General features: G+C 61.1%; 53 protein-coding genes, 4 tRNA genes and 3 rRNA genes (1 of these 60 only partly in view). 21 read left to right on the forward strand and 39 right to left on the reverse strand.

Annotated elements, in window-relative coordinates:
• The 12 genes from BM173_RS08875 to BM173_RS08930 form a co-directional block, all read right to left on the reverse strand.
• Positions 1-262: transposase (locus BM173_RS08875; RefSeq protein ID WP_143089615.1), on the reverse strand; the 262-nt coding region annotated here is incomplete at its 3' end.
• A gap of 41 nt (positions 263-303) precedes the next feature.
• Positions 304-861, reverse strand: a complete 558-nt coding sequence (locus BM173_RS08880; RefSeq protein ID WP_090480356.1) for a hypothetical protein — start codon at positions 859-861, stop codon at positions 304-306.
• 193 nt (positions 862-1,054) lie between these two features.
• The gene (locus tag BM173_RS08885; RefSeq protein ID WP_090480359.1) at positions 1,055-1,252 is read right to left on the reverse strand and encodes a helix-turn-helix transcriptional regulator; all 198 of its coding nucleotides are present in this window, start codon (positions 1,250-1,252) and stop codon (positions 1,055-1,057) included.
• 667 nt (positions 1,253-1,919) lie between these two features.
• A complete protein-coding gene (locus tag BM173_RS08895) occupies positions 1,920-2,243 on the reverse strand; it encodes a UrcA family protein (RefSeq protein WP_177201857.1) in 324 nt (107 codons plus the stop codon).
• A gap of 320 nt (positions 2,244-2,563) precedes the next feature.
• Positions 2,564-3,916, reverse strand: a complete 1,353-nt coding sequence (locus BM173_RS08900) for an MBL fold metallo-hydrolase (protein WP_090480368.1) — start codon at positions 3,914-3,916, stop codon at positions 2,564-2,566.
• A gap of 75 nt (positions 3,917-3,991) precedes the next feature.
• Positions 3,992-4,621 carry a peroxiredoxin gene (locus BM173_RS08905; RefSeq protein WP_090480370.1) on the reverse strand — a complete coding sequence of 210 codons (630 nt, stop codon included), beginning with the start codon at positions 4,619-4,621 and terminating at the stop codon, positions 3,992-3,994.
• Positions 4,622-4,648: 27 nt separating this feature from the next.
• Complete coding sequence (locus BM173_RS08910) at positions 4,649-5,137, reverse strand: ferritin-like domain-containing protein (protein ID WP_090481516.1); 489 nt, start codon at positions 5,135-5,137, stop codon at positions 4,649-4,651.
• A 389-nt stretch (positions 5,138-5,526) separates the two neighbouring features.
• A complete protein-coding gene (locus BM173_RS08915) occupies positions 5,527-7,614 on the reverse strand; it encodes a TonB-dependent receptor plug domain-containing protein (protein ID WP_177201858.1) in 2,088 nt (695 codons plus the stop codon).
• Between the two features lie 114 nt (positions 7,615-7,728).
• The gene (locus BM173_RS08920) at positions 7,729-8,184 is read right to left on the reverse strand and encodes a hypothetical protein (RefSeq protein WP_177201859.1); all 456 of its coding nucleotides are present in this window, start codon (positions 8,182-8,184) and stop codon (positions 7,729-7,731) included.
• 168 nt (positions 8,185-8,352) lie between these two features.
• Positions 8,353-8,787 (reverse strand): hypothetical protein, encoded by a 435-nt coding sequence (locus BM173_RS14445; protein WP_143089616.1) that lies wholly within the window; start codon positions 8,785-8,787, stop codon positions 8,353-8,355.
• A 557-nt stretch (positions 8,788-9,344) separates the two neighbouring features.
• Positions 9,345-10,070 (reverse strand): Crp/Fnr family transcriptional regulator, encoded by a 726-nt coding sequence (locus tag BM173_RS08925; RefSeq protein ID WP_177201860.1) that lies wholly within the window; start codon positions 10,068-10,070, stop codon positions 9,345-9,347.
• Between the two features lie 78 nt (positions 10,071-10,148).
• Positions 10,149-10,240 (reverse strand) — tRNA-Ser (locus BM173_RS08930).
• A gap of 221 nt (positions 10,241-10,461) precedes the next feature.
• On the opposite strand from BM173_RS08930, the gene BM173_RS08935 reads away from it, so the two are divergent.
• The 4 genes from BM173_RS08935 (at position 10,462) to BM173_RS08950 (ending at position 14,327) form a co-directional block, all read left to right on the forward strand.
• Positions 10,462-11,256, forward strand: a complete 795-nt coding sequence (locus BM173_RS08935) for a DUF1134 domain-containing protein (protein WP_090480388.1) — start codon at positions 10,462-10,464, stop codon at positions 11,254-11,256.
• Positions 11,257-11,347: 91 nt separating this feature from the next.
• Entirely contained in the window at positions 11,348-12,529 is a 1,182-nt protein-coding gene (locus BM173_RS08940; protein ID WP_090480392.1) for an amino acid aminotransferase, read from the forward strand.
• Between the two features lie 7 nt (positions 12,530-12,536).
• Positions 12,537-13,085, forward strand: coding sequence for a GNAT family N-acetyltransferase (locus BM173_RS08945; RefSeq protein WP_090480396.1), 549 nt, complete (start codon positions 12,537-12,539; stop codon positions 13,083-13,085).
• A gap of 312 nt (positions 13,086-13,397) precedes the next feature.
• Positions 13,398-14,327, forward strand: coding sequence for an OmpA family protein (locus tag BM173_RS08950; RefSeq protein ID WP_090480398.1), 930 nt, complete (start codon positions 13,398-13,400; stop codon positions 14,325-14,327).
• Positions 14,328-14,405: 78 nt separating this feature from the next.
• On the opposite strand, the gene BM173_RS08955 is transcribed toward BM173_RS08950, so the two are convergent.
• From BM173_RS08955 to BM173_RS08980, 6 genes are read right to left on the reverse strand one after another with little or no spacing between them, the layout of a single operon-like run.
• Positions 14,406-15,023: a riboflavin synthase gene (locus BM173_RS08955; RefSeq protein WP_090480401.1), complete on the reverse strand. Its 618-nt coding sequence runs from the start codon at positions 15,021-15,023 to the stop codon at positions 14,406-14,408.
• Between the two features lie 5 nt (positions 15,024-15,028).
• Complete coding sequence (gene ribD / locus BM173_RS08960; RefSeq protein ID WP_090480404.1) at positions 15,029-16,024, reverse strand: bifunctional diaminohydroxyphosphoribosylaminopyrimidine deaminase/5-amino-6-(5-phosphoribosylamino)uracil reductase RibD; 996 nt, start codon at positions 16,022-16,024, stop codon at positions 15,029-15,031.
• Entirely contained in the window at positions 15,996-16,466 is a 471-nt protein-coding gene (locus tag BM173_RS08965; RefSeq protein ID WP_090480406.1) for a hypothetical protein, read from the reverse strand. The genes ribD and BM173_RS08965 overlap by 29 nt, the downstream gene beginning before the upstream one ends.
• Positions 16,467-16,498: 32 nt before the next feature.
• On the reverse strand, positions 16,499-17,221 hold the full coding sequence (locus tag BM173_RS08970) for a M48 family metallopeptidase (RefSeq protein ID WP_090480409.1): 723 nt from the start codon (positions 17,219-17,221) through the stop codon (positions 16,499-16,501).
• A complete protein-coding gene (locus BM173_RS08975) occupies positions 17,218-17,676 on the reverse strand; it encodes a YcgN family cysteine cluster protein (RefSeq protein ID WP_090480412.1) in 459 nt (152 codons plus the stop codon). Before BM173_RS08975 ends, BM173_RS08970 begins: the two co-directional genes overlap by 4 nt.
• On the reverse strand, positions 17,664-18,260 hold the full coding sequence (locus tag BM173_RS08980) for an SCO family protein (protein WP_090480415.1): 597 nt from the start codon (positions 18,258-18,260) through the stop codon (positions 17,664-17,666). Before BM173_RS08980 ends, BM173_RS08975 begins: the two co-directional genes overlap by 13 nt.
• Before the next feature lie 71 nt (positions 18,261-18,331).
• Here BM173_RS08980 and BM173_RS08985 point away from each other — a divergent pair, with 71 nt between their 5' ends.
• The 5 genes from BM173_RS08985 to ssb all read left to right on the forward strand — a co-directional run bounded on the left by BM173_RS08985 (position 18,332) and on the right by ssb (position 22,372).
• The gene (locus BM173_RS08985) at positions 18,332-18,943 is read left to right on the forward strand and encodes an ankyrin repeat domain-containing protein (protein WP_245755836.1); all 612 of its coding nucleotides are present in this window, start codon (positions 18,332-18,334) and stop codon (positions 18,941-18,943) included.
• Positions 18,943-19,617: a COQ9 family protein gene (locus tag BM173_RS08990; RefSeq protein WP_090480417.1), complete on the forward strand. Its 675-nt coding sequence runs from the start codon at positions 18,943-18,945 to the stop codon at positions 19,615-19,617. The genes BM173_RS08985 and BM173_RS08990 overlap by 1 nt, the downstream gene beginning before the upstream one ends.
• A gap of 54 nt (positions 19,618-19,671) precedes the next feature.
• Positions 19,672-19,911 (forward strand): FeoA family protein, encoded by a 240-nt coding sequence (locus tag BM173_RS08995; protein WP_090480421.1) that lies wholly within the window; start codon positions 19,672-19,674, stop codon positions 19,909-19,911.
• A complete protein-coding gene (feoB, locus tag BM173_RS09000) occupies positions 19,908-21,755 on the forward strand; it encodes a ferrous iron transporter B (protein WP_090480424.1) in 1,848 nt (615 codons plus the stop codon). Before BM173_RS08995 ends, feoB begins: the two co-directional genes overlap by 4 nt.
• 89 nt (positions 21,756-21,844) lie before the next feature.
• Positions 21,845-22,372, forward strand: a complete 528-nt coding sequence (gene ssb, locus BM173_RS09005; RefSeq protein ID WP_090480427.1) for a single-stranded DNA-binding protein — start codon at positions 21,845-21,847, stop codon at positions 22,370-22,372.
• A gap of 60 nt (positions 22,373-22,432) precedes the next feature.
• On the opposite strand, the gene BM173_RS09010 is transcribed toward ssb, so the two are convergent.
• Both BM173_RS09010 and BM173_RS09015 read right to left on the reverse strand, forming a co-directional pair.
• Positions 22,433-22,960 (reverse strand): YceD family protein, encoded by a 528-nt coding sequence (locus BM173_RS09010; RefSeq protein WP_245755837.1) that lies wholly within the window; start codon positions 22,958-22,960, stop codon positions 22,433-22,435.
• Positions 22,957-23,475 carry a ubiquinol-cytochrome C chaperone family protein gene (locus BM173_RS09015; protein WP_090480430.1) on the reverse strand — a complete coding sequence of 173 codons (519 nt, stop codon included), beginning with the start codon at positions 23,473-23,475 and terminating at the stop codon, positions 22,957-22,959. The genes BM173_RS09010 and BM173_RS09015 overlap by 4 nt, the downstream gene beginning before the upstream one ends.
• A 173-nt stretch (positions 23,476-23,648) precedes the next feature.
• On the opposite strand from BM173_RS09015, the gene BM173_RS09020 reads away from it, so the two are divergent.
• The 5 genes from BM173_RS09020 to BM173_RS09040 all read left to right on the forward strand — a co-directional run bounded on the left by BM173_RS09020 (position 23,649) and on the right by BM173_RS09040 (position 27,111).
• Complete coding sequence (locus BM173_RS09020; protein WP_090480435.1) at positions 23,649-24,119, forward strand: outer membrane protein assembly factor BamE; 471 nt, start codon at positions 23,649-23,651, stop codon at positions 24,117-24,119.
• 39 nt (positions 24,120-24,158) lie between these two features.
• A complete protein-coding gene (gene hslV, locus BM173_RS09025; RefSeq protein ID WP_090480438.1) occupies positions 24,159-24,719 on the forward strand; it encodes an ATP-dependent protease subunit HslV in 561 nt (186 codons plus the stop codon).
• 8 nt (positions 24,720-24,727) lie between these two features.
• Positions 24,728-26,026: an ATP-dependent protease ATPase subunit HslU gene (gene hslU / locus BM173_RS09030; RefSeq protein WP_090480440.1), complete on the forward strand. Its 1,299-nt coding sequence runs from the start codon at positions 24,728-24,730 to the stop codon at positions 26,024-26,026.
• Complete coding sequence (locus BM173_RS09035; RefSeq protein WP_090480443.1) at positions 26,023-26,430, forward strand: ACT domain-containing protein; 408 nt, start codon at positions 26,023-26,025, stop codon at positions 26,428-26,430. Before hslU ends, BM173_RS09035 begins: the two co-directional genes overlap by 4 nt.
• Before the next feature lie 216 nt (positions 26,431-26,646).
• Positions 26,647-27,111: a hypothetical protein gene (locus BM173_RS09040; protein ID WP_143089617.1), complete on the forward strand. Its 465-nt coding sequence runs from the start codon at positions 26,647-26,649 to the stop codon at positions 27,109-27,111.
• A 49-nt stretch (positions 27,112-27,160) separates the two neighbouring features.
• Here the strand turns inward: BM173_RS09040 and BM173_RS09045 are convergent, their stop codons facing one another.
• Entirely contained in the window at positions 27,161-28,666 is a 1,506-nt protein-coding gene (locus BM173_RS09045; protein WP_090480448.1) for a SulP family inorganic anion transporter, read from the reverse strand.
• 216 nt (positions 28,667-28,882) lie between these two features.
• Between BM173_RS09045 and BM173_RS09050 the strand changes: the two genes are divergently transcribed.
• Positions 28,883-31,714, forward strand: a complete 2,832-nt coding sequence (locus tag BM173_RS09050) for a M16 family metallopeptidase (protein ID WP_245755838.1) — start codon at positions 28,883-28,885, stop codon at positions 31,712-31,714.
• Here the strand turns inward: BM173_RS09050 and BM173_RS09055 are convergent, their stop codons facing one another.
• On the reverse strand, positions 31,715-33,529 hold the full coding sequence (locus tag BM173_RS09055) for an ABCB family ABC transporter ATP-binding protein/permease (RefSeq protein WP_090480454.1): 1,815 nt from the start codon (positions 33,527-33,529) through the stop codon (positions 31,715-31,717). It lies immediately after the preceding gene.
• Between the two features lie 38 nt (positions 33,530-33,567).
• Complete coding sequence (locus tag BM173_RS09060) at positions 33,568-34,560, reverse strand: retroviral-like aspartic protease family protein (RefSeq protein ID WP_245755839.1); 993 nt, start codon at positions 34,558-34,560, stop codon at positions 33,568-33,570.
• Positions 34,561-35,307: 747 nt separating this feature from the next.
• Between BM173_RS09060 and BM173_RS09065 the strand changes: the two genes are divergently transcribed.
• The 6 genes from BM173_RS09065 (at position 35,308) to BM173_RS09090 (ending at position 40,634) form a co-directional block, all read left to right on the forward strand.
• Positions 35,308-36,796 (forward strand): 16S ribosomal RNA (locus tag BM173_RS09065).
• 184 nt (positions 36,797-36,980) lie between these two features.
• Positions 36,981-37,057, forward strand: a tRNA-Ile gene (locus tag BM173_RS09070).
• Between the two features lie 15 nt (positions 37,058-37,072).
• Positions 37,073-37,148: transfer RNA gene (locus tag BM173_RS09075), tRNA-Ala, on the forward strand.
• 270 nt (positions 37,149-37,418) lie between these two features.
• Positions 37,419-40,210 (forward strand): 23S ribosomal RNA (locus BM173_RS09080).
• A 113-nt stretch (positions 40,211-40,323) separates the two neighbouring features.
• Positions 40,324-40,438 (forward strand): 5S ribosomal RNA (gene rrf / locus BM173_RS09085).
• The 16S, 23S and 5S rRNA genes sit together here with 3 tRNA genes alongside, the layout of an rRNA operon.
• Before the next feature lie 119 nt (positions 40,439-40,557).
• Positions 40,558-40,634, forward strand: a tRNA-Met gene (locus BM173_RS09090).
• A gap of 96 nt (positions 40,635-40,730) precedes the next feature.
• Here BM173_RS09090 and BM173_RS09095 read toward each other — a convergent pair.
• The 16 genes from BM173_RS09095 to ccoN form a co-directional block, all read right to left on the reverse strand.
• The gene (locus BM173_RS09095) at positions 40,731-44,735 is read right to left on the reverse strand and encodes an SdrD B-like domain-containing protein (protein WP_143089618.1); all 4,005 of its coding nucleotides are present in this window, start codon (positions 44,733-44,735) and stop codon (positions 40,731-40,733) included.
• Positions 44,732-45,664: a fimbrial biogenesis chaperone gene (locus tag BM173_RS09100; protein WP_090480460.1), complete on the reverse strand. Its 933-nt coding sequence runs from the start codon at positions 45,662-45,664 to the stop codon at positions 44,732-44,734. The genes BM173_RS09095 and BM173_RS09100 overlap by 4 nt, the downstream gene beginning before the upstream one ends.
• A gap of 63 nt (positions 45,665-45,727) precedes the next feature.
• The gene (locus tag BM173_RS09105; protein ID WP_177201861.1) at positions 45,728-46,240 is read right to left on the reverse strand and encodes a DUF4402 domain-containing protein; all 513 of its coding nucleotides are present in this window, start codon (positions 46,238-46,240) and stop codon (positions 45,728-45,730) included.
• 69 nt (positions 46,241-46,309) lie between these two features.
• Positions 46,310-46,804, reverse strand: coding sequence for a DUF4402 domain-containing protein (locus BM173_RS09110; protein WP_090480465.1), 495 nt, complete (start codon positions 46,802-46,804; stop codon positions 46,310-46,312).
• 138 nt (positions 46,805-46,942) lie between these two features.
• Entirely contained in the window at positions 46,943-47,449 is a 507-nt protein-coding gene (locus tag BM173_RS09115; protein ID WP_177201862.1) for a DUF4402 domain-containing protein, read from the reverse strand.
• Between the two features lie 50 nt (positions 47,450-47,499).
• A complete protein-coding gene (locus BM173_RS09120; RefSeq protein ID WP_090480470.1) occupies positions 47,500-48,063 on the reverse strand; it encodes a DUF4402 domain-containing protein in 564 nt (187 codons plus the stop codon).
• 165 nt (positions 48,064-48,228) lie between these two features.
• Entirely contained in the window at positions 48,229-49,542 is a 1,314-nt protein-coding gene (hemN, locus tag BM173_RS09125; RefSeq protein ID WP_090480473.1) for an oxygen-independent coproporphyrinogen III oxidase, read from the reverse strand.
• Between the two features lie 39 nt (positions 49,543-49,581).
• Positions 49,582-49,791: a hypothetical protein gene (locus tag BM173_RS09130; protein WP_090480476.1), complete on the reverse strand. Its 210-nt coding sequence runs from the start codon at positions 49,789-49,791 to the stop codon at positions 49,582-49,584.
• Entirely contained in the window at positions 49,788-49,940 is a 153-nt protein-coding gene (gene ccoS / locus BM173_RS09135) for a cbb3-type cytochrome oxidase assembly protein CcoS (RefSeq protein WP_090480478.1), read from the reverse strand. The genes BM173_RS09130 and ccoS overlap by 4 nt, the downstream gene beginning before the upstream one ends.
• Entirely contained in the window at positions 49,937-52,060 is a 2,124-nt protein-coding gene (locus BM173_RS09140) for a heavy metal translocating P-type ATPase (protein WP_281247533.1), read from the reverse strand. Before BM173_RS09140 ends, ccoS begins: the two co-directional genes overlap by 4 nt.
• Positions 52,057-52,503 carry a FixH family protein gene (locus BM173_RS09145; protein ID WP_342741974.1) on the reverse strand — a complete coding sequence of 149 codons (447 nt, stop codon included), beginning with the start codon at positions 52,501-52,503 and terminating at the stop codon, positions 52,057-52,059. Before BM173_RS09145 ends, BM173_RS09140 begins: the two co-directional genes overlap by 4 nt.
• Entirely contained in the window at positions 52,500-54,080 is a 1,581-nt protein-coding gene (ccoG, locus tag BM173_RS09150; protein WP_090480481.1) for a cytochrome c oxidase accessory protein CcoG, read from the reverse strand. The genes BM173_RS09145 and ccoG overlap by 4 nt, the downstream gene beginning before the upstream one ends.
• Positions 54,067-54,999 carry a cytochrome-c oxidase, cbb3-type subunit III gene (gene ccoP, locus BM173_RS09155; RefSeq protein ID WP_090480483.1) on the reverse strand — a complete coding sequence of 311 codons (933 nt, stop codon included), beginning with the start codon at positions 54,997-54,999 and terminating at the stop codon, positions 54,067-54,069. The genes ccoG and ccoP overlap by 14 nt, the downstream gene beginning before the upstream one ends.
• Positions 54,989-55,153, reverse strand: a complete 165-nt coding sequence (locus tag BM173_RS09160) for a cbb3-type cytochrome c oxidase subunit 3 (protein ID WP_090480486.1) — start codon at positions 55,151-55,153, stop codon at positions 54,989-54,991. The genes ccoP and BM173_RS09160 overlap by 11 nt, the downstream gene beginning before the upstream one ends.
• On the reverse strand, positions 55,150-55,902 hold the full coding sequence (gene ccoO / locus BM173_RS09165; protein WP_090480489.1) for a cytochrome-c oxidase, cbb3-type subunit II: 753 nt from the start codon (positions 55,900-55,902) through the stop codon (positions 55,150-55,152). The genes BM173_RS09160 and ccoO overlap by 4 nt, the downstream gene beginning before the upstream one ends.
• 12 nt (positions 55,903-55,914) lie before the next feature.
• Positions 55,915-56,970: the 3' portion of a cytochrome-c oxidase, cbb3-type subunit I gene (ccoN, locus tag BM173_RS09170; RefSeq protein WP_090480492.1), read on the reverse strand. Its footprint extends 591 nt past the window's final position; the window shows 1,056 of its 1,647 coding nt (coding positions 592-1,647); the start codon falls outside the window, past its right edge; its stop codon occupies positions 55,915-55,917.

Genomic DNA, 56,970 nt, shown 5'->3' on the forward strand with positions numbered 1-56,970 from the left:
ATTTTTTTGATGCCAGATCCTTCAGCACCACGTTGTCGAGCATCGCCTCGGCCAGCAGCTTCTTCAGCCGACTGTTCTCCTGCTCGAGTGTCCGCAACCGCCGGGCATCGGACACCTCCAGACCGCCGAACTTCGACTTCCACTTGTAGAACGTGGCGGAACTGATCCCGTGACGGCGGCACACTTCCGCTGTCGGCATCCCAGCCTCCTGCTCCTTCAAAACCGCGATGATCTGCTCTTCGCTGAACCTGCTTCGTTTCATTCTCGTCCGACTCCTTTGCGTCGGACTCTACCAAAAACCGGTCACATTTCAGGGGAGCACGTCACTTCCCTTGCTTCCTTGGCAACTCGTGTTTCGCAGCTAGACGCGTAGGGCAACTCAAATACAGCGAACTTAGCATTTTGGACGTTCACCGCATGGTCTTGGTGCATGAAGGCGACGCTTACTTCGCCAAAGTCGTGCGGCCCCTGTCGCTCGCATCCGATCGGGCGAACCGCATTTTCTTCGATGCCCTGGCCCTCAAGTTCGGTGGGGCGAACCCGCCTCATTAGCCACCTCACCTTTGTCGCGATCTCTGAAGCCATTTTGATGGTCTCGCTGTCTTTGGTTACTGTCAGCCCATCATCTTCCGAAATGGTGTGCTCGACGATGAGAGTGTCGTCAGGACGCAACTCGTATGACAAATAGTGGCAGCACCAATCGGTCATCCCACGTCTAATGTAGAGGGTTTCGCGAGACAGCATATCTGCCGAGGCAAGCGTCTTAGCGCCTACTAAGCTCTCCGCACTGTCCACCTCCGAATTCTTGCAGGAAGTACAGACTAATGCGGCAGTGGCCAAAAACGCAAAATGCCTGATCATGGATACAGAATGACAAGGGTTTAGAATGGCCGCAACCGGATCGTTAGCGGCCCGTCAGCTTCTGGCACATAGCTAGCTCGGCGAAAGCGTCGTCAGATGGGTGGAAAGCGGACGTACGGATAAGGGTTCACGTGCGATGGGCGTCGGCCGTCCCTTCATCGGGCTTCACCCCGTCCCCAATGATACTGTCCTGCTAATCTGTGCAGTCATCAAATATGGCTTCGATGGGCATGTCGAAGAGCCGTGCAATGCGGAACGCCAGCGGAAGAGATGGATCGTGCTTGCCAGTCTCGATTGCATTTACGGCCTGACGCGACACCCCGAGATGTTGAGCCAACGCTGCCTGGCTCCATTCTCGCTCAGCCCTCAGGACGCGGAGACGGTTTTTCATCGGCTGTCCTTCCAGCGGATGAACTGAAAAACCAAGACGAATAGTAGGCAAAAATACTTGAAAAGGTCAGCAATTGCCGACCACCAAGTCACTTCGACCATAAAAAGGCTAAAGGGATACGGTGCTTCTTCAGCGCCCGTAACCAAGTATACAATTGTAGCCACCCAAAAAACGATTAACGGCATTGCTACAGCCGAATAGACCACCACGTCCGTTGTGCGGCGAAATAACTGTTCCGCGTATTCGTCCCTCATAAACCGGGCTAGGATTAGAGTTGGAGTAACAAAGAACGCAAAAAATAGAAGTACTGATCCGTATATTCGATACCAAACCGGCACGGTCCCATCGGGTGAAACTACATTATCGAATATCGGAAGCAGAGATAAAAGTATTAGTATGCTAGATAACAAGCAAAGGTCCATCAATCTAAAGTAAAGGCGAAACCGCCTTTCGTTGGGTCCATGCCCTTGGCCAGTGTTCGAATTAAGATCCACGTTTCATGTTCCCTGTGAGTTGTCCTTTAACGGCATCTATATCGTGACGAAACCAGTCCTGAAGTTTGAGCTACCCCCCCCAAAAAAAACTCCATAATCGTACTGAACTCTAAAATGCCGTGGCATTCTCCGTCGGGGCGCCATTGTCGCGCGTGACGCCCCGACGAAGCCGATTAGCCTTGGGCGTCGAGCTGGATGGTAGCGAGGCGCTCCTGACGAGCATTGGCGATGGCAAGTTTTACGTCCGGGGCGATCTTCATTTTTACAGCAAGGCGGCACTCGGCTTCGGCCTTGCGCGCCCCATGGTCGAATCCTCCGGATCGGCAGATGCGCCGCGCTGTAATATCGATCCGCTCATCCAGCTTCCGTTGGCCGGCTTCCGTATTGAGGTCTAGATCGCTGATATTGATAGAAACTGTGGGCAAATCTCGACCCGCAACAGGAGTTGCGAGAATTGCGAGTGTCGCAGCAGCTAGTGTTAGTGGTTTCTTGTTCATGTCATTCTCCAGCTTGGATGTTGGGTCCAGATGGGCGAAACAACCTCGCATGTCAGGTTGTCGTGACTATATGTCGCGACTCACTGACAATGTCAATAGAACCTGACATTATGTCGTTATGCCCTGCCAATTTGAGGTGAGGGCGGGATTTTAAGCGACAGATTGTTTGTACGTGGCGTCCGGTCTCGGGTCGTTAGCCGCCGGTCCGCTCCTGGCACACCGCTAGCTCGTTGAAAGCGTCGCCAGATGGGTGGAAAGCGGTCGGCCAAATTGACGGCAGTGACACTCCAAAACTTCCTGAACAGTAGCGGGGAACCAATTCAGCTGCTGCTCGCGCTCCACGCTCCCATGGAACCGAGATAGACGTCCAGATTTTCGAAGCCGCGACTTGCCAGCCAGCCTGCAGCAACCGTCGCTCGCATCCCGCTGGCGCACATGAGTGTGTAACGTTCCGACCGATCGAGATCGCGATAGCGCGTGTGAAGCTCGCCCACATAGATGTGTCGCGAACCTTCAATCGCGCTCTGCGCCCTTTCGTCGGCATCTCTCACGTCGAGTAGCGTCCAGCTCTCGTCTTCCTTTGCCAGGCGTTGCGCGACCTCGTCGGTGCCGATCATCGGGATGGTCCGCAAGGTACGGCCTTGGGCAGCCGCCGGAACGACCCCGACATAGCCGCCGACTACCGTGCCGAGCGCAATCCGGACGAGATGCGTCATTGCCGCTTCGAGTTGGTCTTCGTCGGACGCGATCAAGGCTATTTTCTCGCTCTCTCCGATAAACCAGCCGGCGAACGCGGAGATCATGCCGACGGGCAGGTTCATCGACCCTGGAAGATGGCCAGAGGCGAATGCAAGCGGCTCCCTGACGTCGATGAGGTGGTCGACCTCGACTGCTTCCAATTCCGAGAGCGACAGGCGCTGCGGTCGCATCACCCGCGGTGCTGCGTCTCCCCCTTCCAGATTGAGACGTTCCATCAGGCGGAAATACGGAGGTTGATAGTGGTTCTCCTCCACCTTGAAGTCGATGAAGGCTTCCTTGGTCTCGAACTGCAGGCGCGTGTTGTTCAAACGCTCATGGCCAAGCGTAGAGAACTCGCGTTCAGCCATGCCCGATCCGCATACCGATCCGGCTCCGTGTGCAGGGTAGAGAATGACCTGATCGCCCAACCCCAGGATTTTCTGCAGGGAATCGAACAAAAGGCCCGCCACCTCACGCTTGCGATCCGGATAGAAATCCGTCCGACCCACATCACCGACAAAAAGAGCATCTCCGGTAAAAACTCCGACCGGACCGTCGGGATAGGCTGCATCGTGAAGGACGAACGCCAGGTGGTCGTCCGTATGACCGGGCGTCTCAAGTACCTTTATTCGAAGCTGACCAATCTCGAATTCCTCGCCCTCGCGAGCGGTATCGGCATATTTGATCGCGCCTGCCGGATTGGGACCATGAAGCACACGGGCGCCGGTCAGCTCCTTGAGGATCGGCGCACCCGAAACGAGGTCCTCGTTGCGGTGAGTTTCGAAAATGTGCGTGATTTCGAGGCCCTCGGCGCGCGCCATTTCGACATAACATTCACAATCGCGCCGCGGATCAATGACTGCGGCCTTTCCCCCCGAACCGACAAGGTAGGATAGATGGGACAGGCCCGGCGTCTTGATTTTTTCCAGTAGCATGATGCCTCCTTCAGATAAGAAAAGCGGGACCGGCGCGAACCGATCCCGCTTAGATAAACTCAGTTCCTATCTTGCTCAGTCGATCTGGACGGTGCGCAGATAGGGGCGAAGCGTAGTAAAGCCTTGCGGGAAACGCGATTTGGCGTCCTCGTCGGAGACGGACGGGGGGATGATCGCATCCTTGCCCTCGCGCCAGTCCGCAGGCGTTGCCACGCCATGCTTGTCGCTGAACTGCAATGCGTCGATCGCGCGCAATATTTCGTCGAAGTTACGACCCACACTCATGGGATAGGTCATGGTGAGCCGGATCTTCTTGTCAGGATCGATAATAAACACGGACCTGACCGCCGCTGTTTCGCTCTGATCCGGGTGGATCATGTCGTAGAGCTTTGCGATCGTGAGATCGGCATCCGCCACAATCGGGAATGTGAGGTTTGTGTTCTGCGTATCGTTAACGTCCTCAATCCATCTTGCGTGTTCTTCTGCCGTATCCGTGGATAGACCCAGCGGCTTCACATTCCGCTTTTCGAACTCGCCTGCAAGTTGAGCGGTGCGACCCATCTCCGTGGTACAGACCGGGGTAAAATCTGCGGGGTGACTGAAAAAGAATACCCAACTGTCGCCAGCCCAATCGTGGAGGCTGATCTCGCCATTCTGAGTGTCTACCGTGAAGTCAGGGGCGGTATCGCCGATATGAAGGCCCATTTAATTAATCCTTTTATGTAAGTGAATTTAGTTCTGACGCCCGCGACGGCCGTTATGTCCCTGGCCCATTCCGGGCTCTCCACCGCGATCAACGCAGCGCTGGAATGCCGCGAGGTGCCGCTCTTTGGAGGCCCATTGCAGGTCGCTCAGGGTGGCTTTGACTTGCACATCGACAATGGTCGGAAGGATCTCGTCGTAGAGAGCGATATTCTCGGTCTCCGCTTGGACGCCCTGCTCGCAAGCTTCGAGCAAGCTGGAAGGAGCTGAAATCTCTCCGAGGAACGGATTGTCCGCTCGGTGAGGGATGCCAAGCCGATCCATTTCCTCCCGGACACGCTGGGAATGTCGCTGTTCCGCCGTAATTATGTTGCTGAAAGGGCGGACCTCTCCGTGCAACGCGATGACTGCCTCGTACATCGCTTCGGCGCGATATTCGTCGTCGAGGGCCATCGCCAGAGCGCTGACGTCTGTCGAGGTGACACGCGCCGGAGTTTCGGCCTCGGCTACCTCTGCCATGCACGCGGTCGCAAGAAACGCAGTAAAGGTAGTGCCCAAAATTCTGAGAGGTGATTTCGTCATTGCGTCTTCCTTTCCCAGGCAACCTAGGAGCACTGCGGAAGAACTGCGAATCCAATATATCGTTTAATATAATCGAGTAAATATGTGGAGGTGTTTCAGGGGCGTGCGAGCGACGCCGAATCCCATCGCGCGATGATATGGGATGGTTCGAACATAACCTGATTGGATCGATGAGGGCGGCAGCGGATCGTGTCGTTTGCTGCCGGACGCGGTGATGCTTTGAAAATCGGTGAAATGGTGACTTCGCGCAATGCTCGTTGGCTCGCTCGACGCCAGGAATGAGCCGACCCGTATAACCACAGGCCGGCCCACCCTTTCCTATCGCATCAGAACCTCGCGTTGATCCTTACCCAGCCTCCCTGGCCGGCACCGGGCAAGCGTTCGCCGGTTGGCACGTCAGAATTGCCAACCCTGCTGCGACCTGCGAGGTGTGGCTGATATTCCGCATTAAACACGTTTTCGACTCCGGCTTCGAGTGCAAGGAGCTCATTGACGGCGAGGCGCCCAAAAAGGCCGAAGACAGCGTATCCTTCGCTAGGCTGTTCGTCGTTCGACCGGGAGATATTGTCCTGGCCAGCCGCCGCGATCATTTCGGCACCGAGGGTCAGGCGATCGCCTGCCCAGGCAGCGGCAAGACGAAGGTTTGCCGGTGCCACACGATAAAGGTCATCGTCGATGTCGCGCCGCTTTCCGCGAACTAGGCTGGCGGTTCCGGACAATTCGATCCGGTCGACCGGCCGGATGACGAAATCGAGGTCCGCGCCATAAATTTCCGCATCCACGTTCGAGAAACGAAGCGGTGTGGTGTCCCCGTTCATGGCTGCGATCATCTCGATCGGGCTGTCCACCACGCTTACGGTATCATCGACGGGTGTGCCCTGAATGAAACCGTCGACCCGGCGATAGAATACCGTCGGGCGCAGGGTGACAGCGTCCGTTTCCCAATCGAAGCCGATCTCCGCAATCCAAGCTGTTTCGGGATCGAGGGCGAGGTTCCCGACATAGATGTTACCGTCGGCCAGACCGAAGCTTGCTTCGGTGGGCAACCAGCCGAACCGCTCCAGCAAGCTGGGCACCCGCTCCTTCCGGGCAAGCGTGAGGCGCGGCGTGACATCTCCCGTCGGGATCCAGAAGCGCGCTACTGCATCGATGGTGGTCGTGGAATAATCGCGGTCGGAAGCCGCAAAAGCCGCCGCCAGACCACCCGGTCCCATCGGCACCGCCGATCCGAGAGCCGGGATGCCAGCAGTCTGATCGGTCCGATCGATGCGCGTGCCTAGCTCGAACTCGATTGCAGACAGCGCGCCGCGCCACTGTGCGAAAGCGCCTACCCTTTCCGATTTTAGGTCAGGCTGTGCATCGATGAAGAAGGCAGGGTTCACAGGGTTGGTAATGCGAACGAACTTGTCGGTCAGTTCCGCATCGCCCCCGATAGCGAAATAAGATCCGTCGGACCCGAAGCGCAATGCGACTTCGGCGGTATTCGTATCGGCCTCGGCGAAAGTAGCCCGAGCCTGCATGGGCGTGGCGGTCGGCTGTCTTGTGGTCTGGTTATCCATCAGGTGCCGGACCGCCACTTGGCCAAGCCGCATATCGAGGTGGACCCTGTCGGCAACCTCGCCGCGGAAGCCTGTCTGGACGAAGTCGGTATTGAAATAGACGATATCGAGCGCGAACGGCGGATTGCCGGTCGGATCGGTTTCGCTCCGGCGATATTCGATGAAGATCTCGCCCGGGCCGGATCGGAAGCCCGCATGGGCACCGTACAGGTTGCGTTCGAAAGAGGTTCCTCCGGCGGTTCCATCGGGGAACTCGTAGTCGCCGCCCTGCTCGCGGCTGGCAATCACCCCGAAGCGCCATTGGTCACTGGCGATACCGGCCAGCCCGCCGACTGCATAGCTGTCGTCGACACTGCGGTACTGGGCCGAAAACCGGCCCTGCGTCGAGAAGCGGGCTTCATCGGTGAATTCGGCTTCGGCCAGTCGGGCGTTGACGGCTCCGGCCAGCGATGGGCCTTGCGATACCGGGGCGACGCCGCGAGCGACCTCGATCCGCTCGACGAGAACCGACGGCGCATAGTGGAGAGGCGGGTCCATCGCATTCGGTCCTCCCGAAGCAAAACGTTGGTCGTTCACGCGCCCGAGCACTCGCTCGCCGGCGAGCCCGCGATATGAAAGCTGCCCGGAAAGTGCGCCGTTGCCGACCAGTGCTCCCCCGGCCGTTCTCGCTGCAATTGCAGCCGCATCGGCGGGCGTCGCGATCTGTTCGGGTTTCTCGACCCCGTCCTGCGAAATATCTCGCAATTGCGTGCCGGTCACGACGATCGTGTCGACGAGGATTGCCGTGTCGCTTTCAGGGGTCGACCGCTCTTGGGCAAGGGCTGGCTGTGCAGCAAGGGTCGTACAAGACGCCATCAAGAGCGTCCTGAGTAGGATTCTAGAGTTCATTGTATTCTCGCATCTGCATTGTGCACACAGGCGCAGGTCGACCGCAAAGGACCGAAACGAGCGCCGAAACTGTCGAGGGGATCAGCCCTTTACAGGTGGAGCGCGCAAGGGTGGACGCAGATATCTTGGAAGCGAAACCGCCAGCGTAGGAAGCCTCGCTTCATCGAGGAATTCGACCGGGAATTCAGAATTTTCCGGTGCGACAGTGCCAGGCAGCAGAGCTGCCATCGACAGGGCGGAGAATGCGCAATCCGGATCAGGCTGCGAAGCATCGGGCGGTGTCCCGTCCCGATCCGCCTGATCGGGCATGTGATGGCCCATTGCGGCATGATCGACCTGCTCGTGATGTCCAGGTTTGGCCGCGGTAAGTCGCGCCAGTTCGTTCGACGAAGGGCAGGGCACGACCGCGAACACATGGGTCGACGACGGCACGATCATATAGCCTGACGGAATGATCACGTTCAGGCTCAACACGCATAGAGCCATGCCCAAAAGGGCAGCGCCCTTCTGACGCAGGAAGCTCAATGGATCAACCATATCGAAGGAACTGTAGCCGCCTACTGATGCGCTGTCATTTGCAACGACCGCAACAGTCGTGACCTTTCAAGATATGGTACCAGTATCCACATTCGGGTCGTTTGCTGTCCGTCTGCTCCTGGGTCAACGTTAGCTCGCTAAATCAGTCACGAACTGGGTGGAAAGCGGTCATTCCGATCGGAGGAGTGGCGGCCTGGGGTAATAGGGGCCCTGCCAGCTGAAATTGCTGATCTCAATGCGGCCGTTTTCAACGGTTAGAACAGCAAATGCTCCTTGGCTTGGACTTCCTTCGGGCTCGGCATAATACTCGCACCACCAATTGACTTGGTATTGCAGTGATCCCTTACCACGTATCATTGCACCTACGTCGCAGTTCCTGGTCTTCTCGAAGATAGAACGAACATTCTTCTCCATTCGCTCTGGTGAGCGCTCAAGTCGAGAATCCGGATCATAACGCACCTCTGCATGTGCGTTTTCGACAAGATGATCGGTATCTCTTGCGATAAGCGCGGCAAGAAACGCCCGCATCTTTGCTTCGTCATCTTGAATAACGGCAACAGGTAATGACGATGCCAATACGAAGGCTAAGATCGATCCATTCATGCAATTCTCGTTAGATTTGCGGGCGTTAAATTCAACCGTGCCAAATTTGCTGCTCGTCCGCAATCGGGTCGTTAGCCGAACGTCGGCAATGCAGGGCCACACCACTAATACCCGACAGACCGCTATCGGCCCAAAAAGCTGCCGCCAACTGCGTAGGCTAGGCAAAGATGCCAGCGTCGATCGCAGCAACGTATTTTGCGACTTCGGAAGCTTGACCCCGTACGACTAGCTGTTTTGCCGTTTTTCCACGGAATCCTGAGAGAGCCCGTGTTTCATACCATTGGAGTGCTAGGTCTCTTGAACCGAACCGCGGTTCGACCAAATCCAGAATGTCTTCTTCTGTCATCATTCTCCCCTTTGCACATTTGATACGCGCCCTTCCTATCGGCGCAAAGTTACTCTTGGGTGACCGGGTTTGTTTGACCAATTTTGGGCTGGACTGAGCGGGATACCCGCGGATGTTACCGGCGTTCGAGAAAAATTTCCCAATGATTTGAGTGCCCATTTTTGTCGTCTATGGGGCACCACCGCCTTCGCAAAAAAGCTGCGATGCCAGCCTATTGGGCCAGTTCTTCGAGCCGTTCGCGCTTCTGGATCACGGCTTCGCGGCGTGACGGAAGATCGATCAGGCCCTGCTTGCGGAATTTCGTGAACTGGCGACTGACGGTTTCGATTGTTAGCCCGAGCACGTCAGCGATCTGTTGCCGCGACAAGGGCAGTTCGAAAGCGTCCGCGCTCTGTTCGAATGGCGCGCAGCCTTTCGGGGCAAGCCGTTCGGACATGTCGAGGAGGAAGGTGGCGAGCTTTTGTTCGGCGTTCATCCGGCCGAGCAGGAGCATCCAGCGCCGGGTACGGTCCAGTTCCGACAGGGTGCGTTCGAGAAGGTTGTGTTCGAGCTTGGGATGCTCTCGTGCAAAGCGGTCGAAGTCTGCGCGCTGGAAGGTGCACACCAGTGCGGGCGTCAGTGCTTCGACACCATAGGGCGTCGAGTTGCCGAAAGGCCTGCCCATGAAGTCGCTGGGGTAGGCAAGGCCGAGGATCTGCTCCTTGCCGTCGCTCGTCTGGGTCGACAGCTTCAGCAGCCCTTCGATGACGTTGGCGACCACGATGGCCTCATCGCCTTCCCAGAACAATTGTTCGCCCGCCTCCAAGTGGCGACGGCGGCCGATCGAATTGAGGATGCGAATTTCCTCATCGTCGAGATCCGCGCAAATCGCGCGATTACGCACGGCGCAGGCCTGGCAGAAATTCAGGGCAGCTTCGGATTGGATGCTTTCCATCATTGCTCGATACCCGTCCCCAGCGATCATGCCAAGAAGCGACCTTGGTGGAGGCCGGATTCCGTCGGGGTCATCAGGGAATGGCGGAGACGGAGGGATTCGAACCCTCGATACCCGTTACCAGGTATGGCTCCTTAGCAGGGAGCTGGTTTCAGCCACTCACCCACGTCTCCGCATCGCAAGCCTCGGCTGCGAGGGGCGCGCTATAGCTAGGGGTTGGGATGCCTTCAAGGGTGAATCCGCTGCCTTCTTTCCAACGCGCCAAAGACTCGCTTCGCCGTGAATTCGATTCGGTTCATCGCCCTGTCATTGCCCGCCTGCTCCAAAGCGATTCTCCTCACCGGCGCAGCCTTGTCGGCTCGAACGCAGGCGAGGCAATGGAAGGGATCTTGAGATGAATACCGCACGCACGCTCCTGGTGAGTTTCGCCGCCGGATTGGGACTGATGACAGCCCCGCTTTCCGCGCAGGTCGAAACCGTCGATCCGGATGCGGCCTATGACGCAGCAATCGATGGCGACCTCGAAGAAGCTCCAGGAGAGCCTTCACCTTACGAGGCACCGGCTGACGAACCCGCAGCACCGCAAGACCCGGCCTATGGCGTGGAGCAGGAAGACGCCGCTGGAGCGCCGCCGGTCTGGTCGGAACAGCAGGCGGAAGAGGCTGCGTCTGCTGTGGTAGAAGGTGCAGATGTCGACAATCCTGCCACCACCTATCGCGAAGATGATCTCATTGGCGCTGCCGAAGGTGTTTTCGGCAAGGGTGCCGAAGGCGTCGCCAACATGATCCGCAAGCTGCTGGCCGACCAGGGCGAACCGAACGGCTATATCGTCGGGCGCGAGGCCGGCGGCGCTTTCGTCGTCGGGGCGCGTTACGGTTCCGGCACGCTGTTCCATAAGGTAGAAGGCGAAATGCCTGTCTACTGGACGGGTCCGTCCGTCGGTTTCGATGCCGGTGCAAATGCAGGCAGCACCTTCGTGCTGGTCTACAACCTCTACGACACCGAAGAACTTTACGAGCGCTTCCCGGCAGCGGAGGGCCAGGCCTATGTGATCGGCGGCCTGCACGCGAGCTACGTGCGCAAGGGCGACGTGGTCCTGATTCCGATCAGGATGGGCGCAGGCCTTCGCCTGGGTGTGAACGCGGGCTATCTCCGCTTCTCCAAGAAGCAGCGCTGGCTCCCCTTCTGACCGGCTGCTGATACGAAAAAATAGGCAATCTTGATGGGCCGCAACCGTATTTCGGTTGCGGCCCTCGACATGTTGGGCGAAAGGGCTTTCCATGCTCGACAGACTAGACGCCCAGCCGCCTGACGCCCTCCTCGCACTCATCAAGATGTATGCCGCCGACGAGCGTGAGGACAAGATCGACCTCGGTGTCGGGGTCTATCGCACAAATGACGGCGCGACGCCGGTCTTCCGATCGATCAAGCTGGCGGAACAGCGCCTGATCGACGAGCAGGACAGCAAGTCCTACCTCGGCCCGGAAGGCGACAGCGGCTTCGTGAAGGCGCTGATGCCCTACATCTTCGGCGACGACGAAACGCTCGCAGCGCGTATCGAAGGGATGCAGACACCCGGCGGGACCGGTGCGGTTCGGCTTGCGGTCGCCCTTGCTGCAAAAGCTGGCGTGAAGCGCGTCCATCTCGGCGTGCCCAGTTGGCCCAACCACGCCCAGATCCTCGATGATGTGGGCGTAGAGACAGTCACTTTCAGACATTCGACTGACAAGGGCACGGCCGATCTCGACGCCGTCCTGGCGACCATCGATGCGGCAGGCGCGGGAGATGCGGTGCTGCTCCATGGCTGTTGCCACAACCCGACCGGCATTGATTACACGGCCGAAGAATGGGCACAGATTGCAGAGGCATTCGTCGCTTCCGGGGCGCTGCCCATTCTCGACATCGCCTACCAGGGGCTGGGGCAGGGCATGGAAGAGGACGTCGCCGGCGTGCGCACGGTTCTCGACCGCGTACCGGAGGCACTGATCGCTTACAGCTGCGACAAGAACTTCGGTCTCTATCGCGACCGGGTGGGCGCTTTCTACATGATGGCCGAGCAGCCGGATCAGCTTGCCGCGATCGCCTCCAATGCGAATGCGCTTGCCCGGGCTAACTGGTCCATGCCGCCCGATCACGGCGGCGCAGCAGTGCGCATCGCTCTGGAAGACGCGCATATGACGCAGGTCTGGCAGGATGAACTGGACGAAATGCGTTCGCGCATGCGCCGTGTCCGCGAGCGACTGGCCCAGGCTGATAATGAAGCGCCGGGTCTCGGCCTTGCATCGCTCGCCGACCAGAACGGCCTGTTCGCCATGCTCCCGCTGACCAAGGACCAGATCGTGAAGCTTCGCGAAGAGCACGCTATCTACATGGCGGGTTCTGGCCGGATCAACGTTGCCGGGCTACATGCGGGCAATACCGAGAAATTCATCGCGGCGCTTGCGGATGTGACGAAGGGCTGATCCCCGCATGGATCGCCAGCCGGTCATCGAAACCCAGCGCCTGCTGATCCGCCCCTTGCAGGAGGACGACCGCAGCGCGCTGTTCGAAGTGGCCAGCGATCCGATGATCTGGGAACAGCATCCCGTGCACGACCGCTGGCGGCGCGAGGTCTTCGACGATTTCTTCGACGAATGCCTCGCCAGCGGCGGCGGCCTTGCCGTGATCCGCAAGGACAAGGACCGCATCGTCGGCCACACGCGTCTCGACAAATATGACCCCGAAGAAAGTGGCGTGGTCGAAATCGGCTGGACCTATCTGGAGCGCCCGTGCTGGGGGAAGGGCATCAATTCGGAAATGAAAGCGGCGCTGCTGAGGCACGCTTTTGCGAATGTCGCCCTCGTCGAATTCCGCGTTGGCGACACGAATTACCGGTCGCGCAACGCGCTGGAGGCGATCGGCGCCGTACGCACGGACCGGTACGAACTGGGCCGCTATGACGGCAAACGGATCGTCCACCTGGTCTACGAAATCACCCGAGAGAGTTTCTCTGAAGGGCCGCTTTCGGGCGCTGATTAAGCAGGAATCGGCGCAATCCAACCGATTCTTGCCACGCCGTTTACGTGTTTCGTTCTGACGATATTTAACGGTTCATCGCACCTTCCGCCCAGATCGCCTGCCAGTTCGCGGGAGGCGCGGAAAATGTTCACCTGAGCGAAAGGTGGCTCTGAACAGGGGGCGAAATCCATAGCGTCGACGTGCGGCATTCGGGTCGCGGGCGCTTACAGCCAAACGCATGGATTCATGATAGCCGGGTGCGCCATCAGGGGGCGAACGGACCTAACTGGCGTATTCGCGGGGTCGGCTGTCAGAGTTTGAAGGAGGATTGCAATGACTACCATTTCCAAGAAGCCGAAGACGCTTGTCTGGCTTGCCGCACTTTCGCTGCCGCTTTCGGCCAGCCTTTCGGCCCAGGAACTGCGCCCCGTCGGCGAAGCCCAGGCCGAAGCCGAGGAAGCCGAAGTCCTGACCATCGTCGAGGGCAGCGTGCCCACCGATCTCGAAGGACTGCCCGAAGGCCCCGAAGTCGAAGGCTTCATCTCTGCGCGCAGCGGAAACCGCATGCAGGTCACCACGCTTGGCGGCCAGAACACGCTGATCGTCATCAGTGAAGGTACCGAAATCCGCGCCAAGGGCGGTTTCCTCGGCCTCGGCAGCAAGGAGCTCGCCGCTTCGTCGCTGCTCAACGGCCTGCCGGTTACCGTGAAGACGGTCCAGTGGGGTGGCCGTGGCCTGATCGCGACGGACGTGCGCCTGAAGGACGACGATCTCGAAACCGCAGCGATGATCCGCAACGGTACTTCGCAGCAGTTCGCCGAACAGCGTGAAGATATCGACGCCAATGCTGCGCTTGCTGAATCGCTGCGCGGTCGCATGGGCGATATCGACAAGTACAACATCAAGGGTTCGACGAACGTGTTCTTCGACACCGGCAAGTACAACCTGTCGGCAGAAGCCCGCCAGGACCTGTGTGCTGCAGCCGACCAGGCGAACGCGATGGACAACGCTCTCCTCCTCGTCGTCGGTTACACCGATTCGACCGGCAGCTACGAGATCAACCAGGAACTCAGCGAACGCCGCGCCGGACGCGTGGTCAACTTCCTCCAGCAGGAATGTGGCTGGCAGCCCTGGCGTATGCTGAGCCCGACGGGCATGGCCGCTTCGGATCCGCTGGCAGACAACAGCACGCCCGAAGGCAAGGCGCAGAACCGCCGCGTTTCGGTCAACATTCTTGTCAGCAAAAGCGTCGACGGAATGTAACCCATTTCCGGCTTCCACCGGGTTTATCGAGCGGGGCGGTCCGATGGGCCGCCCCGTTTTGCATTGGGAGAGGGTTTCTCAGCCCTTCAGGCTTTGCATCCGCATGAGATAGCGGGCGAGCACGTCGATCTCGAGATTGACGCTGTCCCCTTGGCGAAGAGCGCCCAGCGTCGTGACCTCGCCGGTATGCGGGATGATGTTAAGCGCGAAGTCACACGCACCACCTTCCCGGTCGCGAACATCGTTCACCGTCAACGAGACGCCATCGACGGTAATGGAGCCTTTCTCGGCCACGAACGGAGCGAAGTCGCGCGATATGCGAATGGCCAGCTTGGTCGAACCGCCGGCATCCTTTACGGCCACGACCTCACCGACCGTGTCGACATGACCGGTGACGAGGTGCCCGCCAAGCTCGTCGCCAAGCCGCAGGGCAGGCTCCAGGTTGAGCGTACGACCCTCCTGCCACATCTGAGGGACGGTGCGGCGGACGGTTTCGTCCGAAACGTCGAAGCCGATACGTGCCGCGCCAGCTTCACCGGCGAGTTCCACCACGGTCAGGCACACGCCCGAGCAGGCGATCGAAGCACCGATATCGATCGCTTCGGGATCGAACGGACAAGCGACTGTGACACGCGTGTCCTGGCGCTTCTCGATCTTTTCGATGGTGCCAATCGCCGTGACGATGCCGGTAAACATTGCGGTCAATTCTCCTCTGGGCGCGAGCGGCTGTAAGCTTCGAAGCTATCGCTGCCAAGCTGGCGGCGTTCGGTCAGTGTCCAGCGTCCGTGTGCATCCGCGAGGCTCTCGAGGCCGATGTCTCCCAAGGCAGAGCGGCCTTTGCCGATCAGGATCGGTGCGCGGTAGAGCTCGATGCGGTCGACGAGGTCTTCTGCAAGGAAACTACCGGCCGTCTGAGCGCCACCTTCGACATAGAGATATTGCACTTCGTCGAGGCGCTCAATCTGCGAAGGGGTGTTGATGACGGTGACGCCATCGGGCGCAATGCCGCGCGATAGCAGGACGCGGCGTGGAGACTGGTGCTCAAGGCCAGCCAGGCGAACATCAAGCCTCGGCTGGTCCACGCGCCACGTGCCTCCTCCGACCAGAATGGCATCGTGCATGGCTCTGCGGGAATGGACGTGTGCGCGGGCGACCTCGCCGGTGATCCACTGGCTCTCGCCCGAAGCGGTTGCGATCTGGCCGTCCAGCGAGACGGCGAGCTTGAGCGTCACGAATGGGCGAGAAAGACGCGCACGGGTCAGATACCCGGCTAGGCTGTCCCCCACCTCGGGAGTGGGGAGAATATCCACTTTGATCCCAGCATCGCGTAATCTTGCGACACCTTCCCCTGCTGTGCGTGGATCCGGGTCGGGCGAGCCTACTACTACGCGGGCAACGCCTGCTTCGCGAAGCAGGTCGGCACAGGCCGGACCGCGCGGCGAGACATGGGCGCACGGCTCAAGCGTAACGTAAGCGATCGCGCCAGCTGCCAAGTCACCTGCTTCCTCCAGCGCGGCAGCCTCGGCGTGTGGGCGCCCGCCAGCGCGGGTCCACCCGCGACCGACGACTGTCCCATCCTTTACGATCAGGCAACCGACAGCCGGATTCGGGCGCGACGTAGGGCGCCCGCGCGCGGCCAGACGCGCTGTTGCATTCAGCCAGCGGGTGTCATTCCCCCTGGTCGACAACCGTTGCATCCGTGTCTTGGTTCTGCTCGCCGAAGAGACGCTCCAGCCGTTCGCGCTCGGCCTGCTCGGCAGCGGCGCGTTCCGCTTCGGCCTTCGCCTCGGCAGCGGTCGTATCGACGCCCGTCGCCGCTCCCACACGGCGATAGAGATCGCGTTTTTCTTCTTCGATCCGGTCGAGTTCGGCCTGGCGTTCTTCCTTCAGGCGCTGGTTTTCGAGATTCGACTGGCGAATTTCCTCGTCCGTCCGGTCGGCTGCGAAGGTGCGGATATATTCTACCTCGGGTTGTTCCGGCGGCATGAAAACCCGTTCGTGCGTCAGGATGGAAATGAGGCCGAGGCAGGCAAGCAGCGATACCAGCAGAAACGCCCAGCGATAGGGCTGCGGCTGCCGGATATAGCTCCAGAAATCGGAAATGCCCCCGACGGGGTTCACTCTGCGAAAATAGCGCATGCTATACAGATAGTAGGCTTGTGCGCCCGGCGCTAGGTGAAGCAGGCATAGAGTTTGCGCCCGCTGGCAGACAGCCAGCGATTGGCCCGCTCGATGTCGTCATCGTAAAGCTCGTCGAGTAAGGCGTGGAACGCCTCGCTGTGGTCGAAATGCACGAGATGGGCGACTTCGTGGGCGACAACCGAACGGCGCACGAAATCGGGAGCCATGATGAGGCGCCAGTTGAGCCGCAGCACGCCCTCGCTCGAACAGCTGCCCCACCGACGCCTCGCACGCGCCAGCTTGACGGGCGCGACGGGCAGGGCGGCGCGCCCGCAATAAAAAGCGGCATCATCGGCAAAATGGGATTGTGCTTCGGTTTCGAGAAAGCGCTGCAAACGCTTGCCGAGCGTTTCTTCCGGCCCGCCTAGGCGCAGCGTGCCTGCTTCCAGCGTCGGCCTGCGCGGCGCGTCTTCACGCCAGTCGATTGCAATCTCGCCGCCCTTGTAGGGGAGCAGGCGGCTGGCCACCGGATCGAAGGCCTCGGGCACCTTGTCGAGCTGGGCTTTCAGCCACGCCGCACGGGCATGGGCGAAGGCGATAGCTTCCTTGCTGGCACACCATCGCGGCAGGGTGATGAGCACGGTTTTGCCATCTGGGGCAAGGCGCAACGTCAGCCGTTTGGCACGCGCATGACGACGCAGTTCTATGGGTATCTTCCGGCCGCCCAATTCGATGGCCGGCTCGAGCGCTTCGGACCGGAGCCATTCGATCATGCGGCTTCTTCCTCGCCGTCACCCCATTCGACGATGTGATGTTCGAGCGGGCCTGCCTCGTCTTCGCTGATTACGCGGCCCGCCACGGAAACCCCAGCAGCGACCACGGCCTCGCGATCGCCTGAGATCAGATAATGCCAGCTCGGCAGTGGGCGGTCGTCGGCGCGGCGGCGATAGGCGCAGGTGTCGGGGAGCCAGGGAACCTTGTCGACCAGCTTGAGCGTGAGGCGCAGGCAGTCCGGCACGAAGGCCTTGCGGTTCTTGTAGTCCTTGCAGCGCGCCGTCGAACAGTCGAGCAGTGTGCAGGCGACATTCGTCTCCTCGATCTCGCCCGTGTCCTCGTATTCGACCTTGTGCAGGCAGCAGCGCCCGCAGCCATCGCACAGCGCTTCCCATTCTTCCTGGTTGAGCTTCGCCAGCGGAAGTTCCCAGAAACGGTCCCTCAACGCACCCATTTCGCCAGTTCCGCGGCCACAGCATCGGGCCCCTCGTCGGTCGGCAGCATGGCGATCGGGTCGCCAGCAGGGCCAAACAGGTAGGTGATATTGGAGTGATCCATAAGGTAGCCACCCGCTTCGCTATCTGCGCCGCGCGCATAATATACGGCGAACTTGTCTGCTGCAGCCTTCACCTCTTCGGGCGAGCCGGTCAGCCCGATCAGGCGGGGGTGGAAGGCGTCGGTGAATTCCGCGACGACCTGCGGCGTATCGCGGTCTGGATCGATAGTCACGAACAGGGGCTGGATCTGAGCGCCGAGTTCCGGCTCGCTCGCCTCGAATTGCTTAAGGCCCGCCATGGCGCGCTGCACGTCGGTGGGGCAAACGTCCGGGCAGAAGGCATAGCCAAAATAGACGATGCGATACTTGCCGGCGAAGTCGCTCCAGCTCACCTGCGAATTGTCTTCTCCCGTCAACGTGAAATCGCCGCCAAGAGCCGCGCCTGCCAGAGGCGGTTCTTCAGCGGGTTGGGCGTTGCAGGCGGTCAGGAGGAGCGCGGCCAATGCGGCGGGAAACTTGTAGGGCATGACAGGTTGGTTCATGGTCTGCTAAGCGCCCGCATTCAAGGGCATGCAGCCTGTTCTCAGACGGAAAATCACGGGAGTTCCCTAAGGTGCGCGTAAATCCGGTCACTCGTTTCCTGACCCTCACCATCGGCATGGCGAGCCTGGTGGCGATGCCGCTTGCCGCGCAGGGGCAGTCCGATGGGTACAAGTTCATCAAGGCGGTCCGCGACCGTGACGGGACCGAGGCGACCGCCCTGCTCGACCAGCCGGGCAGCACTATCGTCAATGCGCGCGAGATCACCACGGGCGAAACCGCCATGCACGCCGTGGTCCAGCGGCGCGACCTGACCTGGGTGCGCTTTCTTCTCCAGCGCGGTGCGAACCCAAACATTGCTGACAACAACGGCGTCACGCCGCTCCAGATCGCCGTGCAACTGGGCTTCATCGAAGGCGTTGCGCGCCTGATCAAGGGCGGGGCCAATGTCGATGTTGCCAATTCGACCGGCGAGACCCCTCTGATGACTGCGATCCATCGCCGCGACACCGGCATGATCGAGGTCCTCATCGAAGCAGGCGCGAATCTCGACCGGACCGACAACAGCGGCCGCACGGCGCGCGACTATGCCAAGCTGCTCGCCTCGAACGAGAAGGTGATGGCTGCCATCGAGAAGGCCGAAACCGCGCGCGAAGCCGAACCTGAAACCTACGGACCGAGCTGATGGACGATACGCAAGCGCCCGATATCGCCGATCTCACCCTGGATGAGCTCAGGCTCGCGCTGGCCCCGGCCATTGCGGATGCTGCGATTTTCGACGGCTGGAGCGATGCGGCCCTCGAAATGGCTGCCGAACAGATGGGCGCGGACATCGATGTCGCGCGCCTCGCTTTCAAGGGCGGCGCCATCGATATGGTTTTCGCCTGGATCGAGGCGGTCGACATGGCGATGGCAGCCACCTTTCCGGAAGAGGTGGTTGCGCCGATGAAAATCCGCGAGCGAATCCGGAGCCTCGTCCAGTTCCGGCTGGACGCCGTGGCTGGACAGGAAGAGGCCCTTCGCCGTGCGCTCGCAATCATGGCTATGCCGCAGAATGCCCCTGCTTCGGCCAAGCGCGGCTGGCAGACCGCCGACCTGATGTGGCGGCTCGCTGGCGATACGGCGACCGATTACAATCACTATACCAAGCGGGCGATCCTCGCCTCGCTCTATGGGGCCACTCTCGCGGTGTTCGTGGAGGACGAGAGCGAGGGCAAGTCGGAAACGAAGGCTTTCCTCGACCGCCGGATCGAAGGTGTGATGAAGTTCGAAAAGGTGAAGGCCAAATGGCTGAATCCCGATCGTGAAAGCTTCAGCCTGTCGCGCTTCCTTGGTCGCTTGCGCTATCCCGCGCGCTAAGACGCTATTGATAACCAGTTGCAATTAGCGGCCCGCTCTGACAGGGGCGGCAGCATGACTCTGGACGTTCTCGACAGCGGAAAACCGGCGCGCATCGTCGCCGTGGACTGGGCCGGTCTGGCCGAAGACGAAGGCAAGCGGCTGAAGGCGCTTGGCGTAGACGAAGGCGCGGAGATCGCTGTCGTGCATCGCGGCGTATTTGGCGGGCGCGACCCGCTGGCACTCCGCCTCGGCAACATGACTATCGCCATCCGCCGCATCCATGCCCGCGCCATCGAGGTGGAAGCGGCATGAGCGCGAAACGTACAGCGGCGCTGGTCGGTAATCCCAATTCGGGCAAGTCGGCCCTGTTCAACGCGCTTACCGGCGCACGGCAGAAAATCGCCAATTACGCCGGCGTGACCGTCGAGCGTAAGGCAGGGCGTCTTACCTTGCCCAGTGGTGCGCCGGTCGAATTGCTCGACCTTCCCGGCTCCTACAGCTTCGATGCGGCGAGCCCTGACGAAGCCGTCACCCGCGATGTGGTGAAGGGCGTTTTCGACGGGGAAGCGGCGCCCGATGTGCTGATCCTCGTCCTAGATGCAGCAAATCTGGAACAGCATCTCGTGTTCGCACAAGAGGTGCTGGAACTGGGCAAGCCCACAGTCGTGGCGCTCAACATGGTCGACCTTGCCGAGCGCGATGGATTGACCCTCGATCCCGAAGCGCTGTCCGAAGCGCTCGGCGTGCCCGTGGTGCCGACCGTCGCCGTGCGCCGCAAGGGCATCGCGGAGCTGACCGACGCGATCGCGGAAGCACGCAGCCATGCGGACGAGGAAGCGCACACACGCTGGCATTTGACTCTGCCCGAACGGCGTTTGACGGCCAAGCACATTGCCCGCAGCGCGATCCTCTCGAAGTCGACCCGCCACACCATCGAAAACGGTGTCGATCGCGTTCTCCTTAATCCGTGGATCGGGCCGGTCATACTGTTCGGCCTGTTGTTCGTGGTCTTCCAGGCCGTCTTCGCGTGGGCCACGCCTTTCGCCGATGCACTTGAAGGCGGCGTGGGCGCGATTTCGGGCGTGGTTTCAGAGCGGCTGCCCGAAGGCCTGTTCCGGGATTTCCTTGTCGAAGGCGTACTCGCCGGTGTCGGATCTGTGGTCGTCTTCCTGCCGCAGATCGTGATCCTGTTCTTCTTCATCCTCGTGATGGAAGCCAGTGGCTACATGGCCCGGGCGGCCTTCCTGATGGACCGGCTGATGGCACTGGTCGGTCTTTCCGGACGTAGCTTCATCCCGCTTCTTTCCAGTTTCGCCTGCGCCATTCCCGGCATCATGGCGACGCGCTCAATCTCCGATCCCAAGGACCGGTTGACCACCATCCTGATCGCCCCGCTGATGACCTGCTCGGCGCGCCTGCCGGTCTATGCCGTCGTCATCGCCGCGGTCATTCCTCAGAGGACGGTAGGGCCGGGTATCGGCCTTCAGGGCCTTGTCCTGTTCGCGCTCTATGTAGCAGGCATTGTGGGCGCTATGGTCGTCGCCCTCGTGTTGCGCAGCACGGTGACCAAAGGCGCGGCGTCGGGCTTCATCATGGAACTGCCGCGCTACCAGCTGCCGCGCCTCAAGGACCTTGCCATCGGCCTGTGGCAGCGCGCCTGGGTCTTCCTGCGCCGCGCAGGTACGATTATCTTCGTCGCCACGATCGCGCTGTGGGTGCTGCTCAGCTTCCCCAAGGCGGAGCCGGGTGAAAGCCAGCTCGACGCAAGCCTCGCCGGCGCAGTAGCCGATACGCTGCATCCCGTACTCGAACCGGTGGGCTTCAATCGTGAAATGAGCCTTGCCATCATTCCGGCGCTGGCCGCCCGGGAAGTCGCCGTGTCCGCCCTCGCGACGACCTATGCCGTGGATGCAGAGGACGAGGACATCGCCGCCGAGGGCGTGACCGCGAAAATCGCTGCGCTGTGGAGCCTGCCGACCGCTTTGGCATTCCTCGCCTGGTTCGTGTTCGCCCCGCAATGCCTTTCGACCATTGCCGTCGCGCGGCGCGAGACGAACGGATGGAAGTGGCCGACCGTCATGGTGGTATACCTCTTCGCGCTCGCCTGGCTGTCCGCCGGGGCGACCTACTGGATCGCGACGGCAGCAGGTCTTTAGCTCCGCTTCGGTGGAAACCTCGCCTGCGACCTAGAACCTGTGCGCTCGCTCGGTTAGGCCACGGCTAACAGTTACGAAGGAACGATTCGATGGCCGGTAGCCTCAACAAAGTCATGCTGATCGGAAACCTGGGCGCAGACCCGGAAATCCGCAGCTTCCAGAACGGCGGCAAGGTCGCCAACCTCCGCATCGCGACCAGCGAAACGTGGAAGGATCGCAATACCGGCGAACGCCAGGAACGCACCGAATGGCACACCGTCGCGATCTTCTCCGAAGGTCTTATCGGCGTGGTCGAGCGTTTCCTGCGCAAGGGTTCCAAGGTCTACATCGAAGGCCAGCTCCAGACCCGCAAGTGGCAGGACCAGAGCGGTAATGACCGCTACTCGACCGAAATCGTGCTGCGCGGCCTTAATGGCACGCTGACCATGCTCGACGGCGCCCAGGGCGGCAATCGCGGTGGCGGTGGCGGCGGTTCCAGCTGGGACCAGGGCGGTGGCCAGTCCTCGGGTGGCGGCGACAACTGGCGCAGCGGCGGCGGTTCTTCGGGCGGTTCGCAGGGTGGCGGTTCCGGCGGCGGATCGAACTACGACGATCTGGACGACGACATCCCGTTCTGAGCGGGAGAACGCCAAGATTTGAAAAGGGCCGCCATTGTGCGGCCCTTTTTCATGCGCCGCCTACTTCTTGAGCGCTGCCAATGCTTCTGCCAGCGGTCCGCTTGGCTTACGATTCTCGTCGCTTTCGATGCCCGCTTCCTCGCGCGCTTCTTCGGCGCCGGGGCCTTCGCGGTAAGGGTCGATAGCAAGAGCGAGCTCCTGAGCGATCGCTTCACCCAGGTCGAAACTGTCGCCTTCGTATTCGATCTCGTCGAGATCGTCTTCGGTGAGCTCGAATTCCGCGTCTTCCTCGTACTCGCCCATCCGGCCTTCGGGCACGAAGCGCAGCGAGAAGGTTTCCGACACTTCGTAGGTGAAGTCTTCCCGCGTCACGGCACAGGGCTGTTCGAGCGTGGCGGCCAGTTTTCCCTCCGCCAGCACCGCTCCGTCCTTTTCGCCAAACTCGACCTCTGCGGTGAGGGTGTGGATTGCGGTGATCCCGAAGCGACTGGCCAGCGCGGCGCGTTCTGCCTCGTCCGCCTCAATGGTCATGGTGCCGGCGGGCAGGGCGCGCGGCTTGATCGGGCGGGAAAGCTCAGGTGCGCTCACGCGGCGAACTCCCCTGCGCGAAGCTGCGAGGCTTCCGTGCGGGCCAGCCGCTTGTGCAGGCGGATCATGCGTTCGGCGAGAGCCTCGGCCTCGTCTTCCTGAGACATGGTGACATTGCGCTTCAGCGCATCGGCCAACGCGACACGGTCTTCGGCGGCGAGCGCCGTGCGGTAGGCGCCGAGGCGTCCGCCCATGCTGCTCATCAAATTGCCGATCTTCTTGCCGACCGTCGGATCGCCGATGCCGGCTTCGCGAAGCTGGCCTTCCATGTCTTCCACGAACAATTCGGTCAGGAGCGCGGTGTGCGGCGCAAGGTCTTCGTCCGTTTCCATCCTCAGGATCGCAAGGCTGAGGACCAGCGTGACCATGTCGAACCTGCCCTCCAGCGTGTCGGCTACCCCGCACATGCGGTACCAGTCTGGGTCGCGTGCTTCCTCGACCACGCGGTGCCACAGCGGGCGCCATTGCTCGCGCGGGTCTTCCTGGGTGCCGAACAGGCGGGCAAAAAAGGTCATCGGGTAAAGCGCTTTCTTCGACTATCGTTCAGCGGCAATTAAAGCCGCCATCCCCACCGGTTCGCGATACGCACGTTGCAAGGCGCGCGCCTTTCGGTTTAGGGCGTGAGCCGCATATAGGATGCGCTGGCGAACACGCCAAGCGCGCACCAGGATGGAGACATGCTGTTCCCATGAACAGGTCCAAGATTTTCGGTATCGCTGCCATTCTCGCAGCGGGTCTCGCAACGACTGCTTGCTCGTCGATTCGCGAGCCGCGCGGCTACATCGTCGATTCGCTGCTGCTCGGCACGGTCCAGCCCGGCATCGACAACCAGCGCAGCGTGGAAGACACGCTCGGTCGGCCGACCTTTACCAGCCAGTACGGCGAGCCGACCTGGTATTACGTGTCGAGCACGACGGGCCGCAAACCCTTCGTGCGTCCCACCATTCGCGAGCACCAGGTACTGGCGGTCAAGTTCGATGCGGCAGGCAATGTCGTGTCTGCCGACCGCAGCGGTATCGAAAAGGTCGTCTACCTCTCGCCCGATGGCGACGAGACGCCGACCCTCGGCCGCGAGCGTGGCTTCCTCGAAGACCTGTTCGGCAATATCGGCACGGTCGGCCAGCCGGGACTTGGCGGTCAGGGCGGTCCGGGGCGCTGATCGCTTGACCCCTTCGCTCGGCACCCCATATCCGGCGGCATGAGTGAACAAGACAATCGCCACGGGCTGACCCAGTGGCATGGCACCACGATAATCGGCGTACGCAAGGGCGACAGGATCGTCGTTGCCGGGGACGGACAGGTCTCCATGGGCAACACGGTGATGAAGCCCAATGCCCGCAAGGTCCGCCGGATCGGTGAAGGCGGCAAAGTCGTCGCCGGGTTCGCCGGGGCGACGGCGGATGCCTTCACCCTGTTCGAACGGCTCGAAAAGAAGCTCGAGCAATATAGCGGGCAGCTGCTGCGCGCTGCGGTCGAACTGACCAAGGACTGGCGCACGGACAAGTACCTGCGCAATCTCGAAGCCCTGATGATCGTGGCGGACAAGGAAAACCTCCTCGTCCTCACCGGCAATGGCGACGTGCTGGAGCCCGAAGGCGGCATCACGGCCATCGGATCGGGCGGCAATTACGCACTCGCCGCCGCCAAGGCGATTGCCGAATATGAAGACGACCCCGAAGTGATTGCGCGCAAGGCGATGCAGGTCGCCGCGGACATCTGCGTCTTCACCAATGGCAATGTGACCCTCGAAGAGGTCTGAGAGATTTCATGGACAATCTGACACCCAAGGCGATCGTCGGATCGCTGGATGAACACATCATCGGCCAGAAGGACGCCAAGCGCGCCGTGGCCGTGGCCCTGCGCAACCGCTGGCGTAGGCAGCGCCTCGATGCGGATTTGCGCGACGAGGTGACGCCCAAGAACATCCTGATGATCGGCCCTACCGGCTGCGGCAAGACCGAGATCAGCCGCCGCCTGGCCAAGCTGGCCGAAGCGCCTTTCGTCAAGATCGAGGCGACCAAGTTCACCGAGGTCGGCTATGTCGGCCGTGACGTCGAACAGATCGCCCGCGATTTGGTCGAAGAAGCGATCCGTCTCGAGAAGGATCGCCGCCGGGAAGCGGTGCGGGAGGCAGCCAGCAAGGCGGCCATGGACCGCCTGCTCAACGCGCTTGTCGGCGAGAATGCCAGCGAAGCGACGCGCGAGGCCTTTCGCGAGCGCATAGTACAGAACGCGATGAACGACACCGAAGTCGAAATCGACGTAAAGGACCAGCCGACCAGCAACATGGAAATTCCCGGTATGCCGGGCAATGTGGGCATGATCGACCTGTCCGACATGCTCGGCAAGGCGATGGGTAAGGCGCCGACCAAGCGCCGCAAGCTCAAGGTCCCCGATGCCTGGGACAAGCTGGTCGAAGAAGAAGCCGAAAAGCGCATGGACCAGGATGACGTGCACCGCGTCGCGCTGGAGAATGCGGAAACCAACGGCATCGTCTTCCTCGACGAGATAGACAAGATCGCGGTCAGCGACGTGCGCGGCGGCTCGGTAAGCCGCGAAGGTGTGCAGCGCGACCTGCTGCCGCTGATCGAAGGCACGACGGTCGCGACCAAGTATGGTCCGATGAAAACCGATCACGTGCTCTTCATCGCCAGCGGGGCATTCCACGTCGCCAAGCCCTCCGACATGCTGCCCGAATTGCAGGGCCGCCTGCCGATCCGCGTCGAATTGCGCGCACTGACCGAAGAGGACTTCGTGCGCATCCTGACCGAAACCCGGGCGAACCTGGTAGACCAGTACCGCGCGCTGATCGGCACGGAAGACGTCACCCTCGACATTACCGAGGACGCGATTGCCGAAGTGGCCAAGATCGCCGCGCGGGTGAACGAGAGCGTCGAGAACATCGGCGCACGCCGCCTGCAGACGGTCATGGAGCGACTGCTTGAAGACATCAGCTTCGAAGCGGAAGAGCACACGGGCGAGACCATCACGGTCGATGCCGCCTACGTCCGCGAACGGCTCGACGATCTCGCCGGCGACACCGACCTCAGCAAGTACATCCTGTGACGCGCGAAACGGTCCGTGATCTTGCCGCGATGCTCAAGCAGCTATCGCCGCGGCTGGATCCGGACCGTTATCGCTATGTGCAAATCGAACCGTCCAACGCTGCGCAATTGCTTGGCGCGGCGATCGCCACCTTTCGCGAAGAAGAAGGTGTCTCGGCAATAGTTCCTGCGGCGATTGCCGACCAGGCCGATATCGATGGCGCCGACATGGCGCGGATCACGCTGGAGGTCTATTCCGACCTGGAGGGCGTGGGACTTACCGCCGCAGTTGCGACCGCGCTGGCCGTGGCGGGCATTGCCTGCAACATGGTCGCCGCCTTGAACCACGATCATGCCTTCGTGCCTGCCGCCAGAAGCGCCGAAGCGATTCTCATTCTCCAGAATCTGGCGGCCCGGCACTCCTGATTGCCGGTGCGATGGCCAGAGAATCTCGTCGAAAGGGTGTGATTCCAGTCGACTAGCAAGACGGTTAGGTTCCTGCCGGAGACCTCGAAGCAGGTTCCTCGCCCTCGCTTTGACTCCGTTTTTGCGCGGTGGCATTATCCAGGCGGGGGAACACACCAAAACAAGTCGCTCATTTCCTCGGATCAGGGTCGCTAACTCCTGAACCGGAGAATGCACATGAAGCGTATCATCAAATCGTCGATCATTGCGGCTGCAGCGGGAACGCTGGCTTTGAGCGCGCCTGCCTCTGCGCAGCTCAACGTCTGGGAAGATTACACTCCCCAGGAAACCGTGATCGAACTTACCTATGTGAAGGTCGATGAAGGCCAGCTGGATTATTATCTCGAAGGGCTGAGGTCGACCTGGGTGAAAGCCAACGAAGTGGCCAAGGATCTGGGCCGGATCACAGATTACGGGATCTATGTCGTGCCCTTCGGCAGCAACGAGGTGAACCTCGTCCTGCGCATCAACTATCCGAACATGGAATCGCTCGATCCCGACAAGGCCGAGTATGACAAGTTCATGGAAGCCTGGGGCAATTCCAACATGGAAAGCAGCAACCAGACGGTCCGCGAACTCTACAACAAGATCCGCAAGATCAAGGGAACCTACATCCTTCGCGAGCTGCGGATGAAAATGTAATTGCCGATGTGGCAGGCGCTGGCTCAAGCTCGCGCCTGCCCCATCCGCTTTACGGGTGCGGGGCCAGCCCGATTTCCACGCCGGTCTTGTCGGTGAGGGCAAACTTGTCGACCAGGTCCGAACTTGCGCGGTTCAGGCCGCGGACCTGAACGCTTCGACCGTTGCGGCGCATTCGCTCCACTACCTTGTCGAGCGCACCCACGGCGCTGATGTCCCAGAAGTGGGCCTTGCGCACGTCGATGATCACGTGATCCGCAGGGTCGGGCATTGTGCTTTCCGGGCCGAGCGCAGCTTCGAAGCGCTCGACGCTCGCGTAGAAGATCTGGCCCTTGGCGCGGTAGATGGCCGTGTCGCCCTCGCGCTCGCGGACCACCTCGAACATGGTCATCACCTTGTGGGTGAAGAACACGCCCGACAGGATCACACCTGCCAGCACGCCGAGCGCAAGGTTGTGCGTCGCGACCACCACCACGACGGTTGCGAGCATGACAACGCTCGACTGCCACGGGTGCTTCGAGATGTTGGGAATCGAGTTCCACGAGAAGGTGCCGATCGATACCATGATCATGATCGCGACCAGGGCCGGCATCGGCACCCGACCCACGAGGTCGCCCAGCACCACCAAAAGGATGAGCAGCGACAGGCCCGCCGTGAAGGTCGACAGGCGTCCGCGACCGCCGCTGGTTACGTTGATGACCGACTGGCCGATCATGGCGCAGCCACCCATGCCGCCGAACATGGCGGCGACGACATTGGCCACGCCCTGGCCAGCACTCTCGCGGCGCTTGTTCGAACCAGTGTGCGTCATGTCGTCGACGATCTGCGCGGTCAGCAGCGATTCGAGCAGGCCGACCGCCGCCATGGTCGCAGCGTAGGGAGCGATGATGGCAAGCGTTTCCCAGGTCAGCGGGACGTCGGGCAGGGCGAAGTAGGGAAGGCCTTCGGGCAGCTCGCCCATGTCCGATACGGTATTGACCGGCGCATCCAGCCAGATCGTCAGCGCGGTCAGCACGATAATCGCGATGAGCGGGCTGGGGATGGCTGTGGTGAATTTCGGAATGATGTAGATCATCGCCAGTGCGGCGATCACCATGGCATAGGTCATCCAGCCGATGCCCGCTGCGGTGGGATCGAGCTGCGGCAACTGCGCCATGAAGATCAGGATGGCGAGCGCGTTGACGAACCCGGTAATCACCGAACGGGAGACGAATTGCATCAGCAGGTCGAGCCGCAGCAGCGCCGCGATGCCCTGGAAGATGCCCATCAGGATCGTCGCAGCGAAGAGGTATTCGACCCCGTGGTCGCGCACCAGCGGGACGACGACCACTGCGACGGCGGCGGTGGCCGCGCTTATCATGCCCGGGCGGCCGCCGGTGAACGCAATGACCATGGCAATCGCGACCGAGGCATAAAGACCCACGCGCGGATCGACGCCCGCGATGATCGAAAAGCCGATCGCTTCGGGAATGAGGGCCAGGGCCACAACGATACCGGCAAGGATGTCTGCGCGGATGTTGGAGAACCAGTCGCGTTTGATCGCGCTGCGGTCGAGCATGCGTTTGTCCGTTCGTCTTACATGGAATGGGGCAGGCAGCGGCCTGCATGTGATGCCCCTTTGGCCTATGTTGCGCTGCAACACAACCTTCGGGGCTACAGGCCGCGTCCTGTGGTTCGCAGACCCTGCTCGCCCCTCCGTCGAGCCGGGGTCAGTTTACAGGCTGCCGCTTGCTAGCCAGATTCGGGCAAATCAATCGACAGGGGTAGGAACATGATGAAATCCGCCATTCTGAGCGCCGGCGTAGCGACGCTTGCGATCCTCGCTGCAAGTCCGGCCATCGCCGACGACCATGCAGGCACCGGCGGAGCGATCTCTGCACCCGCCATCGAGTACGAGCGCTGGACGCTGGACAACGGCCTGCAGATCATCGCCATTCCCGACGCTTCCACCGGCACGGTGACTACCTCCATGTGGTACGAAGTCGGCTCGAAGCTCGACCCCGAAGGCCGCAGCGGCTTTGCACACCTGTTCGAGCATATCCTCAGCCGCAAGACGCGGAACATGCCATACAATATGATCTACGGCCTGACCGCCGATGTCGGCGGGACGCGTAATGCTTCGAACAGCTCCGACCGCACCAATTACTACGAGACCGTCCCTGCCGAATACCTCGAGGCGATGCTGTGGACCCACCGCGAACGCATGGGCTTCCCGGTCATCGACCAGGAGGTGTTCGACAAGGAACGCGACGTGGTGAAGGAAGAGCTTCGCCAGCGCGTGCTTGCGCCGCCCTATGGCCGCTTCAGCCGTTTCGTCCTCCCCGAGAGCGCCTATGACACGCTGCCCTATCGTCGCCCCGGCATCGGCAGCATCGAGGAACTGGACGCCGCAACGCTCGACGATGCGCGCGCATTCTATCAGGCGTATTACGGGCCGGACACGGCGACGCTGATCGTTGCCGGCAATTTCGAGATGGATCGTCTGCGCACGATGGTCTCGGATTATTTCGCAGATATCCCGCGCCGTTCCGATCCGGTCGAGGTAACCGTCGACGCGGTAGCGATGGAGCGCACCGCGCCGCGCACGGTCAATGCGACGGCTCCCAACGTTCCGCTGCCGCTGGTCGGGACCGTGTGGAAGCTTCCCCCGCTAACCCACCCAGACGCTGCGCCGCTCGAAGTGATGGATGCTATCATGTCGCGCGGGGACAACAGCCGTATGCACGCCGCCCTCGTCCGCACAGGCAAGGCGGTCCAGGCGGTCCATTTCGCCAATCTCCAGGAAGAAGGAGGGATGCTGGCGCAATTCGCCGTTACCAATCCGCAGGCAGATGCCGAAGAAGTGCGCGCCATACTGGTCGCCGAACGCAAGCGCATGATGGATCAGCCGGTCTCCGCTGCCGAGCTTGCGGAAGCAAAGAACGAACTTATCGCTTCTGCCCTGCGTCAGCGCGAAACCGCCCGCGGTCGCGCATTCGAACTGGGCGAGGCGCTGGTCAGCACCGGCGATCCAGGCTTCGCTGACAAGCGGCTGGCGGCGATTGCAGCGGTTACTGTCGAGGACGTCCAGCGCGTCGCGCGCGTCTACTACAGAGAAGATAGGCGCACGGACATTACCTATACGGCTGGCGAGGACGATCCTTCGGCCTACGCCAATCCGGTTCCGATGCCGCAGTTCCGCACCTTGCCGCCGGCCGACGGCGAGCCGCTCTTGGTTGCTCCCGAAGGCGAGCGCGACCCCGTGCCCGGACCCGGCGAGCGTCCGGTGGTCGAGGCGGCGGAGATCGTCGAGCGCACGCTCGATAACGGCATCCAGGTGGTGGCCGCGCAAACCGGCGATGTCCCGCTTGCGACCATGACCGTGCTCGTCCCGGGCGGATCGATCAGCGATCCTCGCGCGAAGGCCGGGATCGCCGAAATGGCCGCTACCCTGGCCGACAAGGGTGCGAGCGGGATGGACGAAAGCGAAATCGCCCGTCGCCTGGAAAGCCTTGGCGCGAGCTTCGGTGCGACAGCGGGATCGCAAGGCTCCTTCTTCAGCCTCACCGCGCCGGTCGACAATATGGAAGAGGCTGGCAAGGTTCTGGCAGCGATCATCACGAGTGCCGACTATCCGCAAGAAGCGTTCGAACGTGAACGCAAGCGCGCGGTCGATGGCCTCGCCGTGCAATTGAAAGATCCGGGCGGTCTCGCCCGCATGGTTGCCCGACCGGTCCTCTATGGCGATGCGCCATTCGGCACGATTCCCAGCGGAACGCAGCAAAGCCTTGGGGCGCTGACGCGTGAAGACCTGGTCGCGCACCGCGCCAAATATTGGCACCCCGAAAGGACGCAGGTCATCGTCAGCGGCGGCATCGCGCCCGAGCGGGCAATTGCGCTGACCGAAATGCTGCTGGGCGGCTGGAGCGTGGAAGCAGCGCCGCCTGCCGAAATCGCCGATCCGACCGGGCAGGGCGAGCCCGTCCGCACTATCGTCATCAACATGCCCGATGCAGGGCAGGCGGCCGTATACGCCGGAATGCGCGCGCCCGAGCGCACGGATGCCGATTACCACCCGCTCGAAATTGCCAATGCCATTCTCGGCGGCGGCTCGAGCGGGCGCCTGTTCGAAGAGGTGCGGACCAAGCGTTCTATCAGTTATGGCGCGGGTAGCGGGCTCGGCACGGATATGCTGATTGCTTCCGCGCAAACGCAGAACAGCACTGCGGACGAGGTCGTGCAGGTGTTCCTCGACGAATTCGACCGGTTGGGTGATGAGGACATCGATGACGAGCTGCTCGGGAAAAGGCGTCTTTACCTCAGCGGCGGCTATGCCCGTCGTCTCGAAACCTCCTCGGGCTTCAATTCGATCGTCGCGAACCTGCTGCTCGACGGGTTGGAGCCTGCCGAGGCCGCCCGCTATGCCAACCGCCTTGCTGCCGTTTCGCCGCAAGCTGCGACCAAGGCAGCGGCCGATTACGTCGGATCGGAGAAGGCCACCGTCATCGTGGTGGGCAATGCGAGCGAGTTTCTCGACGACCTCAAGGCAATTCGGCCCGACGTCGAGGTTCTCGATGCCGAAGCGATCGACCTCTCCACGCCGAGCCTCACCATGGCCGGCGAATGATCAGGTAACCGGGTCCGCCTGGCGCTCTGCCGCCTGGCGGGCCCACATCTCCGCATAGAGGCCGTCGCGCGCCAGCAGTTCGGCATGGGTGCCGCTTTCAGCGAGGCGGCCGTGATCGAGGACCAGGATCCTGTCGGCATTTGCAATCGTCGACAGGCGATGGGCGATGGCGAGGGTGGTGCGATTTTCGCTGACCCGGTCGAGCGTCTGCAGGATGTCCTGCTCGGTCCTGGTGTCGAGCGCGCTCGTTGCCTCGTCCAACACCAGGATCGGCGGGTTCTTCACCAGCGTGCGGGCAATCGCGACCCGCTGCTTTTCGCCGCCCGACAGTTTCAGGCCCCGCTCGCCGACCTCGGTGTCGAACCGGTCGGGCAGGCTGTCGATGAAAGGCAGGATTGCGGAATCGCGCGCGGCCGCGACTATCTCGTCCTCGCTCGCATCCTCGCGGCCATAGGCGATATTGTAACCGATGGTGTCGTTGAACAGGACGCTGTCCTGCGGGACGATCCCGATCGCGGCGCGCAGGCTTTCCTGCGTAACCCTCGCAATATCCTGTCCGTCTATAAGGATGCGGCCCGAGAGCGGATCGTAGAAGCGGAACAACAGGCGGGCGATAGTGCTCTTGCCCGCGCCGGATGGACCGACGATGGCGACATGGCTTCCGGCAGGGACCTCGAAGGACAGCTCGTCCAAGATCTGCCGGTCCTCGTCATATCCGAAGGAAACCTTTTCGAAGGCGATGGAGGGCTGGCGAACGACGAGTGCAGGCGCGCCTGGCCGGTCGGCCACTTCTACGTTGGTATCGATAAGGTCGAACATGGCGGCCATGTCGACCAGGCCCTGCCTGATCGTGCGATAGACCCAGCCGAGAAGATCGAGCGGACGGAAGAGCTGCATGAGATAAGTGTTCACGAACACCAGGTCGCCCACCGACAGCTCGCCGCGGCTCCAGCCCCACACTGTATAAGCCATCGCGCCTGCCATCAGCGCATTGGTGATGAAGGCCTGCACTATGTTGAGAAGGCCAAGCGATGAATCGGACTTGATCGCCGCTTCGCTGTAAGCCTTGGCGGCGCGGGCATAGCGCGCTTCCTCGCGCCGTTCAGCGCCGAAGTATTTCACTGTCTCGTAGTTGAGGAGGCTGTCCACCGCGCGTGAGAGGGCAAGCCCGTCGAGATCGTTCATGTCGCGCCGCAGTTTGGTGCGCCATTCCGTGATTTGCCGGGTCACTACTATATAGGCGACGACCGTGAATGCGGTTGCGGCTACCAGACCCCAGCCGAAGTTCAGGTAGAAGATGACGCCGACTGCAACCAGCTCGATGATCGTCGGGGCGATATTGAAGAGCAGGAAATAGAGCATGGAATCGATGCTCTTCGTCCCGCGCTCGATGATCTTGGTGACCTCGCCCGTGCGGCGGGACAGGTGGAAGCGCAGCGACAGGCGATGCAGGCGATGAAAGACGTCTTCGGCCAGGTGGCGCGTCGCTTCCTGTCCGACCCGCTCGAATACGATGTTGCGCAGATTGTCGAACGCGGTCCCGGCAAACCGGCCGAGACCGTAGGCCAGCACCAGCGCCATGGCGACCATGGCCGCTTCGTTCGCCGGCCCCGTCATCGCGTCTACCGCCTTCTTATAGGCGAAGGGGAGGGCAAGGACGGTGCCCTTTGCCAGCAGGACCAGTCCCATGGCTATGACGATCCGGCGCCGCAGGGACGGATTGTCCTTCGGCCACAGGTAGGGAAGGAAGCGCTTGAGGGTCGCCCAGCTATCGGCGTCGTGCCGCTGGTCGGATGTGATCGTGTCTGGCGGCATGGGGCGCTATGTGGGGCGCCCTGCCTTCGCCGACAAGTTCAGGGTCCGGGTCGGTTCTGAAAGATGCCGTTCTGCATGAGCGATGGCCGTGCCGTCTCGCGCGGCAAGTCGAACAAGACCGTGCGGCTGGAGAAGTCGATCGCGACGCGTTCGAACATGGACAGGTTGCGCAAGCCGAGAATTAGCGCGGGCTTGTCCGTATAGCCCAGCGCGTGGAAAGCCGGGCTGTCGGCAAAGCCGATCGGTGCCCTCTTTATAGTGACGCCGCCAATTGCGATCTCTCTTACATAGGCAAGGTCGCTGCTCAGCTGCACGCCGTTGACGTCCGATATGAAGAGCTCGTCGCGTTCGCCCTTGCGGCGGGACAGCCTGTCGAGGAGGGCGGGGTTGCCGAACGAGTGCTGGGCGCCCGTGTCGATGATGACTGCCGTGCGGATGCCGTTCACCTTGGCATCGGTGATGATCATCTGTCCCAGTTTGTTGCGCGCGCGTACTATGATTTCGTAACCGCGGTTGCCTCCCAGCTGCTCTGCATCGGCGACGGCGATCCGGTCTTCCTTGAAGTCCATCGCCACGCGCAGGTCCTGCAGGCTGTCGAGTCCAAGGATCCCGTCGGCTCCTATATGACGGCCTTCCAGCAATGGGGCGACCATGCCGTTGAACACGCGGTCGGCAAACTCGAGCCCGTCGAGCTCCACCGTATCCACTGTCTCGGTCGACCCCATGGCGACCAGCAACGCGCGCCCGCTCGGTTCGAGGGCCAGGGCATCGGTCACCGCGCGGGTGACGACGGTCGCCTGTGCGCCAGTGTCTATAAAGAAGCGGAAAGGACCCTGTCCGTCGATTGTCACCGGGACGGTGAGGCGTTCGTAGCGATCGCGGTCGAGTTGCAGCTCGTCGATCTGAGGCAGTTCTTCTGCCTGGGGCATGACGGGCGGCGCCGCAGCCGGCTCGCTTTGCGACAGCGACACTATGGATGAGCTTGCCGCCGAAGCGAACAAGGCGATCGATAGACCCAGCGAAACCGACATAGGCACTCTCCATATTGTGCGAGCATCCTACCACGCCGAGGCCCGATCTTCCAAAGTCGCCCGTGGAGGGGCGCTGCGCGATCGCCGATTCCCGAATCTCGCAGACCGCTGAATCGGATTCGGGGCGATTCACTGCGATTGTGAATCGGAATCAGGCCGATTCACCCGGACCGGAAACTTTTTTCAGGGCTGAATCGACCTCTCAAAGGGGGAATTTACCCCTGAAACGGGCGGGAGCCTTGAAACCGGGCCCGGACACCCCATCTTGGTCAGGCCTGACGGGACGTGAAAAACGGCGGAATTCTGCGGTTTTCGAAAAAAGTTCAAAAAACTTTCGAAAACTGTGTTGACCGAATCCAACATCACCCCTAGATGGCCCTCACCGACGCGGCGCTGGCGGCTTCCACCGCCCACCGCAACGGTCGCCAACATAGAGAGACAGCCGGTCCCCCCGGTATCAATCGGGGGAACAAAAGCTGTCTCCTCTACGATTGTTGAGCGGCTCTTTGACATTGTTAGTTTTTGATGAAGGGACATGTGGGCGACGGCGCCCGGTCCGGGGACCTCAAGGCTCCGAGTACCGGTTAATTCAAGCCGATTGCCACATCCTTCCAGGCTCCACAGTCTGGTTGCGATGATGCATGTTCATTCGTATCCATTACGTTTGACAGTGCAGGTATCGGCTCCTTGAAGCTCATGCCTAGCGGGTCGGCGATCTTCGGATCGTGCCTGCTTAGTATGTGACACAAACTTGAGAGTTTGATCCTGGCTCAGAACGAACGCTGGCGGCATGCCTAACACATGCAAGTCGAACGAACCCTTCGGGGTTAGTGGCGCACGGGTGCGTAACGCGTGGGAACCTGCCTTTAGGTTCGGAATAACTCAGAGAAATTTGAGCTAATACCGGATAATGTCTTCGGACCAAAGATTTATCGCCTTTAGATGGGCCCGCGTTAGATTAGATAGTTGGTGGGGTAATGGCCTACCAAGTCGACGATCTATAGCTGGTCTGAGAGGATGATCAGCCACACTGGGACTGAGACACGGCCCAGACTCCTACGGGAGGCAGCAGTGGGGAATATTGGACAATGGGCGAAAGCCTGATCCAGCAATGCCGCGTGAGTGATGAAGGCCTTAGGGTTGTAAAGCTCTTTTACCAGGGATGATAATGACAGTACCTGGAGAATAAGCTCCGGCTAACTCCGTGCCAGCAGCCGCGGTAATACGGAGGGAGCTAGCGTTGTTCGGAATTACTGGGCGTAAAGCGCGCGTAGGCGGCTTTTCAAGTCAGGGGTGAAATCCCGGGGCTCAACCCCGGAACTGCCCTTGAAACTGGATGGCTAGAATACTGGAGAGGTGAGTGGAATTCCGAGTGTAGAGGTGAAATTCGTAGATATTCGGAAGAACACCAGTGGCGAAGGCGACTCACTGGACAGTTATTGACGCTGAGGTGCGAAAGCGTGGGGAGCAAACAGGATTAGATACCCTGGTAGTCCACGCCGTAAACGATGATAACTAGCTGTCCGGGCTCATAGAGCTTGGGTGGCGCAGCTAACGCATTAAGTTATCCGCCTGGGGAGTACGGTCGCAAGATTAAAACTCAAAGGAATTGACGGGGGCCTGCACAAGCGGTGGAGCATGTGGTTTAATTCGAAGCAACGCGCAGAACCTTACCAGCCTTTGACATCCTAGGACGGTTTCTGGAGACAGTCTCCTTCCCTTCGGGGACCTAGTGACAGGTGCTGCATGGCTGTCGTCAGCTCGTGTCGTGAGATGTTGGGTTAAGTCCCGCAACGAGCGCAACCCTCATCCTTAGTTGCCATCATTTAGTTGGGCACTTTAAGGAAACTGCCGGTGATAAGCCGGAGGAAGGTGGGGATGACGTCAAGTCCTCATGGCCCTTACAGGCTGGGCTACACACGTGCTACAATGGTATCTACAGTGAGCAGCGATCCCGCGAGGGTTAGCTAATCTCCAAAAGATATCTCAGTTCGGATTGTTCTCTGCAACTCGAGAGCATGAAGGCGGAATCGCTAGTAATCGCGGATCAGCATGCCGCGGTGAATACGTTCCCAGGCCTTGTACACACCGCCCGTCACACCATGGGAGTTGGATTCACCCGAAGGTGGTGCGCTAACCTGCTTGCAGGAGGCAGCCAACCACGGTGGGTTCAGCGACTGGGGTGAAGTCGTAACAAGGTAGCCGTAGGGGAACCTGCGGCTGGATCACCTCCTTTCTAAGGATTGGTACGAAAGCGCCAGCGCTAGCCGCTGGAAGTGCTTCGCACCTTTTCAAAGAACATTGCCGTCGTCCTCATGTCCTTTCATCAATCGGATACAGCCTAACGGGCTTGCTCGTTAGATGCTGTTTGCCTGAGCTGGCTCATGCCGCCTGCGGCCGAAAGGCCTGCGCTGGCGCATAGGCCCGTAGCTCAGTTGGTTAGAGCGCACCCCTGATAAGGGTGAGGTCGGTGGTTCAAATCCACTCGGGCCTACCATTTACCTGGTCTTACGGGGCCTTAGCTCAGCTGGGAGAGCACCTGCTTTGCAAGCAGGGGGTCATCGGTTCGATCCCGATAGGCTCCACCAGGTAACTGGTCACAGACATCCGATTGAATGAAACGAAAACAGATACCGCATCTGGCGGTTAGGTGGTTTCGACCATCGCTCTTTGACATTGTGAATGGGTTTTTAAATCGATGCCGTGGCGCATGGATTGTACGGTTTGCCTTCGGGCAGATCTTGCGAGCTATGCATCACACAAGATCAATCAAAATGATTATCTGGCTGAGATATTCCTCCGCACTATCTTTAAGCGACTGACTTTTATGCAGGTCTGTCGTTGATGGTGTGGATTCTCAAGCGTGAGGTAAGAGCATTTGGTGGATGCCTTGGCATGTGCAGGCGATGAAGGACGTGGCACGCTGCGATAAGCGTCGGGGAGTTGTGAGCAAACTTTGATCCGGCGATTTCCGAATGGGGAAACCCACCCTCACCATTTCCTTTCGCGTCAGCTTCGGCTGGCTCGGAAAGAGGTGGATAGGGTATCACCGAACTGAATATATAGGTTTGGTGAAGCGAACCCGGGGAACTGAAACATCTCAGTACCCGGAGGAAAAGACATCAACAGAGATTCCCGTAGTAGTGGCGAGCGAACCGGGACCAGGCCAGTGCTTCTTCGTTAATTAGCGGAACACTTTGGAAAGAGTGGCCATAGCGGGTGACAGCCCCGTACGCGAAAATGATCGAAGAAGACTCGAGTAGGGCGGGACACGTGAAATCCTGTCTGAACATGGGGGGACCACCCTCCAAGCCTAAATACTCGCACATGACCGATAGCGAACACAGTACCGTGAGGGAAAGGTGAAAAGCACCCCGATTAGGGGAGTGAAACAGTACCTGAAACCGGATGCTTACAAGCAGTTGGAGCCCCATAGGGGGTGACAGCGTACCTCTTGCATAATGGGTCAGTGACTTAATCTACCATGCAAGCTTAAGCCGTTAGGTGTAGGCGCAGCGAAAGCGAGTCTGAATAGGGCGACTGAGTATGATGGATTAGACCCGAACCCCGGCGATCTAGGCATGGCCAGGTTGAAGGTGCGGTAACACGCACTGGAGGACCGAACCGGTGAATGTTGAAAAATTCTCGGATGAGCTGTGTTTAGGGGTGAAAGGCCAATCAAGCCGGGAAATAGCTGGTTCTCCGCGAAATCTATTGAGGTAGAGCGTCGGATGTATGCCGATGGGGGTAGAGCACTGGATGGGCTAGGGCTGCGCGAGCGGTACCAAACCTAACCAAACTCCGAATACCATCGAGTCTTATCCGGCAGACAGACGGCGGGTGCTAAGGTCCGTCGTCAAAAGGGAAACAGCCCTAACCTACAGCTAAGGTCCCCAAGTCATATCTAAGTGGGAAAGCATGTGGGAATCCCAAAACAACCAGGAGGTTGGCTTAGAAGCAGCCATCCTTTAAAGAAAGCGTAACAGCTCACTGGTCTAAATAAGGGTTCCTGCGGCGAAGATGTAACGGGGCTAAAGATATGCACCGAAGCTTAGGGTTGCAGTTTACTGCAGCGGTAGCGGAGCGTTCCGTAAGCGAGTGAAGGAGAAGGGTAACCGACTCTGGACGTATCGGAAGTGCGAATGCTGACATGAGTAGCGACAAACAGGGTGAGATGCCCTGTCGCCGAAAGACCAAGGGTTCCTACGCAATGCTAATCAGCGTAGGGTTAGCCGGCCCCTAAGACGAGCCCGAAGGGGGTAGTCGATGGGAACCACGTAAATATTCGTGGGCCTGAAGATGTGTGACGGATGGTGGAAGTTGTTCAACCTTATTGGATTGGTTGGGCAGCCAAGCTGTTCCAGGAAATAGCCTCTTCACTATAGACCGTACCCGAAACCGACACAGGTGGTCAGGTAGAGTATACCAAGGCGCTTGAGAGAAGTATCCTGAAGGAACTCGGCAAATTGCCTCCGTACCTTCGGAAGAAGGAGGCCCTGAATCGAGGCAACTCTTTTCAGGGGGCACAGGCCAGGGGGTAGCGACTGTTTAGCAAAAACACAGCACTCTGCTAAGTCGGCTTCAAGACGACGTATAGGGTGTGACGCCTGCCCGGTGCTCGAAGGTTAAGAGGAGGAGTGCAAGCTCCGAATTGAAGCCCGAGTAAACGGCGGCCGTAACTATAACGGTCCTAAGGTAGCGAAATTCCTTGTCGGGTAAGTTCCGACCTGCACGAATGGCGTAACGACTTCCCCACTGTCTCCAGGATATGCTCAGCGAAATTGAATTCTCCGTGAAGATGCGGAGTACCCGCGGTTAGACGGAAAGACCCCGTGCACCTTTACTGCAGCTTTAGAGTGGCATTAGGAAAGAATTGTGTAGAATAGGTGGGAGGCTTTGAAACTTGGGCGCCAGTCCGAGTGGAGCCAACCTGTGAAATACCACCCTGTTGTTTTCTGATGTCTAACCTAGATCCGTTATCCGGATCAGGGACCCTCTATGGCGGGTAGTTTGACTGGGGCGGTCGCCTCCTAAAGAGTAACGGAGGCGCGCGATGGTAGGCTCAGGACGGTTGGAAACCGTCTGCAAGAGTGCAATGGCATAAGCCTGCCTGACTGCGAGACTGACGAGTCGAGCAGAGACGAAAGTCGGTCATAGTGATCCGGTGGTCCCTCGTGGAAGGGCCATCGCTCAACGGATAAAAGGTACGCCGGGGATAACAGGCTGATGATTCCCAAGAGCTCATATCGACGGAATCGTTTGGCACCTCGATGTCGGCTCATCACATCCTGGGGCTGGAGCAGGTCCCAAGGGTTTGGCTGTTCGCCAATTAAAGTGGTACGTGAGCTGGGTTCAGAACGTCGCGAGACAGTTTGGTCCCTATCTGCCGTGGGCGTCGATACTTGATAGGAGTTGCCCCTAGTACGAGAGGACCGGGGTGAACGTACCTCTGGTGTACCAGTCATCCTGCCAAGGGTGCCGCTGGGTAGCTATGTACGGACGGGATAACCGCTGAAAGCATCTAAGCGGGAAGCCTCCCTAAAGATAAGGTATCTTCGAACCGTCGTAGACCACGACGTTGATAGGCCGGGTGTGGAAGCGCAGTAATGTGTGAAGCTAACCGGTCCTAATAGTTCTTTTCGCGCTTGTAGGATCCATACCATCAACGACAGCCCTGTGGGTTGTCCGCGAGGTGGAGGAAACTCTAGCCGGATAACGCCCTGTATCGTGCATCGATTTAACCCATGTCCGCCTGCTTCATTGCTTGGTGACCTTAGCGTCTGTGACCCACCCGATCCCATCTCGAACTCGGCCGTGAAACCGGACAGCGCCGATGGTACTAGTGCTCAAGCACTGGAAGAGTAGGTCGTCGCCAGGCATTGCAGCCGGCGGACATTGGTAACAAACCCATTCACAGTTTCAAAAGCCGCTGCCGGTGTTAACCGAGCGGCGGCTTTTGTGTCTCTGGACCAGATGTCCAGATGTCAGTCACGGTGCCGCGGGGTGGAGCAGTCCGGTAGCTCGTCAGGCTCATAACCTGAAGGTCGTTGGTTCAAATCCAACCCCCGCAACCATGAAAAAGGCCGCTTACCCTCAAGGGTAGCGGCCTTTTTCCGTTTCAGGGCTCTCCACCAGCTGCGTTGGCCGGATAGTGGGCTTGTGTGGTTCCCCTATTTCCGGGCCGAGGCGACGTTTCCTGCGCAAGTACGGATAGCGATATCGCGCTGGATGACGTCTCCGTCGTAGGAGACGCTGATCGTATCTCCATCGATCGGGCAGAGGCGCAAGCGTTCGACCTGACCGGGATCTATCTGAAGCTGGTACTCTCCGGGTTTGACCCGTTCGAAGAAGTAATAGCCGTCGAGCTCGGTCTTGGCATAGTTCACCACGTTACCCTCGGTATCGAGCAGGCGCAGACGAACGCCGGAAACCCCTTTCCCGGTGCCCCCGTCGACGAACCGGGCGGTCCCCTCGATCTCGCTTAGAGTTACGATCGGATAGTCGATCGCATGCAATCGGCCCGAGCGCGGAACGACGTCGATGCCTTTCATGGCCGGCGCAAGATTGATGTCCGGCAAGGTGCTGCTGTCGACCTGGATGCCGACGCGCTGTCCTGTGCCGAGCCCGATCAGGCGAGCGACACCTTCGGAATCTGACGTGCCCGTCTGGTTGTAGGCAACGAAGTCGATGCCTTTGATCGTCTCGTCGACCGGCCCATAGACGCCGTCGCCATCCCTGTCGCGGAAAGCGCGCAAGGTCGCACCACCCGAGCTTGCCATGCCAGGCTTGGCCAGGAACAACCCGCCGCGCAGCGGATCGCGGCCGAGGCTGAAACCGAGGCGAAGTCCGACGAAATAGGATTTGTCGACGAATGAGTAATTGGCATCAAGCGCCAGGGTGAATTCGTCGAAGTCCCGAATGCCCGACGCACCGAAAAAGGGCTTGGCTTCTTCGAAAACATATCCGGCCTGCCCGCGTAGAGAAGTCCGTTCGTCGAGGGCGTGATCGACCTGCACGCTCGTACTGATGAGATCAGCGTCCGGAAGTACGGAATAGCCGAGGGACAATCTGCCGCGTGTTTTGGACCGGCCGAGCGTTGCGAGATCGAAGCTGCCGAACAACTGGTTGTTGGTTTCCAGCCCCGCACCGCTGATGCGCGAATATTCCATGCTGTTCGATACCAGCAGCCCCGCGGCGCGTGTCGATGCGCGCACACCCGCGGCGAGGGTATTGCGGCCGTCGACAGTTTCGTACGTGCGGAACCGTGCGCTTACGGGAATCGACAGGTTCGCCTTCTCCCCGCCGAGCCCGATTGTGGTGTTGAAGTCGACTTCGGTGGCGCGGCGGAGGAATTCCGTGCCCAGTGCGACTGTCTCGTCAGGAAATTCGCCGCTGTATTCGGTGTGGTTGATCGTGATGGCAGATCGCCCGAACCGTCCGCCCAGTCCGCCGCTGATAGCAAAGGCGCCCCCGTCGGCTATTCCGGCATCGGCGCGCACGGCCACCCCGTCGAAGCCGGTGCGGATACCTGCCGTTCCCAGCCACCTCTCTTCACCTTCGCGCTCGAACCATGCGCCGCCGAGAATGGTCGTGATGTCCGAGGTGAGGCCGTAAGACAGCTGGCCGGAAGTGCGCCAGGCGCCATAGTCGCGAGGCTCGAAAAAGTTGGGCGGCTTCACGCCGAACAGGTTCCGGTCCCGTTGGGCCGCATCCAGGCTGTAGACCAGCTTGCCCTTCGCAAGCCTGCCGTCGCCGACGGTGATGCGCTCGACCTTCTCGCTTCGCTGGCCTTGCGGGCCAAAGAATACGAGGCGGAACACGTTGAGCCCGAAATCCACCGGTACTTGCAGGAATTCGTACTGACCGTTCGAAGCCTCGCTGGTCGAGCCGATGAGGATATCGTTGCGATAAAGCTCGACCTCGTATCCGGCAGGCAGGATACCGCGCAGGTCTATCTGGTCGAACACCGACCCCACGTCCGACGGCGCATTGGTGACGGTAAAGCCTCGTCCGGCGACGCTGCGCAGGCCCAGCGGCATGGTCGTGGAGTTGATATCGCCGACACTGAAGGAAGTCGCCTCAAGCGGCCCCAGCAAGTCGGCGTCCGGATCCACCCGGCCAACCTTGAACAGCGACGCGGTCAGTCCGTTCACGGTATCACCGCTGAGGTAGCTTTCGGCAGTCAGGAAAGCGAGGTCCCCGGCAAGGAAGACATCCGCTTCCGCACGGGTTCCGAAGGTCCGGTCCGAAACCGCGCGCAGTTCGATATCGGCGGTCGGGAAGGAAATCGGTTCGTATGCCAGGTCGACCCGCTCGAATGCCTTCGCCTGGGGATTGTCCTGCCGTGCCTCCAGCCTCGCCCGCCTCGCTTCGCGCGCAGAGCGCTCCTCGAAAGGGAAGCGTTCCAGAGTGGTAATGTGGATCGTCTGGGTCCTCAGATCCGGTTCCACCTCGAGCGGGAACAGCCTCTCGAACTGGTCAAGCCGGAGGAACATCTCGCCGTCGAAGTCAGCGGCCAGAAGGCCTTCGGTCTCGATGGTCTTGTCGCCCGCTACGATAGTGCCTTCGCGCAGATCGATGGTCAGGGTGCGATCTTCGCTCAGGATCCAGCCATGCGCATAGCGACCGTCGTCGGTGACGGTTATGGCGAGGTCCAGAATGCGGGCGATACTGCCGAGAGGAAGGTACAGGCCCGAGCGGGTGCCGTACCCGATAATCGTGTCGCTTTCCTTGGCGTTGTTCACCCGAACTTCGAGGATGAGCTCGTCTTGGTAGGAGATGAGCGGCCCGTCGTCTCCAAGATTGCCTGCCAGGCCCGGTGCGGAGGCGAAGGCATTGTCGGTCGCAGCGGTTCCGCCGTCGAGGACGGGCGAAGTTGCTGTGGGCTCGGGAATGCCCGGCATACCCTGCGCGCTCCCTGCCTTGGCTGCGGGCCGCTTGACCAATGCTGCCGTCAGCGGCGCATAAGAAGCGACATTGTCTGCCGACAGCCCTGTCGGTTGGGGCCGGGGCGTGCTTTGGCCTTTTTCTGAGGCGACGCGCTCCAGCTTCTCGGGATCGGAGGCTGGAAGTGTAGGAGGGCCCGCTTGTATTCCGGTTGCGAGCGTTTGTCCGGACGGTTGAGGTCGCGGCGAGAGCTGCGCTGCATCTGGGCCTGTATCGCTAGCTGTCGTGCCTGGAGCAGCGAAGGTTTCCGGCGCTGCAGCGCTAGCCGGCGCATTCGAGAGGCTCTGCGCTTGGGGCTCCTGGAGCGGCGCGATCGAAAGGTAATCCTCCGCAGCCTGATTGGAGATGGCCGCGGCGGCGCCGGTCTGGTCGGGCGACGGCGGGGCGAGAGCGTCTGACCCGATGATCAGTCCCTCTTCGCCAACGACTTCCCCACCGGCGGCTTGAGGCTTCGTGAGAGCAGCAAAGCTATCGCCGGTTGGCTGAGGCATCTCGGTAGAGGGCGGCGCTGCTAAGTTATTCGCCGCAGGGTTGGCAATTTCTCCGATCCCGCCCTGCTGGGCGAGTATGGCCGTAGCGGGTTCGAACTCCGGCAAGGGCTCTAGGGTGAGCGGCGCAAGCGAGGTTGTCAGTTCAAGCGGCGCGGCCTGGATTTCGATCACGGATCGGTTACGCGAACCCAGAAGCTTCTGCTCGGGTTCGGACGCAGCAAAGGATTTGGCGGACCCGGAAGGTTCGTCAACGGTCGCGGTTCCGACCGATACGACGCGGGCCGTCAGATGATCGTCGCTTGCCTCGTTTGGCGAGGATGCTTGCGTTTCGGCGAGTGATTGCTCTGCGGCAGGCGGGACGAGGGGCTGATACCGCTCGATCGGTCCAGGAAGCGTCAGCTCGGTCAGCTGAGTAGCGCCGCTTGGCACCGACGCCTTGGGCGCGCCGCCCCCCTTGGCTTCAGGGCTGCTTGCAACTGAGGGCAGCGTGCTTGCGCTGCCAAGCAGGCTTGAACGCGGGGGAACGCTTTTCGGGGTCTTCGATGCTGCCGGATCGAAAGTGGGGGTGGGCAAGGGCTTGCGGAGGCTTACCGAAGATCCGGCCGCGTCCGCGTTCTGTTTTTTCGGCTGAGGTAATTTCGTGCGCTGCTGGTCCGGGCCCGGCCAAAGTCCGAAACTCACCGCCGCCGTAATCAGGCATGCGGTCCCGGCACCACCAACGATAACCCGTCTGTTCACGGCACTACGAAGCTATGCTCTGCAAGTTTGCTACCCGGGGCGAAATCGTCGTCCACGAACTCGATCTGCAGGCGAGCCCCTGAAGTCAGAAGCGAAGGATCGGTTTCCGGATCGATCGGAACGATGACTTCCCGGGCATCGATTTCGGGATAGATGCCGACCCCGCGCGAAACCGCGATAGGCTCTGCCGAACCAGCAGACTTGATGACGACGTCACCGAATGCCGAGCGCGTGCCGGAGCGGTTGAGAATGAAACCGACGGCCTGGGTGCCGTCACGCGCGGTGAGCAGCGTCGCACCGGTAATCCCGACATCGAGCGTGGTTTCGCCCACGCGGACAATCACCGGGATCGCGATGCCGAAACGCGGACGGATCGTGACGCCGATGCCGTCGGCCTGCTGCGCGCCGGTCGCTTCCTCGATGCTGAAGCCTTCCGCATCGGGCACCGAGGTGACCATGAAGTGCGACCGGTATTCCCCATCGGGCAAGTCGCTGGAGCCGCGGGCCATCACCCTGATCAACTGCGACTCTGTCGACCCGAGGCGCACGCGCCGCGGCGAATATCGCAGCATCTGGCTGGCCGTGCGGACCTTGGCCTTGGTAGCTTCGTCGAGCCCGTTGTCGAACGAGATCAGCTGGCCTTGCGGCGTCATGGCCATATCGACGATCTTGATTTCGTAATCGCCCGGATCGACTGCCTTGTTGTAGAGTCCCACAGTGGCGATTGCGCGGCGGCCATCGATCACCACGCGCTTGGGGAAGAGGTTCACATCTCCCAGTCCGCTGACCGATCCGGCAGGCGGGCTGGGCGCAGTTTGCGCAGCCGCATCCTGTGCAACCGACGTCCCGTGGCCGATCGCCAGAGTGCCGGCCACGACCAGCGTAGCGGCGGCGAGTTTGGATTTTGCGAAATTCGACCCGGATTTCATTGCTTTGCCCTTGAAAACATGGGCGCTGGGCCCAGTCCGGGTCATATCCTAGGCATGGTTAATTTACAGATAAAGAACGGCGACCTCGAAAGTCCCCGAATAACTGCCCGGTTCCTGGTTCGCGTCGACATGCAGTCTTCCGCCAACGTAAAGGTCATAGCTACCCACGGCATCGAACCGGCCGAAGCCCCGGTCGAGGTTCGTCCGGAAGCGATCGACCCGCATGGTCGAGGTGCCGTTCGATATATCGATGCGGTTGGGCAGGAAGATGATGAAGCGTCGCTGCGCCTCGCCCAGCACGGTGAAGCGGGCAGGCGCCCTCCCGTTCGGGAATGTCGTAAGATCGAGATTGGTGGTCACCGCGCCATCGGCAGCGACTTCGACGATCCCGTTGGTAAGCGGCTGCATCAAAGTGCCGAACCTGAGATCGGAAATGTTCACGATCGAAATGGGCTCTACCACACGCACCTTGGAAGCGCCTGTCACCGACATGGTATCGGTCGATTGCGCATGTGCCTGAGGAGCCAGAAGGCCGGCTAGCAGGGCGAAAAGCCCTCCGAGATATGTCCTGATCATGTGCCGGCTCATCGGTCAGGAAGCTCGGTGGGCAGTTGCCGACACGGTGCCGGCAACTGCCCGATCCGATTAGTTGTAGGTCACCGTTGCCGAGTAGGTGCCGGTGTAAACGCCAGCAGCCTGGTTGGCGCCGACGCTCAGCGTGCCACCGACCGAGAAGCTGTCGGAGCCAGTTGCCGAAAGCGTGCTCGAAGCCGGAGCATCGGTGGTGAACGACATGGTGTTGGTGCCCGAAGCAACCGAACCGCCAGTGGTCACGATGGTGTAAGCACGGCTGGCATCGCCAGTGACCGTGAAGCTGTCGGCTGCGTTGGTGCTGCCCGAAACGAACAGTGCATCGCCGGTAACCGAGCCAGCGCCGGTCTGCGACACGACGACGGTGCCTGCAGCGGTGCCGGGAATTACGATACCGAAATCGAGAGCAGCGCCAGCATCGTGAGTGATGGTGATCGGAGCGACGATTTCAGCGGTTGCGGTACCCGAATCCGTGGCGGTGTCGCCCGGAACAGCCATCGCAGGAGTTGCGAATGCGACTGCGGCAGCCGCGAGGATGATCTTCTTCATTAGGTGTCCCCTGGTTCGTACAATAGCGCGCCCAGCTATTGCCGGTGCGACCTAAGGGATAGAACCTAGGCTTTAAGGAAAGATTACCGGGGAAATAACGCGGAACTACGTGATCTTACGGGGGACCTTTACCTCAGGTTAGTCATAAGAAACTACCATCTCCATCTCCGCGACATAGGTGCCGGCAGTCGAATCCGGCGCCACCTGCAGCGTTCCGCCAACCTTGAACCGGTCACTGCCCGCATCGTCCAGCGTGCCTCTTGTGCCGGGGCCCTGCACGCTTTGCGTCGCAATCGTGATGGAAGTCACATTCAGCGTTCCGCCTCCTCCCGCACGTGCCGCCACGGCCTGTGCCGGAGCGGTCACGCGGTAACTTCGGCCAGCTTCGCCGCGCACATCGAAAATGCCGGGGCTGGCCGTGCAGCTGGAGCCGGACGGGCAGATACTGCGCAAGGAGCCCGTCACGCTCGTCGCTCCGCTGGATGGCGAAAGCGTCAAGGTGCCGCCCGTATCGCCGGTCGCAACTGTGCCGAAGCGAAGCGGTTCGATCTCACGGACGGTGATCGGTGCGACAACGGTGGCCGCTGCAGAGCCGCTCGCCTGCGCCCTATCCTGCGCCGAGGCAGAGGTGTGGGGCACAGTCACGCCCGCTAGGAACAGGGAAAAAGCTACGAGGTGGAGATGCCTTCGCCCGATCATTTGACCGAAATGACAGCTGCGTCGACGACGATGGGTATCTCGACCAGTCCGCCGCCGAAATTGCGATCGACGTCGATCCGGCCGCCAAGATTGAAAGCGCGCGAACAGACGCGTTGCCTGCAATTGGGCATCTCGATCCGGATAACCTGACCCGGACGCACCGCACCATAACCGGGAAGGTCGATCTGGTAACGCGACAGGCGCGCCGTGATGCCGCCCCGGACATAGGTCGAAGGTGCGGAAAACACGATCTCGATGACGAGATTGAGTTCGCGTCGGCCATTGTTGCCACGGTCGTATTGTACCACGAACCGGGCAGGGCCGACACCTGTATCATCGAGAGCGAAGATACCGCCGCTCGAAATTCCGCCCCTTGGGGACACCTCACGGAAGCCTGATGTCGGCACGGCAAAAGTGCCGAACCTCAGGGCCGATGGATTCTGGACGGAAACCTGGGGGCTGTTGCTTGCCGCAGGGGACGCCGCGAGTAGGCAGACGAGCGCGCAGGCCGCTGAAAAAGCGGAATTTCCTCGTATGGATTTCAAGCGGCTCATGCCCATAAGAACGGTCTGTGGAACGCGGCTGTTCCGGATTTCCTAATCATTTCAAGCAGTCGGATGCACCGAATTGGAGCTCTTCACTGCGCACGCTGCAACACGATGGTTAATAGAGAGTGTGCTTGCAAGCCTATTAACCCTGAGTGCAGGACTATGGACCGATTTGGGTCAGACGGCAGAGCTGAACTGGCGCATCGAAACGGCGCGATAGGTATCGAACAGGGCAGCGATCGTGCGTGCGTAGGGCAGGCCTTCGGGCAGGATCGTCAGCCATTCCTCGTCGAATGATGCGAGGCCGCGCTCCAGGAAGGGTGCGATTTCGCAGCGGACCTGCGCCATCAGCCTTGCACCGATCCGGGCACGCCCGTGACACAGCAATGCTTCGATCACGCTGCCACGATAACGGTCGTGTGCACTTCGCCTGATACCGCGCTCGGCACTCAGCAGGCCCTGGGAGGCCCGCATCCGATACCTGCCGGAATTCTTCTCGTTCTGCGCGAGCAGCCCCGGAAAGGACGAGATTGCGGAGGCGCCCAGTCCGATGAGATTGGCGGCCTGATCGTCGGTGAACCCCTGGAAATTGCGGCGCAGCGTACCCGCCAGCGCTGCTGACGCCATCGGGTCTGCGCCCGGTTTGGCAAAATGATCGAAGCCGACCGGTGTGTAGCCGTGCGTGCAAAGGTAGCGATAGCCGAGATCGGCCATGGCGAAGCGCGCTTCCTGATCGGGAAGCTGCGACGCGGGTATTGCGCGCTGCCTGGGAACGATATGCGGGACGTGGGCATAGCCGAACAGCGCAATCCGGTCGGCTCCCAGTGCGCGGGTGCGTTGCAGGCTGTCGAGCAGATCGTCTTCGCTCTGGCCCGGGAGACCGTACATCAGGTCGAAGTTTATCGAGCCGACACCGGCTTCCCTCAGCCAGTCGACCGACCTCAGGATCAGGTCTTCGTCCTGCACGCGTCCAATGGCCTTCTGGCAATGCGCGGCGAAGGTCTGGACCCCGAGGCTAGCCATATCGAATCCCGCCTGTCCGATGGCGTCGGCCCAGTCCTGCGACATCGTCCGAGGGTCGAGCTCTGTCGAAAGGATCGGGGCTTCGAGATGGAAATGCCGGGACAGCGCATCGAGGATGCCCAGCATATCGGCCGGCGCGATGGCATTGGGACTGCCCCCGCCGAAGGAAATGCGCCGAACGCGCGCATCATTCGGCAACAGGGCGGCGACGGTGGCGATTTCGGTGTGAAGGGCATCGAGATAGCTCGCCAGGCGATGCTGCCGGTTGGCCCTGCCGGTATTGCACCCGCAATAGAAGCAGATCTGCTCGCAGAACGGGATGTGGAGGTAAAGCGACACGTCGCCATGCACACTTTCCAGTGCCTCGCGATAGGCATTAGCGGGAAGCTCGCCGAAATCGGCGGCGGTCGGATAGCTCGTATAACGCGGCACGTGCGTTGCGAGCAGGTCGGGGTAATAGGTCCACATAGCGCCCGATTGCCGATGCGCGGACGGCCCGTCTTTGCGTCAGATCAAATTATGCTTGCGGGACGCGCCGCGGCAGCCTTTTGCATGACACGGCTGGGTAAGGGGAGACTTCCTCGGCTGCACGGGGATTTCGATAGTGACGGTAGCCCCGTTGCCGCAAATGCTCGCGGAGATGATCCGCTGCTGCTCGGGCAGGGGGCCGACAATCGCAGGCACCAATGCGAGCAGGCCCAGAACGGTCCCGTTCATCCTTCTTCATCCTCGTCGTCGATGAGGATGCGCTGCGCGGCCCCGTCGAGGTCTTCGAACTGGCCGTCGCGCATGGCCCAAAAGAACATCGCCAGGCCCAGAAGGCCGAGGCCGAGCGCAATGGGGATCAGGACCAGGAGGCCGCTCATTTTTTCACCTTCGCCAGTCTCAGCGAATTGCCCACCACGATGAGCGAACTGCCCGACATGGCAATGGCCGCGATCAGCGGGGTCACGACCCCTGCGAGGGCGAGCGGCACGGCGCAGATGTTGTAGACGACAGCAAGGCCGAAGTTCTGGCGCACGATCGCCATGCACCGCCGCGCGTGGGAGATAGCGAGAGCGACAGGCATCAGCGCTTTGCCGGTAAACACCGCATCTGCCGCCTGCTGGCTGACGTCGCTGGCACTGCCCGGCGCAATGGAGGCATGGGCCGCAGCGAGCGCGGGACCGTCATTGATGCCGTCGCCCACCATCAGGACCTTGCGGCCTTCCGAGCGCAACTCTTCGAGCAGGGCTAGCTTGTCCTGGGGCTTGGCCTCGGCGGTCGCCGGGACATCGAGAGCTTTCGCGACCGTTTCGACCGCTCCCTGGCGATCCCCCGATAGGATGCGGCTCGCAATGCCCTGCTGCGACAGTCTGGCGAGGGCTTCCTTCGCATCGGCGCGCAAGCCATCCGCGAAGGTGATGATCGTTTCTTCAGGGCCGATGCGAAGGAGGGAGGCCATGCCGGTGGTCTCTTCCTCCGGGCGACCAAGTGAGACCGGCACACCCTGCGATACTCCTGCAAGACCCTGTCCTTCGCCCTCTGCGATGTCCTCGACCTGTGCGGGCCGCGTGCCCTCGCTTTTAAGGGCATCCGCGAGGCTGCGGCTAAGCGGGTGGCGGCTGGTCTGCGCAAGCGCCAGGGCAACCTGACGCTGCTTCTCTCCGAGAAGGGAAAGGTCGGCCTGCGGCTCGCCGAGCGTCAGCGTGCCGGTTTTGTCGAAGATCGCGATGTCCACCTCTGCAAGGCGTTCCAACGCACTGCCGTCCTTGACCAGCAGGCCGCGCTTGATGAGCGCTCCGGAGGTCACGACCTGTGCCGCAGGGACCGCCAGGCCCATTGCGCAGGGGCAGGTTATGATGAGGACGGCAATCGCGATGACCAGCGACTGGTACCAGCCTGCGCCAGCCAGCATCCAGCCTAGGAATGCCAAAAGGGCGAGCGAATGGACGGCGGGAGCATACAGGCGCGATGCGCGGTCCGCGATGCGGGTATAGCGGCTGCGGCTCTGGCCCGCCTCGTCCATGAGACGCGCGATTTCGGCGATCACCGTATCGGAAGATGCTGCGGTGACGCGCACTTCCATCGGCCCGGACAGGGCGATGGCACCCGCATGAACGACGGACCCCGCCTCGACCGATGCCGGATCGCTCTCCCCGGTCAGCATCGAGTTGTCGAGCGACCCGCGGCCTTTCTCGATCACCCCATCGGCGGCCAGTGCATCGCCGGACGCGACGAGCATGATCGTCCCCGGCTGGAGGTCTTCCGCTTTTACTTCGGAAGTGCCGCCATCGGGGCCGAGCACGCGCGCGCTTTTGCCCATCTTGGAAAGCAGCGCACCGATGCCGGCCCTCGTCTTTGTCCGCATGGTCGCATCGAGCGCCCGTCCCGCGAGCAGGAAGAACAGCAGCATTACGGCGCTGTCGAAATAGGCGTGCCCGTCGCCCGCGAAGGTTTCGTACACGCTCAGCCCGGTCGCAAGCAGTACGCCGATCGAGATCGGCACGTCCATGTTCGTGCGTCCGTAGCGCAGCGCCATCCAGGCAGAGGCAAAGAAGGGGCGGCCCGAATAGGCGACGACGGGCAGCGCGATGATAGCCGACAGCCAGTGGAACAGGTCGCGGGTGACGCCGCCCGCGCCCGACCAGACGCTGACCGACAGCAGCATGATATTCATCATGCCGAACCCAGCGACCGCGAGCGCACGGAGCAGGGCCCTGCTTTCCTTGTCGTCACTGCCGAGCGGATTTTCGGCGAGGGCCTGCGCTTCGAAGCCAAGATGGCGCAGCGCCTCTACTAGATCGCCCTGATCAAGTCCCTGGCTGTGCCGCACCGCGACGCGCTTGGCTGAAAAGTTCACGCGGGCGGCGTCGATGCCCTCGATCTCGGCAAGGCCGCGCTCGATCTTGGCGATACATCCTGCACAGCGCATACCCGGGACAGTCAGGCGCGTGTCGACGAGCGCGCTATCCTCGAGATCTTGCTGGCGGAACGGCGCGGTCACCCGATCTGCTCCTCCGAAACCCAGCGGTCATCGCCCCGTTCGATCGAAACGCGCACGATCCAGCGACCTGCGGGCAGGGCTTCGCCCGACAGCAGCCGCGCTTCGCCGGTTTGCACGAAGGTAAGCTCGCGCGTGTCGGCCTGGCCGAGCGGGCGGCGCACCTGTGCGGATACCGTTGCGCTGGCGGGCACGTTTTCAAGGTCGAGTACCAGGCGGTCGCCCGAACGGCTGGCCTCGGCATTCCACCCCAGCGCTTCCTGCCGCTCTGCCTGGTCGAGCCAGCCGTTGAACTTCTGGCTGGCGACATAGGAGTTCTCGACAACGACGCCGCTGAAGCTGCCCGATGCGATGGCCGCCATGGTGAAGTTGACCGCCACCACCACGCCGAAGCCCGCCACGAGGATCGCGGCCATTTTCCTGCCTGTGAATTCCTTCTGCATCATTGTGTCTCCGGTGCATCGAAGCGGGTTTCGACGCGGTCGCTTTCGCGCTGTTCGTCGAGCGAGGTGACGGTGAAGGCAAAGTCCTGTGTCTTTGCGTCGCGAGGAGCCATCACATAGGCCCTGATGGTGCGAACCTGGTCGGCAGCGACCGTGACGGTCTGCGTGGCGGCTGCCTCGTCACGGCCGATGGCATCGGTCCACATGACGCCGCCATCCAGCCCATCGAGCGCGATTTCCATGTCGCGCGGACGGCTTTCCATATTGCGGATTTTCAGCGTGAAGGAATTGCGGATCGAGCCGTCGCTCATCAGCATGAAGGGCGGATTGCGGTCGGGCGCGACGGTCATTTCCGTATGCGTGCGTACGCCGAGAGCGAACAGCAGGGCCGCGCCGATGCCGGCCCAGATCGTGAAATAAACCATCGTCCTGGGGCGGAGCAGCGCGCGCCATGCCGGTTTCGATGCTTCGCCAGCGGCCTCCCTCTCGCAATCCTCTAGCGTGGCATAGTCGATCAGGCCGCGCGGCCTGCCGATATCCTTCATGACCTTGTCGCAGGCATCGATGCACAGGGCGCAGGTAATGCAGCCGATTTGCGGACCCTCCCGGATATCGATGCCGGTGGGGCAGACCTGGACACATTGCGTGCAGTCGATGCAATCGCCGAACTGGCCGGGATTCTTGGCGGCTTTTTTCACGCTGCCGCGAGGTTCGCCGCGCCAGTCCTTATAGGTCACCAGCAGCGATTTCTCGTCCATCATCGCGGTCTGGATGCGCGGCCAAGGGCACATGTAGATGCAGACCTGCTCGCGCATGAAGCCGCCCAGAGTGACGGTGGTCAGCGTAAGGACCGCCACGGTGATATAGGCGACCGGCGCCGCTTCGAGGGCGAAGAAATCGCGGCACAGCGTGGGCGCATCGGCGAAATAGAGAATCCATGCACCGCCGGTCACGAAACCGATCGCGAGGTAGATCGACCATTTGAAGCCGCGCCGGAAGACCTTGCCCCAGGTCCAGGGCGCATTCTCCAGCCGGATGCGCGCATTGCGATCTCCGTCGACGAAGCGGTCGATGTGCTGGAACAGGTCGGTCCAGACCGTCTGCGGGCAGGCATAGCCGCACCAGGCGCGGCCCACTGCACTCGTAATCACGAACAGGCCGATCCCCGCCATGATCAGCAGGCCCGCGACGAAATAGAATTCGTGCGGCCAGATCTCGATACCGAACATGTAGAACCGCCGGTTGGCGAGGTCGACAAGCACGGCCTGGTCGGGTGCGTAAGGCCCGCGGTCCCAACGCAGCCACGGGGTGACGTAATAGATCCCCAGCGTGACCAGCATCACGAACCATTTAAAGCGCCTGAAAGGCCCGTCGATACGCTTGTTATGGATCGACTTGCGCGCTTCGTAGAGCTTTTCCGGCAGGGTCTCGCGCGGCGGTTCATGCGGTTCGTGGCGCCGCGTGGCTGCCGCCGGATCGGCAACCGCGCTGGATACGGGCTCGTTCGACTTGGCGATGCCGTCCTCGACGGTCACCGCCCAGTCGCGTTTCGTATCGTCCGGTTGGTCAGGGTTGCCCATCGTTTCCGGCTTCCGCTTCGGGTTGGGTTTCGGCGCTGTCGGAAATCTCCGCTTGCGCCTCTTCGCCTCCCCCGAGCGAATAGACATAGGCTGTCAGCATCTTGACCGTCACCGGGTCCAGCCTCTCGCCCCATGCGGGCATTGCGCCCATCTTGGGGTTGAGGATCTGGCGCTTGATGTCGGCAGCGGTTCCGCCACGAAGCCAGATCTGGTCGTTGAGGCGCGGCGCGCCTTGCACACGGTCGCCCTGTCCGGCCGGACCGTGGCAGGCCGCGCAATTGTCGGCGTAGATTTGCGCCCCTGCCGCGCTGGGATCCGCATTGCCGCTCAACGACAGGACGTGCTGCGTCACGGCATCGAGCTGCGCGCTGTCGAAAGCGCCGTCGAATGCCGGCATCACGCTCTGGCGCTTCTCATTATCGTCCGGCTGGCGAATGCCGCGGTCGATCGAATAGTGGATCGCCGCAAGATCGCCGCCCCACAGCCAGTCGTCATCGTTGAGGTTGGGATAGCCCAATGTCTGGCTGCCCGCCGCGCCCGATCCGTGGCATTGCGAACAGTTCACCTTGAACGCTGCGGCACCGCCCGCGACGGCGCGCTGCATGAGTTCCGGATTGTCGCGCAGCTTCACCACGTCGATCGCGGCCAGCTGTTCGCGGAAGCTCTGCTGGGCCCGGTCGGCGGCGGTCATCTCCTGAGCCAGCGCGCCGCGGCTGGACCAGCCGAGCATGCCCGACGTTGCCCGGTCGATCATCGGCCAGGCCGGGTATGCGATGACATAGCCGATGGCGAAGATGATGGTGAGGTAGAAGGTCCACAGCCACCAGCGCGGCAGCGGGGTGTTCAGTTCTTCGATGCCGTCCCACTCGTGGCCGACGGTTTCGGTGCCGGTGGGCTGGTCGATGCGCTTATTCGCCATCGTCGTTTCCTTCAAAGATCGAATTGGCTGCCTCTTCGTTGCGCTTGCCGGCGCCCGGCCGAAACGGCCATAGGCACAGGAGCAGGAAGAGCGCGACGGTGGCGATCAGCGCATAGCTGTCGGCGAAATGGCGCAGGCTTTCGTAGGAGGTCATCGGCCTTTCTCCTGCGCAAGTTCCTGCTGCGCGGCGGCGCTGTCGACATCGACCAGCGTGCCCAGCATCTGGAGATAGGCGACCAGCGCATCCATTTCCGTAATGCGCGAGGGATCGCCGTCGTAATCGCGGACCTGCGCCTTGGGATAGCGGCGCTGGAAGTCTTCCAGATCGCCTTCCGCATCCGGATCGGCCTGCAGGAACAGGTCCATCAGGGCGTTGTCGATGTCTTCCTGCGAGTAGGGCACGCCGACGCGGCTCAGTGCGGTAAGGGTCGCGGAAGGATCGCCTACGGCAAGCTCGGTTTCGGCCAGGAAGCCGTATTGCGGCATGACGCTTTCAGGCACCACGGCCTGCGGGTTGATGAGGTGCTGGACGTGCCATTCATCCGAATAGCGACCGCCGACGCGGGCAAGGTCCGGCCCGGTCCGCTTCGATCCCCACTGGAAGGGGTGGTCGTACATGCTTTCTGCAGCGAGGCTGTATGCGCCGTAACGTTCCACTTCGTCGCGAAACGGGCGGATCATCTGGCTATGGCACACATAGCAGCCTTCGCGGATGTAGATGTCGCGCCCGGCCTGTTCCAGCGGGGTATAGGGCCGCATCCCGTCGACTTTCTCGATCGTGTTGTCGAGGTAGAAGAGCGGGGTGATCTGCACCAGGCCGCCGATGGCAACCGTAATCAGCGTGCACACCGCCAGCAGCGTGATGTTGCGTTCTAGTTTCTTGTGGCGTTCGGTCATGCTCATGGCAGTCAGCCCTTATTCGGCCGGAACGGCGCTGGTGGGAGTGTCGACGATCGGACGGTCTTTCTCCGCGTCGTAGGCGGCGTCGCGCATCGGCGCTTCGTCGCGCAGCTTTCCGGCCAGCGTCATCCAGATGTTGTAGGTCATCACGAAGGCGCCCGAGAGGTAGAGCAGGCCGCCGAAGGCGCGCAGCACGTACATCGGGAACATCGCGGCGACGCTGTCGGCGAAGGACCACACGAGATATCCGTCGGGGCCGTATTCGCGCCACATCAGGCCCTGCTGGATCCCGGCGACCCACATGGTGGCAGCGTAGAAAACGATGCCCAGGGTCGCGAGCCAGAAGTGCCAGTTGATCATCCGCAGCGAATACATCCGCTCCCGGCCCCACAGGCGCGGCACGAGGAAGTACACGCAGGCGAAGGTGATCATGCCGTTCCATCCCAGCGCGCCGGAGTGGACGTGGCCGATGGTCCAGTCGGTATAGTGCGACAGGCTGTTCACGCTCTTGATCGAGAGCATGGGTCCTTCGAAGGTGCTCATCCCGTAGAAGGCGAGCGCCATAACCATCATGCGGATAATCGGGTCGGTGCGGATCTTGTCCCATGCCCCGTTGAGGGTCATCAGGCCGTTGATCATGCCGCCCCAGCTGGGCATCCACAGCATGATCGAGAACACCATGCCCAGCGTCTGCGCCCAGTCGGGCAGCGCGGTGTAGTGCAGGTGGTGCGGACCCGCCCAGATATAGAGGAAGATCAGCGACCAGAAGTGGATGATCGACAGCCGGTAGCTGTAGACTGGGCGTTCGGCCTGTTTCGGCACGAAGTAGTACATCATCGCCAGGAAGCCCGCCGTCAGGAAGAACCCGACCGCGTTATGGCCGTACCACCACTGCGTCAGCGCATCCTGAACGCCAGCAAAGGCGCTGTAGCTTTTCGCGCCGAGCAGGCTCACCGGCATGGCGAGGTTGTTGACGATGTGGAGCATCGCAACGGTCACGATGAAGGCGAGGTAGAACCAGTTCGCGACGTAGATATGCGGTTCGCGGCGGCGTACGATGGTGCCGACGAA

Source organism: Qipengyuania nanhaisediminis (genome assembly GCF_900115585.1).
Lineage (GTDB): Bacteria > Pseudomonadota > Alphaproteobacteria > Sphingomonadales > Sphingomonadaceae > Qipengyuania > Qipengyuania nanhaisediminis.

Bases quoted from the DNA above. Each gene is read 5' to 3' on its own strand.
- BM173_RS08880 (WP_090480356.1), bottom strand. From the start codon at position 861: ATGATCAGGCATTTTGCGTTTTTGGCCACTGCCGCATTAGTCTGTACT.
- BM173_RS08885 (WP_090480359.1), bottom strand. From the start codon at position 1,252: ATGAAAAACCGTCTCCGCGTCCTGAGGGCTGAGCGAGAATGGAGCCAG.
- BM173_RS08895 (WP_177201857.1), bottom strand. From the start codon at position 2,243: ATGAACAAGAAACCACTAACACTAGCTGCTGCGACACTCGCAATTCTC.
- BM173_RS08900 (WP_090480368.1), bottom strand. From the start codon at position 3,916: ATGCTACTGGAAAAAATCAAGACGCCGGGCCTGTCCCATCTATCCTAC.
- BM173_RS08905 (WP_090480370.1), bottom strand. From the start codon at position 4,621: ATGGGCCTTCATATCGGCGATACCGCCCCTGACTTCACGGTAGACACT.
- BM173_RS08910 (WP_090481516.1), bottom strand. From the start codon at position 5,137: ATGGCAGAGGTAGCCGAGGCCGAAACTCCGGCGCGTGTCACCTCGACA.
- BM173_RS08915 (WP_177201858.1), bottom strand. From the start codon at position 7,614: ATGGCGTCTTGTACGACCCTTGCTGCACAGCCAGCCCTTGCCCAAGAG.
- BM173_RS08920 (WP_177201859.1), bottom strand. From the start codon at position 8,184: ATGGTTGATCCATTGAGCTTCCTGCGTCAGAAGGGCGCTGCCCTTTTG.
- BM173_RS14445 (WP_143089616.1), bottom strand. From the start codon at position 8,787: ATGAATGGATCGATCTTAGCCTTCGTATTGGCATCGTCATTACCTGTT.
- BM173_RS08925 (WP_177201860.1), bottom strand. From the start codon at position 10,070: ATGATGGAAAGCATCCAATCCGAAGCTGCCCTGAATTTCTGCCAGGCC.
- BM173_RS08935 (WP_090480388.1), top strand. From the start codon at position 10,462: ATGAATACCGCACGCACGCTCCTGGTGAGTTTCGCCGCCGGATTGGGA.
- BM173_RS08940 (WP_090480392.1), top strand. From the start codon at position 11,348: ATGCTCGACAGACTAGACGCCCAGCCGCCTGACGCCCTCCTCGCACTC.
- BM173_RS08945 (WP_090480396.1), top strand. From the start codon at position 12,537: ATGGATCGCCAGCCGGTCATCGAAACCCAGCGCCTGCTGATCCGCCCC.
- BM173_RS08950 (WP_090480398.1), top strand. From the start codon at position 13,398: ATGACTACCATTTCCAAGAAGCCGAAGACGCTTGTCTGGCTTGCCGCA.
- BM173_RS08955 (WP_090480401.1), bottom strand. From the start codon at position 15,023: ATGTTTACCGGCATCGTCACGGCGATTGGCACCATCGAAAAGATCGAG.
- ribD (WP_090480404.1), bottom strand. From the start codon at position 16,024: ATGCAACGGTTGTCGACCAGGGGGAATGACACCCGCTGGCTGAATGCA.
- BM173_RS08965 (WP_090480406.1), bottom strand. From the start codon at position 16,466: ATGCGCTATTTTCGCAGAGTGAACCCCGTCGGGGGCATTTCCGATTTC.
- BM173_RS08970 (WP_090480409.1), bottom strand. From the start codon at position 17,221: ATGATCGAATGGCTCCGGTCCGAAGCGCTCGAGCCGGCCATCGAATTG.
- BM173_RS08975 (WP_090480412.1), bottom strand. From the start codon at position 17,676: ATGGGTGCGTTGAGGGACCGTTTCTGGGAACTTCCGCTGGCGAAGCTC.
- BM173_RS08980 (WP_090480415.1), bottom strand. From the start codon at position 18,260: ATGAACCAACCTGTCATGCCCTACAAGTTTCCCGCCGCATTGGCCGCG.
- BM173_RS08990 (WP_090480417.1), top strand. From the start codon at position 18,943: ATGGACGATACGCAAGCGCCCGATATCGCCGATCTCACCCTGGATGAG.
- BM173_RS08995 (WP_090480421.1), top strand. From the start codon at position 19,672: ATGACTCTGGACGTTCTCGACAGCGGAAAACCGGCGCGCATCGTCGCC.
- feoB (WP_090480424.1), top strand. From the start codon at position 19,908: ATGAGCGCGAAACGTACAGCGGCGCTGGTCGGTAATCCCAATTCGGGC.
- ssb (WP_090480427.1), top strand. From the start codon at position 21,845: ATGGCCGGTAGCCTCAACAAAGTCATGCTGATCGGAAACCTGGGCGCA.
- BM173_RS09015 (WP_090480430.1), bottom strand. From the start codon at position 23,475: ATGACCTTTTTTGCCCGCCTGTTCGGCACCCAGGAAGACCCGCGCGAG.
- BM173_RS09020 (WP_090480435.1), top strand. From the start codon at position 23,649: ATGAACAGGTCCAAGATTTTCGGTATCGCTGCCATTCTCGCAGCGGGT.
- hslV (WP_090480438.1), top strand. From the start codon at position 24,159: ATGAGTGAACAAGACAATCGCCACGGGCTGACCCAGTGGCATGGCACC.
- hslU (WP_090480440.1), top strand. From the start codon at position 24,728: ATGGACAATCTGACACCCAAGGCGATCGTCGGATCGCTGGATGAACAC.
- BM173_RS09040 (WP_143089617.1), top strand. From the start codon at position 26,647: ATGAAGCGTATCATCAAATCGTCGATCATTGCGGCTGCAGCGGGAACG.
- BM173_RS09045 (WP_090480448.1), bottom strand. From the start codon at position 28,666: ATGCTCGACCGCAGCGCGATCAAACGCGACTGGTTCTCCAACATCCGC.
- BM173_RS09050 (WP_245755838.1), top strand. From the start codon at position 28,883: ATGAAATCCGCCATTCTGAGCGCCGGCGTAGCGACGCTTGCGATCCTC.
- BM173_RS09055 (WP_090480454.1), bottom strand. From the start codon at position 33,529: ATGCCGCCAGACACGATCACATCCGACCAGCGGCACGACGCCGATAGC.
- BM173_RS09060 (WP_245755839.1), bottom strand. From the start codon at position 34,560: ATGTCGGTTTCGCTGGGTCTATCGATCGCCTTGTTCGCTTCGGCGGCA.
- BM173_RS09100 (WP_090480460.1), bottom strand. From the start codon at position 45,664: ATGAAATCCGGGTCGAATTTCGCAAAATCCAAACTCGCCGCCGCTACG.
- BM173_RS09105 (WP_177201861.1), bottom strand. From the start codon at position 46,240: ATGATCAGGACATATCTCGGAGGGCTTTTCGCCCTGCTAGCCGGCCTT.
- BM173_RS09110 (WP_090480465.1), bottom strand. From the start codon at position 46,804: ATGAAGAAGATCATCCTCGCGGCTGCCGCAGTCGCATTCGCAACTCCT.
- BM173_RS09120 (WP_090480470.1), bottom strand. From the start codon at position 48,063: ATGGGCATGAGCCGCTTGAAATCCATACGAGGAAATTCCGCTTTTTCA.
- hemN (WP_090480473.1), bottom strand. From the start codon at position 49,542: ATGTGGACCTATTACCCCGACCTGCTCGCAACGCACGTGCCGCGTTAT.
- BM173_RS09130 (WP_090480476.1), bottom strand. From the start codon at position 49,791: ATGAACGGGACCGTTCTGGGCCTGCTCGCATTGGTGCCTGCGATTGTC.
- ccoS (WP_090480478.1), bottom strand. From the start codon at position 49,940: ATGAGCGGCCTCCTGGTCCTGATCCCCATTGCGCTCGGCCTCGGCCTT.
- BM173_RS09145 (WP_342741974.1), bottom strand. From the start codon at position 52,503: ATGATGCAGAAGGAATTCACAGGCAGGAAAATGGCCGCGATCCTCGTG.
- ccoG (WP_090480481.1), bottom strand. From the start codon at position 54,080: ATGGGCAACCCTGACCAACCGGACGATACGAAACGCGACTGGGCGGTG.
- ccoP (WP_090480483.1), bottom strand. From the start codon at position 54,999: ATGGCGAATAAGCGCATCGACCAGCCCACCGGCACCGAAACCGTCGGC.
- BM173_RS09160 (WP_090480486.1), bottom strand. From the start codon at position 55,153: ATGACCTCCTACGAAAGCCTGCGCCATTTCGCCGACAGCTATGCGCTG.
- ccoO (WP_090480489.1), bottom strand. From the start codon at position 55,902: ATGAGCATGACCGAACGCCACAAGAAACTAGAACGCAACATCACGCTG.